This is a genomic window from Streptomyces sp. NPDC048290 (genome assembly GCF_040652095.1).
Taxonomy (GTDB): domain Bacteria; phylum Actinomycetota; class Actinomycetes; order Streptomycetales; family Streptomycetaceae; genus Streptomyces.
The window spans coordinates 1-57539 of record NZ_JBEZLM010000034.1 but is presented as its reverse complement, the minus strand read 5'-3'; the positions used below and the strand labels follow the sequence as shown (position 1 = coordinate 57539).

The 57539-nt window shown below is 74.3% G+C and carries 43 protein-coding genes and 2 pseudogenes (1 of these 45 running past the window's edge); 24 read left to right on the top strand and 21 right to left on the bottom strand.

The features are described 5' to 3' along the window. A pseudogene (locus tag AB0D49_RS37705) lies at window positions 1–451 on the bottom strand (ROK family transcriptional regulator) (it extends 354 nt beyond the left edge of the window). Window positions 452–473: 22 nt separating this feature from the next. Between AB0D49_RS37705 and AB0D49_RS37700 the strand changes: the two are divergent. Then, window positions 474–1213, top strand: a pseudogene (locus AB0D49_RS37700) (Gfo/Idh/MocA family oxidoreductase); the annotation flags it as partial. A gap of 20 nt (window positions 1214–1233) precedes the next feature. Here AB0D49_RS37700 and AB0D49_RS37695 read toward each other — a convergent pair. After that, complete coding sequence (locus AB0D49_RS37695; RefSeq protein WP_362767338.1) at window positions 1234–1929, bottom strand: L,D-transpeptidase; 696 nt, start codon at window positions 1927–1929, stop codon at window positions 1234–1236. Between the two features lie 209 nt (window positions 1930–2138). Next, on the bottom strand, window positions 2139–2930 hold the full coding sequence (locus AB0D49_RS37690) for an SDR family NAD(P)-dependent oxidoreductase (RefSeq protein WP_362767335.1): 792 nt from the start codon (window positions 2928–2930) through the stop codon (window positions 2139–2141). 50 nt (window positions 2931–2980) lie between these two features. On the opposite strand from AB0D49_RS37690, the gene AB0D49_RS37685 reads away from it, so the two are divergent. Continuing rightward, entirely contained in the window at window positions 2981–3529 is a 549-nt protein-coding gene (locus tag AB0D49_RS37685; RefSeq protein WP_362767332.1) for a hypothetical protein, read from the top strand. Here the strand turns inward: AB0D49_RS37685 and AB0D49_RS37680 are convergent. The 4 genes from AB0D49_RS37680 to AB0D49_RS37665 all read right to left on the bottom strand — a co-directional run bounded on the left by AB0D49_RS37680 (window position 3520) and on the right by AB0D49_RS37665 (window position 6778). Then, window positions 3520–4434, bottom strand: a complete 915-nt coding sequence (locus tag AB0D49_RS37680; protein WP_362767330.1) for an SDR family oxidoreductase — start codon at window positions 4432–4434, stop codon at window positions 3520–3522. The two genes, AB0D49_RS37685 and AB0D49_RS37680, sit on opposite strands and share 10 nt — an antisense overlap. Before the next feature lie 233 nt (window positions 4435–4667). Then, entirely contained in the window at window positions 4668–5036 is a 369-nt protein-coding gene (locus AB0D49_RS37675; protein WP_362767328.1) for a DUF4180 domain-containing protein, read from the bottom strand. Between the two features lie 27 nt (window positions 5037–5063). Further along, a complete protein-coding gene (locus tag AB0D49_RS37670) occupies window positions 5064–5693 on the bottom strand; it encodes an MBL fold metallo-hydrolase (protein ID WP_362767325.1) in 630 nt (209 codons plus the stop codon). After that, window positions 5693–6778 carry an S-(hydroxymethyl)mycothiol dehydrogenase gene (locus tag AB0D49_RS37665; RefSeq protein ID WP_362767322.1) on the bottom strand — a complete coding sequence of 362 codons (1086 nt, stop codon included), beginning with the start codon at window positions 6776–6778 and terminating at the stop codon, window positions 5693–5695. Before AB0D49_RS37665 ends, AB0D49_RS37670 begins: the two co-directional genes overlap by 1 nt. Before the next feature lie 245 nt (window positions 6779–7023). Here AB0D49_RS37665 and AB0D49_RS37660 point away from each other — a divergent pair, with 245 nt between their 5' ends. Next, complete coding sequence (locus AB0D49_RS37660; protein WP_362767319.1) at window positions 7024–8397, top strand: MBL fold metallo-hydrolase; 1374 nt, start codon at window positions 7024–7026, stop codon at window positions 8395–8397. Next, on the top strand, window positions 8394–9254 hold the full coding sequence (locus tag AB0D49_RS37655) for a sulfite exporter TauE/SafE family protein (RefSeq protein ID WP_362767317.1): 861 nt from the start codon (window positions 8394–8396) through the stop codon (window positions 9252–9254). Before AB0D49_RS37660 ends, AB0D49_RS37655 begins: the two co-directional genes overlap by 4 nt. Window positions 9255–9309: 55 nt before the next feature. On the opposite strand, the gene AB0D49_RS37650 is transcribed toward AB0D49_RS37655, so the two are convergent. Beyond that, on the bottom strand, window positions 9310–9597 hold the full coding sequence (locus AB0D49_RS37650) for a metal-sensitive transcriptional regulator (protein ID WP_362767315.1): 288 nt from the start codon (window positions 9595–9597) through the stop codon (window positions 9310–9312). Window positions 9598–9756: 159 nt separating this feature from the next. On the opposite strand from AB0D49_RS37650, the gene AB0D49_RS37645 reads away from it, so the two are divergent. Both AB0D49_RS37645 and AB0D49_RS37640 read left to right on the top strand, forming a co-directional pair. Further along, on the top strand, window positions 9757–10341 hold the full coding sequence (locus AB0D49_RS37645; RefSeq protein ID WP_362767312.1) for a rhodanese-like domain-containing protein: 585 nt from the start codon (window positions 9757–9759) through the stop codon (window positions 10339–10341). 108 nt (window positions 10342–10449) lie between these two features. Continuing rightward, window positions 10450–12204: an ABC transporter ATP-binding protein gene (locus AB0D49_RS37640; protein ID WP_362767309.1), complete on the top strand. Its 1755-nt coding sequence runs from the start codon at window positions 10450–10452 to the stop codon at window positions 12202–12204. Window positions 12205–12246: 42 nt separating this feature from the next. On the opposite strand, the gene AB0D49_RS37635 is transcribed toward AB0D49_RS37640, so the two are convergent. After that, window positions 12247–12552: a hypothetical protein gene (locus AB0D49_RS37635; protein WP_362767306.1), complete on the bottom strand. Its 306-nt coding sequence runs from the start codon at window positions 12550–12552 to the stop codon at window positions 12247–12249. Window positions 12553–12783: 231 nt separating this feature from the next. On the opposite strand from AB0D49_RS37635, the gene AB0D49_RS37630 reads away from it, so the two are divergent. Further along, window positions 12784–13146, top strand: coding sequence for a nuclear transport factor 2 family protein (locus tag AB0D49_RS37630; RefSeq protein ID WP_362767303.1), 363 nt, complete (start codon window positions 12784–12786; stop codon window positions 13144–13146). 9 nt (window positions 13147–13155) lie between these two features. Further along, window positions 13156–13368 (top strand): hypothetical protein, encoded by a 213-nt coding sequence (locus AB0D49_RS37625; RefSeq protein ID WP_362767301.1) that lies wholly within the window; start codon window positions 13156–13158, stop codon window positions 13366–13368. Between the two features lie 689 nt (window positions 13369–14057). On the opposite strand, the gene AB0D49_RS37620 is transcribed toward AB0D49_RS37625, so the two are convergent. Continuing rightward, window positions 14058–16034 (bottom strand): AfsR/SARP family transcriptional regulator, encoded by a 1977-nt coding sequence (locus AB0D49_RS37620; RefSeq protein WP_362767298.1) that lies wholly within the window; start codon window positions 16032–16034, stop codon window positions 14058–14060. Between the two features lie 189 nt (window positions 16035–16223). Between AB0D49_RS37620 and AB0D49_RS37615 the strand changes: the two genes are divergently transcribed. The 3 genes from AB0D49_RS37615 (at window position 16224) to AB0D49_RS37605 (ending at window position 19187) form a co-directional block, all read left to right on the top strand. Then, window positions 16224–17108, top strand: coding sequence for an alpha/beta hydrolase (locus AB0D49_RS37615; RefSeq protein WP_362767295.1), 885 nt, complete (start codon window positions 16224–16226; stop codon window positions 17106–17108). A gap of 63 nt (window positions 17109–17171) precedes the next feature. Next, window positions 17172–18233: a helix-turn-helix domain-containing protein gene (locus AB0D49_RS37610; RefSeq protein ID WP_362767292.1), complete on the top strand. Its 1062-nt coding sequence runs from the start codon at window positions 17172–17174 to the stop codon at window positions 18231–18233. Window positions 18234–18431: 198 nt separating this feature from the next. Then, window positions 18432–19187 (top strand): phage Gp37/Gp68 family protein, encoded by a 756-nt coding sequence (locus AB0D49_RS37605; protein WP_362767289.1) that lies wholly within the window; start codon window positions 18432–18434, stop codon window positions 19185–19187. A 106-nt stretch (window positions 19188–19293) separates the two neighbouring features. Here the strand turns inward: AB0D49_RS37605 and tcmP are convergent, their stop codons facing one another. Next, entirely contained in the window at window positions 19294–20430 is a 1137-nt protein-coding gene (gene tcmP / locus AB0D49_RS37600; RefSeq protein ID WP_362767287.1) for a three-Cys-motif partner protein TcmP, read from the bottom strand. A gap of 527 nt (window positions 20431–20957) precedes the next feature. Between tcmP and AB0D49_RS37595 the strand changes: the two genes are divergently transcribed. The 4 genes from AB0D49_RS37595 (at window position 20958) to AB0D49_RS37580 (ending at window position 25304) form a co-directional block, all read left to right on the top strand. Then, window positions 20958–21092 (top strand): hypothetical protein, encoded by a 135-nt coding sequence (locus tag AB0D49_RS37595; RefSeq protein ID WP_362767284.1) that lies wholly within the window; start codon window positions 20958–20960, stop codon window positions 21090–21092. A gap of 95 nt (window positions 21093–21187) precedes the next feature. Beyond that, a complete protein-coding gene (locus AB0D49_RS37590; protein ID WP_362767281.1) occupies window positions 21188–21988 on the top strand; it encodes an XRE family transcriptional regulator in 801 nt (266 codons plus the stop codon). A 10-nt stretch (window positions 21989–21998) separates the two neighbouring features. Then, window positions 21999–23057 (top strand): hypothetical protein, encoded by a 1059-nt coding sequence (locus AB0D49_RS37585; RefSeq protein ID WP_362767278.1) that lies wholly within the window; start codon window positions 21999–22001, stop codon window positions 23055–23057. A gap of 264 nt (window positions 23058–23321) precedes the next feature. Continuing rightward, a complete protein-coding gene (locus AB0D49_RS37580; RefSeq protein WP_362767276.1) occupies window positions 23322–25304 on the top strand; it encodes a glycosyltransferase family 2 protein in 1983 nt (660 codons plus the stop codon). 302 nt (window positions 25305–25606) lie between these two features. On the opposite strand, the gene AB0D49_RS37575 is transcribed toward AB0D49_RS37580, so the two are convergent. From AB0D49_RS37575 to AB0D49_RS37560, 4 genes are all read right to left on the bottom strand, one after another. Then, complete coding sequence (locus AB0D49_RS37575) at window positions 25607–26410, bottom strand: class I SAM-dependent methyltransferase (RefSeq protein WP_362767273.1); 804 nt, start codon at window positions 26408–26410, stop codon at window positions 25607–25609. 86 nt (window positions 26411–26496) lie between these two features. Further along, the gene (gene rfbB, locus AB0D49_RS37570) at window positions 26497–27465 is read right to left on the bottom strand and encodes a dTDP-glucose 4,6-dehydratase (protein WP_362767270.1); all 969 of its coding nucleotides are present in this window, start codon (window positions 27463–27465) and stop codon (window positions 26497–26499) included. A gap of 160 nt (window positions 27466–27625) precedes the next feature. Further along, the gene (locus tag AB0D49_RS37565) at window positions 27626–28693 is read right to left on the bottom strand and encodes a glucose-1-phosphate thymidylyltransferase (RefSeq protein ID WP_362767268.1); all 1068 of its coding nucleotides are present in this window, start codon (window positions 28691–28693) and stop codon (window positions 27626–27628) included. Between the two features lie 207 nt (window positions 28694–28900). Continuing rightward, on the bottom strand, window positions 28901–31279 hold the full coding sequence (locus tag AB0D49_RS37560; RefSeq protein ID WP_362767265.1) for a SpoIIE family protein phosphatase: 2379 nt from the start codon (window positions 31277–31279) through the stop codon (window positions 28901–28903). A 273-nt stretch (window positions 31280–31552) separates the two neighbouring features. Here AB0D49_RS37560 and AB0D49_RS37555 point away from each other — a divergent pair, with 273 nt between their 5' ends. Continuing rightward, the gene (locus AB0D49_RS37555) at window positions 31553–33679 is read left to right on the top strand and encodes a SpoIIE family protein phosphatase (protein WP_362767263.1); all 2127 of its coding nucleotides are present in this window, start codon (window positions 31553–31555) and stop codon (window positions 33677–33679) included. A gap of 268 nt (window positions 33680–33947) precedes the next feature. On the opposite strand, the gene AB0D49_RS37550 is transcribed toward AB0D49_RS37555, so the two are convergent. Then, a complete protein-coding gene (locus AB0D49_RS37550; protein ID WP_362767260.1) occupies window positions 33948–35258 on the bottom strand; it encodes a S1 family peptidase in 1311 nt (436 codons plus the stop codon). A 129-nt stretch (window positions 35259–35387) separates the two neighbouring features. On the opposite strand from AB0D49_RS37550, the gene AB0D49_RS37545 reads away from it, so the two are divergent. After that, window positions 35388–35801, top strand: a complete 414-nt coding sequence (locus AB0D49_RS37545) for a PaaI family thioesterase (protein WP_362767257.1) — start codon at window positions 35388–35390, stop codon at window positions 35799–35801. Between the two features lie 219 nt (window positions 35802–36020). Here the strand turns inward: AB0D49_RS37545 and AB0D49_RS37540 are convergent, their stop codons facing one another. From AB0D49_RS37540 to AB0D49_RS37530, 3 genes are all read right to left on the bottom strand, one after another. Then, entirely contained in the window at window positions 36021–36545 is a 525-nt protein-coding gene (locus AB0D49_RS37540; protein ID WP_362767254.1) for an SRPBCC family protein, read from the bottom strand. Further along, window positions 36542–36904: a metalloregulator ArsR/SmtB family transcription factor gene (locus AB0D49_RS37535; RefSeq protein WP_362767251.1), complete on the bottom strand. Its 363-nt coding sequence runs from the start codon at window positions 36902–36904 to the stop codon at window positions 36542–36544. Before AB0D49_RS37535 ends, AB0D49_RS37540 begins: the two co-directional genes overlap by 4 nt. 216 nt (window positions 36905–37120) lie before the next feature. Next, the gene (locus AB0D49_RS37530; RefSeq protein WP_362767248.1) at window positions 37121–37555 is read right to left on the bottom strand and encodes a subtilase-type protease inhibitor; all 435 of its coding nucleotides are present in this window, start codon (window positions 37553–37555) and stop codon (window positions 37121–37123) included. Between the two features lie 316 nt (window positions 37556–37871). Here AB0D49_RS37530 and AB0D49_RS37525 point away from each other — a divergent pair, with 316 nt between their 5' ends. Together AB0D49_RS37525 and AB0D49_RS37520 are read left to right on the top strand one after the other, a co-directional pair. Continuing rightward, the gene (locus AB0D49_RS37525) at window positions 37872–38402 is read left to right on the top strand and encodes a hypothetical protein (RefSeq protein ID WP_362767245.1); all 531 of its coding nucleotides are present in this window, start codon (window positions 37872–37874) and stop codon (window positions 38400–38402) included. Window positions 38403–38574: 172 nt separating this feature from the next. Further along, complete coding sequence (locus AB0D49_RS37520; protein ID WP_362767243.1) at window positions 38575–39744, top strand: lactate 2-monooxygenase; 1170 nt, start codon at window positions 38575–38577, stop codon at window positions 39742–39744. Between the two features lie 558 nt (window positions 39745–40302). On the opposite strand, the gene AB0D49_RS37515 is transcribed toward AB0D49_RS37520, so the two are convergent. Continuing rightward, window positions 40303–41943: an amidohydrolase gene (locus AB0D49_RS37515; RefSeq protein WP_362767240.1), complete on the bottom strand. Its 1641-nt coding sequence runs from the start codon at window positions 41941–41943 to the stop codon at window positions 40303–40305. 145 nt (window positions 41944–42088) lie between these two features. Between AB0D49_RS37515 and AB0D49_RS37510 the strand changes: the two genes are divergently transcribed. Together AB0D49_RS37510 and AB0D49_RS37505 are read left to right on the top strand one after the other, a co-directional pair. Continuing rightward, window positions 42089–43063 carry an Lrp/AsnC family transcriptional regulator gene (locus tag AB0D49_RS37510; RefSeq protein ID WP_362767237.1) on the top strand — a complete coding sequence of 325 codons (975 nt, stop codon included), beginning with the start codon at window positions 42089–42091 and terminating at the stop codon, window positions 43061–43063. Window positions 43064–43116: 53 nt separating this feature from the next. After that, window positions 43117–43857: a peptidase E gene (locus AB0D49_RS37505; RefSeq protein ID WP_362767234.1), complete on the top strand. Its 741-nt coding sequence runs from the start codon at window positions 43117–43119 to the stop codon at window positions 43855–43857. A gap of 137 nt (window positions 43858–43994) precedes the next feature. Here AB0D49_RS37505 and AB0D49_RS37500 read toward each other — a convergent pair whose 3' ends face one another. Further along, a complete protein-coding gene (locus tag AB0D49_RS37500; RefSeq protein ID WP_362767231.1) occupies window positions 43995–45038 on the bottom strand; it encodes a polysaccharide deacetylase family protein in 1044 nt (347 codons plus the stop codon). Window positions 45039–45341: 303 nt separating this feature from the next. Here AB0D49_RS37500 and AB0D49_RS37495 point away from each other — a divergent pair, with 303 nt between their 5' ends. The 3 genes from AB0D49_RS37495 to AB0D49_RS37485 all read left to right on the top strand — a co-directional run bounded on the left by AB0D49_RS37495 (window position 45342) and on the right by AB0D49_RS37485 (window position 57462). Beyond that, a complete protein-coding gene (locus AB0D49_RS37495; RefSeq protein WP_362767228.1) occupies window positions 45342–48455 on the top strand; it encodes an AMP-binding protein in 3114 nt (1037 codons plus the stop codon). Between the two features lie 269 nt (window positions 48456–48724). Beyond that, on the top strand, window positions 48725–51850 hold the full coding sequence (locus tag AB0D49_RS37490; protein WP_362767225.1) for an amino acid adenylation domain-containing protein: 3126 nt from the start codon (window positions 48725–48727) through the stop codon (window positions 51848–51850). Further along, window positions 51850–57462 carry an amino acid adenylation domain-containing protein gene (locus tag AB0D49_RS37485; protein WP_362767222.1) on the top strand — a complete coding sequence of 1871 codons (5613 nt, stop codon included), beginning with the start codon at window positions 51850–51852 and terminating at the stop codon, window positions 57460–57462. The genes AB0D49_RS37490 and AB0D49_RS37485 overlap by 1 nt, the downstream gene beginning before the upstream one ends. The last annotated feature ends 77 nt before the right edge of the window (window positions 57463–57539 follow it).

The window sequence follows — 57539 nt, the reverse complement described above, 5'->3', positions numbered from 1 at the left end:
CGTCGTTCTCGACCACCACCGGCAGCCCCGCGCGCTCCCGCACCAGGTCCCCGAGCGGTACGCCGCGCCAGCCAAGGAACGGCGAGTCGGCGACCACCGCCCGCCGCTCCACCGGGCCAGGGTGCGCGCGGCCCAGCGGCAGATCGGCGACCTGGGCGGGGTCGTGGCTGGTCAGGGGGCGTTCGGCGCGGGCGACGATCTCGCTGCGCAGGGTGGTGACGACGGCGTAGACCCGGTCGCCGGTGATCTTGAAGCCGAGGAAGGCGCGGGACTCGGCGACGATGTCCAGCGGCTGGGAGGGGCGGCCCTGGCGGGACGGCGGGGTGCCGTCCGGGACCTCGACGAGCAGGCCCGTCTCCAGCAGGGGTTTGGTCAGCCGGGTCAGGCTTCCGGCGGACAGGTCCAGCCGGCGGGCGATCTCCGTACGGGACAGCGGGCCGTGCGTCAGCACCTGGAGCGCGACGGAGCGCTCCCCCGGGGTGCGCGCGGTGTATGTGACCGATCCGCTGCCCGAGCGGGCCCGGCGGCTGGAGTCGGCGGAGGGGCTGACCGGCACCTTCCCGTCGTACGCGGCCATGCCGGAGTCGGCGGATGTCGACGCGGTCGCGGTGTTCACCCAGCGCTGGACGCACGGACCGCTGGTGCTCCAGGGGCTGGAGACGGGCAAGCATGTCTACTCGGCCGTGCCCATGGCGGTCACCGAGGAGGAGATCGGCGCGATCCTCGACGCGGTCCGGGCCACCGGGCTGACCTACATGGTGGGCGAGACCAGCCCGTACAACCCGGCGACCGTCCATGCCCGCGACCGGATCGCCGCGGGGGCCTTCGGGCGGCTCTGCTACGCCGAGGGCGACTACGTGCACGACATGGGCCTGGGGTTCTACGACGCCTAGCGGTACAGCGGCGGGGCGGACTGGAAGGCGACCGCGAGCTGTCCGCCGCCGCTGTACCCGACCCACTCGGTGGGCGGGTCCTGGGCGCCTGGCGGACGCACGCGGTGAGCGTGTCGGCGATCGGTGGGGTGGACGAGCGGGGCGACGGGGTCTTCGACCGGTCGGTCAGCCGGCTCGACAACGATGTGTCGAACGCCGGCGCGCTCTTCGAGGTGGCGGGCGGCGGCTACACCCTGCCGGGCGTCGTCGCGCACGAGTCGGCGCGGCAGGGTGGGGCGCGGCTGGCGATCCCCGACTTCGGGGACGCGCCCGGCGCGTGAGGTCCGGGCGCGGAGGTGGATCAGGTGCCCGGCTTGCGGCCGTACACGTAGACCTCGTCGCCGTTCTTCAGCAGCGACCAGTACTTCTTGGCGGCGGTCTTGGTCATGTTGACGCAGCCGCGTGAGCCCGGCGGGTTCCACATGCTGACGCTCGCCGAGTGGAACGCCTGGCCGCCGTCGAAGAACTGGGCGTACGGCATCGGCACGTTGTAGATCGAGGAGACGTGGTCGATGTTGCGCCAGTAGACCTTCTTCAGGCCGGTGCGGGTCTCGTCGCCGTCACGGCCGGTGCGGACCGGGACGGGGCCGTAGACCAGGCGGCTGCCGTCCTGGACCCAGCTGATCTGGAGGGTCAGGTTCACACAGGCGATCCGGCCCTTGTTCGTGGGGCACTTGCGGTCCTTGTTGGGGTTGTTGCCGACCGCCTTCTGCTTGTTCATCAGGTCCATCACGCCCCACGTGACGGAGCCCGCGTAGCCGATGTTCGGCGTGATGCCGTGCTTGGTCTGGAACGCCTGGATCGCCTTGCAGTCGGCGGTGGACTGCCTGCCGTCGACCGGACGTCCGAGGAACTTCTCGACCTGCTTCTGATGCGGCCCCGTCTGGGTCGTACAGCTCGCGGCCTGCGCGGGCGCCGCGCCCAGCCCCACCACGAGCGGTGCCACCAGCGCGGCCGCCCCTACGACCACGGCTCCGCGTCTGCGCATGTCCCCCATACCCGTACCCTTCACCCGCTCATTCGCGCCGCGCGGCTCTCGCGCGGTTCCGTCCAGCTAGACCGGAGGCGGGTCGGATCGGTTGTAGCAGCGCGGGGGCTGGTACGTAACGGTGACATTCGAGACAGGGTGTGCGGGCTCCGGGGAGCCGTCTGGTATAAGCGGTCCGGTCCCGGTATCGGCTGTCGATCCCGGTATAGGTGGTCCGGTCAGATCTCGGATGCCCGCATCGCCTGCCGGAAGCCCGAGTCCACGGCGGTGAGGCCGCCGTCGACGACCAGGGTCGTGCCGGTGATCCAGGCGGCGTCGCGGGAGGCGAGGAAGGCGACGGCGGCGGCGATGTCCTCCGGTTCGCCGACCCGGCCGAGCGGGTAGAGGCCGCGCGCCGCGTCCAGGGCGTCGTCCCGGCCCGCCCAGGCGGTCGTCCGGACCGTGCCCGGCGCCACCAGGTTGACCCGGACCCCGCGTCCGGCGGCGTGTCCGGCGAGCGTCCGGGTCAGCGAGCCGAGCCCGGCCTTGGCGGCGCTGTAGGCGTGGTTGCCGAAGTCGCGCAGCCCGTTGACGGACCCGATGTTCACCACCGCCCCGCGTCCGGAGGCGGCGAGGTGGGGCAGCGCGGCGCGGGCGCAGCGGTAGGCGCCGGTCAGGGTGACGTCGAGATCGCGGGCCCAGGTGGCGTCCGGCTCGTCCTCGAAGCGGGGGGCGTCGGGCGAGCAGTGATAGGCGTTGTTGACCAGCACGTCCAGGGAGCCGAGTCCGGCGGCGTGGGCGACGGCCGCCTCGACGGACGCCCGGTCGGTGACGTCGCAGCCGAACGCCCCCGCGTCCAGCCCCGCCGCGCGCAGCGCCCCCGCGGTCTCCTCGGCCGCCGCCGGATCGACGTCCGTGACCAGGACCCGGGCGCCCTCCTCGGCGAACCGCCGGACGGTGGCGGCCCCGATGCCCCGGGCCGCGCCGGTGACCAGAACCCCGTATCCCGCGAAGCGCGCGCTGTCAGCCATGGGGCGAAACCTACTGCCCCGGAGATCATCGCGGCAGATAGCGTGCGCCCATGTCTGACTTCATGGGGCAACTCCCCGCCCTCATAGGTGTGGTGGTCGGCGCGCTCGGCTCCTATCTGGTGGTGATGCGGGGTGAACAGGTCCGGTTCCGGCAGGAGCGGGCGGCACGCTGGGAGGAGCGGCTGCTCGGGGTGTACGCGGACTACGCGCGGGCGCTGAAGACCTCCGTCACGCTGACCTACCGGGTCGCCGCCCATCTCGGCAACGATCCGCATCCGCATCCGCTGAGCCCCGAGGAGGCGGCGCCGCTGCTCGCGGAGGCGGCCGTGGCACGGGACCCGTCGGGTGAGGCGCTGCTCCTGCTGGGCAGCCCGGAGGTGGTGGAGAGGGCGCGGGTGTGGGTGGTGGCGGTGATGGCGATGGAGGCGTTCCTGCGCGCCGGGACGCGTGATCCGGGGGCCTGGAGGGAGCTGCTGGAGCGGCAGCGGGCCGCGCGGGAGGCGTACTACGGGGCGGTCCGCGGGGATCTGGCGCTGCCGCCGGGGCACGGGGGGCGGTGGGCCCTGCCCGTGCCCGGCGACGGCGGACCTCAGCGGTAGCCGGTGGTGTCGGCGGGCCTGCCCTGGTCCTGGACCTCGACCAGGTAGCGCCAGGCGTCGGGGCGGCTGCCGTCCAGGTCGGTGAAGCCGTACTCCCGGGCGAGGCCGCCGCTGGACAGGGACTGCCCGTTGAAGCGGCTGACGTCCGGGTCGGTGGCGAGCGCGGCGACCGCGCGGCCGACATAGCGCGGGGTCTCGGAGATGGCGAAGTGCGGCTCCTTGGTGAGCGCGTCGCGCCAGGTGTCCTCGGTCACCCCGAAGCCCTCCAGCATGATCTCCGAGCGCAGCCAGCCCGGGGTGAGGACGACGGCGGTGGCGCCGCGCGGGCCGAGTTCATGGCCGAGGGCGAAGCCCATCCGCAGCACGGCCGTCTTGGCGAGGTCGTAGAAGAAGTTCACGCGGTAGTGGGCGGTGTTGTAGGCGAGGGTGCCGTCGGTCATCTCCACGACCAGGCCGCCGGGGCGGCGCAGCAGCAGCGGCAGTGCGTGGTGGCTGGTGATGGCGTGGGTGTCGATGGCGAGGCGGAGCAGCCGCAGTCCGTTGTCCAGGTCGTGCTCCCAGACCCGGGCGTCCCACTCGAAGAGGCGCTCGCCGCCCCAGATGTCGTTCACGAGGACGTCCAGCCGTCCGTGGTCGGTGTCGATGCGCTCGACGAGCGCCCGCACCTGCGCCGGGTCCAGATGGTCCGTCGGTACGGCGATGCCGTGTCCGCCGGCCTCGGTGACCAGGTCGGCGGTGTCCTCGACGGTCTCGGGGCGGTCGTACTCGGAGCGGTGGGCGCGGGTGCTGCGGCCGGTGACGTAGACGGTGGCACCGGCCGCGCCCAGTTCGACGGCGATCCCGCGCCCGGCGCCCCGGGTCGCCCCGGCGACCAGCGCCACCTTGTCTCGCAGCGGTCCTGACATGTCCGGCCTCCTGTGGTGCCTCGTCCATGGGACTCCCGTGTTCCGGGGCCCATGGAAGAGTCTTGCCGTGAAGCCGGACATCTTCTGTCTGCATTTCCGCGATGCCGCCGTTCGGTGGCGCCAGGCTGCCCGCTGTTCGGCTGCGGCAGGCCGCCCTCAGCCGCGGAGCCGCCGTTCGGCTGCGGCAGGCTCCCCTCAGCCGGGTGCCGCCGTTCGGCCGCCGCGGGCCGCGCTCACGCGCGGAGCCGCTCCTCCAGTTCCGCCGCGTCCCCGACGAACCACAGGTGACGGCCCCGGTTGGACTCGCGGACGAAGTCGCGCAGGGCGTCGCTCGCCGCGATCTGGGCGCTGATGTCCCCGATGACGGCGAGCCGCAGCCGGTAGTTCACGAACTTCTGGACGACGGCCCCGGCGACCCCCGAGCGCAGCCGGAAGAAGTCGTCGGGGAGGCGTTCGACCGGCACGGCGACGAGGTCGACCTCCTGGCCGTAGGTCTCGCCGATGAGGTCGAGTGCCGCGCGCTCGCCGTCCAGGGGCGGACCGTCGGGCGCGCAGCGCAGGACTCCCGTGCCGTGCAGGTTCTCGAACGTGTGGGTCGTCATGATCGCGATGGTACGGGCGGCCCGGACTCAGTGGCCCCGTTCGATCCACTCCGCCAGATGGGGCGCCTCGGCGCCGATCGTGGTGGAGTCGCCGTGTCCGGTGCGCACCACCGTCCCGGGCGGCAGGGTGAGCAGCTTGTCGCGCACCGAGTCGATGATCGTCGGGAAGTGGGAGTACGACCGTCCGGTGGCGCCGGGGCCCCCGGCGAACAGGGTGTCCCCGGTGAAGACGGTGTCCAGTCCGGGGTCGTACAGGCAGACCGCGCCCGGGGCGTGGCCCGGGGTGTGCAGGACCCGCAGGTCGGCGCCCGCGCTCTCGATGATCTGACCGTCGGCGAGATGGTCGTCGGGGTCGCGGTCGGGGTGGGTGAGCCGCCACAGCGGGAGGTCGTCGGGGTGCAGCCAGATCGCGGCGCCGGTGCGGTCGGCGACCTCGGGGGCGGCGTTCACATGGTCGTTGTGGGCGTGGGTGCACAGGATCGCGGTGAGCCTGCGGTCCCCCACCGCCGTGAGCACGGCGTCGGCGTCGTGGGCCGGGTCGATCACCAGCACCTCGTGGTCGTCGCCGACCAGCCAGACGTTGTTGTCGACGTCCCAGGTGCCGCCGTCGAGGGTGAACTGCCCGGAGGTGACGAGGAGTTCGATCCGGGCGGCCATCAGAGCACCACCACCGAGCGCAGCACATCGCCCTGGTGCATCCGGGCGAACGCCTGCTCCACCTCGTCCAGCGCGATGGTCTCGGTGACGAACGCGCCGAGGTCCAGGCGGCCCTGGAGATGCAGATCGATCAGCATCGGGAAGTCGCGGGAGGGCAGGCAGTCGCCGTACCAGGAGGACTTCAGCGCGCCGCCGCGTCCGAAGACGTCCAGCAGGGGCAGCTCCAGCTTCATCTCCGGGGTGGGGACGCCGACCAGGACGACGGTCCCGGCGAGATCGCGGGCGTAGAACGCCTGCCGGTAGGTCTCCGGGCGGCCGACCGCCTCGATGACGACATCGGCGCCGAAGCCGCCGGTCAGCTCACGGATGGCGTCGACGGGGTCGGTGTCCGTGGAGTTGACGGTGTGGGTGGCGCCCATGGAGCGGGCGGTCTCCAGCTTGCGGTCGTCGATGTCGACGGCGATGATCCGGGCCGCCCCGGCGAGCCGGGACCCGGCGATGGCCGCGTCCCCGACGCCGCCGCAGCCGATGACGGCGACCGTGTCGCCCCGGCCGACGTTGCCGGTGTTGATGGCGGCGCCGATCCCGGCCATCACACCGCAGCCCAGCAGTCCGGCCACCGCGGCGGACACCGCCGGGTCGACCTTGGTGCACTGTCCGGACGCGACCAGCGTCTTCTCCGCGAAGGCGCCGATGCCGAGGGCCGGGGACAGCTCGGTGCCGTCGGTGAGGGTCATCCTCTGCCGGGCGTTGTGGGTGTCGAAGCAGTACCAGGGACGGCCGCGCAGACAGGCCCGGCAGCGCCCGCACACCGCGCGCCAGTTGAGGATCACGAAGTCGCCGGGCGCCACGTCGGTGACGCCCTCGCCGACCGACTCCACGACCCCGGCCGCCTCATGGCCGAGCAGGAACGGGAAGTCGTCGTTGATGCCGCCCTGCTTGTAGTGCAGATCGGTGTGGCAGACCCCGCACGCCTGGATTTGGACGACGGCCTCGCCGGGGCCGGGGTCCGGCACCACGATCGTCTCCACCCTGACCGGCTCGTCCTTGCCCGGTGCGATGACTCCGCGCACTTCCTGCGCCATGTGCAGCCCCTCTCGTCGGTGATCGGCGTGCCGCCGCCGACCCTACGCGTGATCGTTCCGACGCGGCAGCGGGCTCGGCTGCGCCTGGGCCACGGGTGGCATCGGTCGAGGCACGGGGCGGGGCGGGGGCGCGGAAGGGGGACCTCCGTCAGGTCCGGACGGCCCTGGCATACCCCCGGGGGTACTCTGCTACGGTGGCGGAAAGATACCCCCGGGGGTAATGGGAGCAGGGAAGGAGTGCCGACATGTACTTCGTCGATGTCATCGACGTGCCCGGACTGGGCAACCGCGGCTATCTGGCGGGCGGCGCCGGGACCGCCGTGGTGATCGATCCGCCGCGCGACCCGGACCGGGTGATCGGCGCCGCCGCCCGCCGGGGCGTGCGGATCACCCATGTCGCCGAGACCCACGTCCACAACGACTACGTCTCCGGCGGCCTTGAGCTGGCCCGCCTCACCGGCGCCGCCTATCTGGTGCCCGCCGGGGCCCGGGTCGCCTACGCCCGTGTACCGGTCGAGGACGGCGACCGGGTGACCCTCGACACCGGCCTGGAGCTGCGCGCCCTCGCCACCCCCGGACACACCCCGCACCACACCTCGTACGTCCTCGCCGACGGCGGCACGGCCGTGGCCGTGTTCACCGGTGGGTCGCTGCTGATCGGCACGGTCGGGCGGCCCGACCTGGTGGAGCCGCGGCTGACCGGGCAGCTCGCGCGGGCCCAGCACGACTCGGCGCGGCGGCTGGCCGCCGAGTTGCCCGACGACACCCGGGTGCTGCCCACGCACGGCTTCGGCAGTCTCTGCGCGGCCACGCCGTCCGGCGGCGCGGAGGGGGGCGCGACGACCATCGGCCAGGAGCGGCGGACCAACACCGCGCTGGTCACGGACGTGGACACGTTCGTGGCGGAACTGCTCGCCGGGCTGGACGACGTTCCCGCGTACTACGCCCACATGGGCCCCGCCAACGCCCAGGGACCCGCGCCGCTGGACCTGACGCCGCCGCGGCGCGCGGACGCCGGGGAGATCGCGGCCCGGCTCGCGGCCGGGGAGTGGGTGGTCGACCTCAGGAACCGGGTCGCGTTCGCCCAGGGCCATGTCGCCGGGGCACTGAACTTCGAGTCGGCCGGGCAGTTCGCCGTCCAGCTGGCCTGGCTGCTGCCGTGGGGGAAGCCGGTCACGCTGCTCGCGGAGTCGGCGGGGCAGCTGGCCGCCGCCCAGCGGGAACTGGCGCGCGTCGGCATCGACCGGCCCGCCGCCGCGGCCACCGGTTCGCTGCCCGACTGGCTGCCCGACGGTGCCACGCCCCGCTCCTTCCCGCGCGCCGGCTTCGCGGACCTCGCGGCCCGCGCCGACGGGGTCGTCCTCGACGTCCGCCGGGACCGGGAGCGGGCCGCCGAGCACATACCGGGCTCGCTGCACATCCCGCTGCACCTGCTGCGCGACCGGCTGACGGAGCTGCCCTCGGACGGCACACCGGTGTGGGTGCACTGCGCGGGCGGGGCACGGGCGGCCATCGCCGCCTCGATCCTGGACGCGGCCGGGTACCCCGTGGTCGCGGTGGACGACGGCTTCGACGCGGCCCGCGCCGCGGGGCTGACGGTGGCGGCGGCACTGCCGTGAGCACCCTGGTCCTCGCCCTGGTCGCGGGCGCGCTGACCGGGCTGGCGCTCGGGGCGCTGGGGGGCGGCGGCAGTGTGCTGGCCGTGCCCGCGCTGATCTATCTGCTGGGCTTCGACCCGGCCGCCGCGACGACCGCCGCGCTGGTCGTGGTGGTCCTCACCTCGGTCACCGCGCTCACCGGGCACGCGCGTGCGGGCACGGTCGACTGGCGGCGCGGCGCGCTGTTCGCCGTCGCCGGGCTCCTTCCGGCGGCGGTCGGCGGGGCGCTCTCGTCCTGGCTGCCGCCGGGGGTCCTCACGGTGGCGTTCGCGGTGCTGGCGGGGGTGGCGGCGGCGGGGATGCTGCGGGGGGCGCGGGCGGAGGGGAAGGTGGAGGGGGAGGTGGAGGGGGAGGTGGAGGGGGAGGGGGAGGCGGAGGCGGGCCGTGCTGAGGGGTCCGGCTCCAGTTCCGGGTCCGGGTCCGGGACGGCGGTGGAGGCCCCCGGGGTTCCCGGGCGGAGGGGGCGGGTGCTGGGGGCCGGGGCCGGGCTCGGTGCGGTCACCGGGGTCCTGGGGGTGGGCGGCGGCTTTCTCGCCGTACCGGCGCTGGTGAACGTGGTGGGGCTGCGGATGCGGCTCGCCGTCGGGACGAGTCTGCTGGTCATCACCGTCAACGCGGTCGTCTCGCTGGTCGCCAGGACCGGCGCGGCCGTCCCCGTCGACTGGGCACGGGTGGCCCCGTTCGCGGCGGCGGCCGTGCTGGGCGCGTGGGACGGACGGCGGCTGGCGGCGAAGGTGTCGTCGGGCACACTGCGCCGGGTCTTCGCCTGCGCGCTGCTGGGTGTGGCGGCGTTCATGCTGGTGGACGGGGTGCTGTGAGCACCCCGGTCAGGCCGACGAGCGGGCGGCGTGCGGTGCGCGCCGGGCGCCCCGGTCAGGCCAGGGACAGGAACAGCCGCTCCAGCCGGGCCTTCATCTGCTCGGCCGACTCGCCGTCGCTGCGGCCCTGCTCCAGATCCGTCACGCACTGCTGGAGGCCGGTCGCGATGATCGCGAACCCGGCCCGGTCCAGGGCCCTGGACGCGGCGGCGAGCTGGGTCACCACGTCCTCGCAGTCGCGCCCCTCCTCGATCATCCGGATCACCCCGGAGATCTGCCCCTGCGCCCGGCGCAGCCGGTTCAGCACCGACTTCAGTTCGTCGCCCTCGAACCGCACTTCCATGATCCGCGCCTCCACACCACCGGCACCGGTACGGCCGCACCGGGCCGTACATACCCTTGGGGGTATTTTACCTCCCCCTCAGGCCGTTCCTCGGACCGTCCATCGGACTGCCCTTCACGCAGCACCGGAAGCCACGCACACGCAAAGGAAATTCCCCGCATGACCACTCACCCCACTCACCCCACGCCCTCCGCCCTCGACGCCGATCAGGCGCATACCCGGCTCGGCGATCTGACCGTCGTCGACGTCCGCACGCCCGGCGAGTACGCCTCCGGCCATCTGCCCGGCGCCCTGAACATCCCGCTGGACCAGTTGGAACGGGCCCTGCCGGTGCTGCGCCGGGTGCACGGCGAACTGCTCGTCGTCTGCGCCTCCGGGGCCCGTTCGGCGAACGCCTGCGCCCGGCTCGCCGAGGCGGGCATCGCCGCCATGACCCTGACCGGCGGCACGGCCGACTGGTCGCGGCGCGGACACGCCCTGGGCCGCCCGGCGTCCGGCGGACGGGCGGTGTGGCCGATGGAGCGCCAGGTGCGGCTGACCGCCGGGGCGCTGGTCCTGACCGGGCTGGGCCTCGGACTCCTGCACCCCGCCGGGCTGTTGCTGTCGGCCGGGATCGCGGGCGGGCTGGTGTTCTCCGCGCTGAGCGGCACCTGCGGGATGGCCGCGCTGCTGGCGAAGCTGCCGCACAACCGCCCGCGTCCGGCCGATCTGGCGGCGACACTCGCGCGGTTGGAGGCGCGGTAGACCCATGGCGGGAGCCGGGTCCGTGTACCCGGCGGCCCGTTGTCAGTGGCCCCCCGTAGTCTGGCAAGCACGGTCCGATCCGCCGTACCAGCCCGCCGAAGGAGCCCCGTGAGCAGCGCACAGACGGAAGCCGCCGCACCCCCGTGGCGCATGCTCCTCGGCTATGTACGGCCGCACCGCTGGGCGTTGCTGACCGGCGCCCTGCTGTCGCTGGTCACGGGGGCCACGGGGCTGCTGCTGCCGCTGGTGGCCCGGGGCCTGATCGAGGACCTGGAGCACGACCGGGCGATCACCGGCGCACTGCTCGCGATGTCGGCGCTGGTGGTGGCGAACGCGCTGGTGGGCGCCCTGGGCGGCTATGTCCTCCAGCGCACGGCGGAGTCGGTGGTGCTCGGCGCGCGGCGCACCCTGTCGTCGTATCTGCTGCGGCTGCGCATACCGGCGGTGGACCGCAGCGAGCCGGGCGATCTGATGGCCCGGATCACCTCGGACACCACGCTGTTGCGGCAGGTCACCACCGAGACCCTGGTGGGCCTGGGCACGGGCGGGCTGACCCTGGTGGCCACGGTGGTGATGATGGGCGTGGTCGATCCCGTGCTGCTCGGCGTCACCTTGGCGGTGATCGCCGGTGCGGGCCTGGTGCTCGGGCTGATCGTGCCGAGGATCAACCGGGCCAGCAAGGAGGCACAGAGAGCCGTCGGGCTGATGGGCGCCTCGCTGGAGCGGGTGCTGGGCGCGCTGCGCACGGTGAAGGCGTCCGGCGCGGAGCACCGCGAGGAGCGCACCCTGCACGAGGCGGCCGAGGAGTCCTGGCGGCAGAGCGTCCGCGCCGCGAAGTGGTCGGCGGCGGCGGGCAACACGGCGGGGCTGGCCATGCAGATCGCGTTCATCACGGTGCTGGCGGTGGGCGGCGCGCGGGTGGCGACGGGCGCGGTGGACGTCGGCACACTGGTCGCGTTCCTGCTGTACGTCTTCTATCTGATGGCGCCGATCCAGCAGGTGGTCGCCGCGATCACCCAGTACCAGACGGGGGCGGCGGCGCTGAGCCGTATCCAGGAGGCGCTGGCGCTGCCCGCGGAACCCCGGCCGGCCGCCGCCGAATCGCCCGCCCAGGACACCCACCCGGCCGCCGTCGCCTTCCGGGACGTCCGCTTCCGCTACGCCGACGATCTGCCGTACGTCCACCACGGGGTGAGCTTCGAGGTGCCGCCGCAGGGCATGACGGCGTTCGTGGGCCCCTCGGGCGCGGGCAAGACCACGGTGTTCTCACTGATCGAGCGGTTCTACGAGCCGCAGTCCGGGGAGATCGCGGTCGACGGTACGGAGATCGCGCGGTGGGATCTGGCGCGGCTGCGGTCGGCGATCGGCTATGTGGAGCAGGACGCGCCGGTGCTGTCGGGTTCGCTGCGGGACAACCTGCTGCTGGGCAATCCGGCGGCGGACGACGGCCAGGTGGCGCGGGTGCTGAAGACGACCCGGCTGGACGGGCTGGTGGAGCGGCTGCCGGAGGGGCTGGACACCCTGGTCGGGCATCGGGGCACCAAGCTGTCCGGCGGGGAGCGTCAGCGGGTGGCCATCGCCCGCGCCCTGCTGCGCCGCCCCCGGCTGCTGCTGCTGGACGAGGCGACCTCGCAGCTCGACGCGGTCAACGAGGCGGCGCTGCGGGACACGGTGGCGGATGTGGCGCGGTCGACGACCGTGCTGGTGGTCGCGCACCGGCTGTCGACGGTGACGATGGCGGACCGGATCGTGGTGATGGACGCCGGGCGGGTCCGCGCGGTGGGCACCCACCAAGAACTGGTGGCCGCCGATCCGCTGTACGCGGAGCTGGCGGCCACACAGTTCCTGGCCTCGGCCGGGTGAGCGGCCGGGGCGGACGAGGGGGTCGGTTCGCGACCGAGGGGGTCAGTACTCGACGGCGGGCACCAGGCCGGTGACCGGTGCGACCAGGTCGGTGACCTGGTGCAGCTCGCTGAGCTGGTGGAGACCGTTGAGCTGGTTCAGCTCGGCGAGCCCCTCGGACGGACGGGGAATGGCGGCCTTGTGCTCGGCGGGGATGTCCGAGACGGTCAGCGAGTCCAGCACGGCGACCGGGTTGAGCTTGCCGTCAGCGGCGGCGTCCGCCTCGGCGGCACCGGCCTGCGGCGCGGCGAGACCGGCTGCCCCGACGGCGAGACAGGCGGCGGCGAGAATACGACGAGTTGAGATCATGTCTTCAGCAACGCGTACGGACCCCGCCGGACACGGCCGACGCGGGCCCCTCACCCGACAGGCGCACCTCACGGACGCGGGTGTGCGCCCCCCGTCCCCGGGCCGGTCGCGGCGGCGGGCCCCGGGCCGCGTTTGCCGACTCCGCCGCTCCGGGGGAGGCTCGTAGAAGAGGTCCCCAGCGGCTCGCGCCGTACATCCCTCGCGCGGGCCGCGCCCTCCGAGGAGGTCACGATGGGCACTGTGGCGAGCCCCGTCTTCGACGCGAAGACCCTGCGCCGGGGCATCGAGGGCAATCCGAACACCCTGCTGGCGCTGTACGCCGACGACGCCGAGGTACGGGTGGTGGACCAGGTCAGCCGGCCCAGCCGTCCCAAGGTGCTGCACGGCCGGGACGAGATCAGCGCGATGCTGGACGACATCTACAGCCGGGACATGACCCACCGGCTGGACGACTGTGTGGTTCAGGGCGACCGGGCGGCGTTCACCGAGTCCTGCGAGTACGCGGACGGGACGCGGGTGCTGGCCGAGTCGATGCTGACCCTGCGGGACGGCCGGATCGCCCGGCAGACCCTGATCCAGGCGTGGGACGAGTAGGCAGGGGGCATGCCCAGGTTCCAGATACGGACACGACTGAGCTGGTCCTTCTCCGCCCAGGCGGGCGTCGGGCGCCCGCATCGCGCACCGACGGCCGTACGGCTGGCGCGGGCGGGGGTGCTGCGCGCGCTGCTCCGTGCGGCGACGCGCCGCGCCGAGCCGGTACCGGTGGGGCGCCACCGGTTCCGTGTCTCGCCGAGACGGCGACTGCGGCGACGGTGACGGGGGCCGGGGCTGGGGTGTGCGTGGGCGGGGCCGTGGGGAGGCCGCTTTGGTGCCGGGGAGCGTCGGCCGGAGCCTGGGCGGGAACGCGGGCGGCGCCGCGCTGGGGCGGGACCGTCGAGGGGGGTGCGGGCGGGAACGCGGCCCCGAGCCGCCCGCCACGCCAGGGCGGCGACCGTCGAGAGCGCGCGGGCAGGAACGCGGTCCCCGACGACGCCCGCCACGCTGGGGCGGGACCGTCGAAAGTACACCGGCAGGAACGCCGCCCCGATGACACCCGCCACGCCAGGGCGGCGACCGCCGAGAGCGCCCAGGCAGAAACGCGGTCCCCGACGACACCCGCCACGCTGGGACGGGACCGCCGAGAGTGCCCAGGCAGGAACGCGGCCCTGACGACGCCCGCCACGCTGGGGCGGCGACCGTCGAGAGCGCGCGGGCAGGAACGCGGTCCCCGATGACACCCGCCGAGCTGAGGCGGGACCGCCGAAAGTGCACCGGCAGAAACGCGGTCCCCGACGACGCCCGCCACGCTGGGGCGGGACCGCTGACAGTGCACCGGCAGGAACGCGGCCCGACGACGCCCGCCGCGTCGGCGCAGGACCGTCGAGTGTGGGCGGAGGACGGTGCCGCGACCGGCTGCCGCGCACCGGCCGGGCCCTCCGTCGGTGCTCGGGGCGGGGCGGTGGTGGTCACCGCGTGGTGGCGCACGCTCTCGCCTCCGCCAGATAGCGGGCCACCGGGCCCAGCGTCAGCATTCCGCTGGCCGCGCCCGCGTCCTCCGTGGCGGCGGCGCTCAGGGCGGTCTCGGCCCGCGCGGCGGTCCCGGGTTCGCCGAGACGGGCGGCGGCGTGGGAGGTCAGGCACCACAGGGCCTCCGACAGATGGTCGGGCGGGGGCGCGGGAGCCTCGGCGAGGGCGGTGCGGGCCTGCTCGGGGCGGTCCTGGGCGAGCAGGACGAGGGGGCGGGTCCAGGGCTCGTAGGGGCCCCAGTCGAGGTGCGGGTCGGTGGGCGCGGGCCGGTCGTGCAGCAGGCGCAGCCCCAGCAGGGCGAGCGGGAACAGACCCCGGTGCAGCCCCGGCATCCCGGCCGTCCGGAGGGCGTCCTCGGCGGCCCGGTACCGCGCGGCGGCCGTGGCGGGGGCCGGGCCACCGGGTCGGGTGCTGCGGGTGGCCGCCGCCCGTGCCCGGAACCACCGGGTGAGGACGGGGACGAGGGGCGCCTCGGTGGTGACGGCGAGCCGTTCGGCGGCGTCGGCGTACGAGGCCGCGGTGTCGAGGTCGCCGAGGGCGGACGCGGACTGGAGCCGGCCAAAGTGGCCGAGGACCTGGTAGGCGGGCAGATCGTGGCGGGTGGCCAGGTCGAGGATCTCGGCGCCGATCCCGTCCCGTACGGCGGCGAGTCCGGGCCGGGTGAAGGAGTGCAGGAACACCCCGTTGAGGGCGAAGGCCAGCAGCGCGGGATCGTCGCGGTGCCGTGCCATCGCCTCGGCCTGCCGTGCCGCCTGCCGCGCGCGCCGCGCCTCGGGCGCCGAGAGGTCCGCGCTGCGGCTCTCGACGGCGATCGTGGCCAGCAGCCGGGCGGTCAGATCGCCGGGGCCGTCGGGTCCGAGCGCGGTGAGGGTGCGCTCGGCAGCCGCGACGACGGCACGGGACTGTCCGGGGTCGTCGGCACGGGTCCACAGGGCGGGCACGTCGTAGGCGCCGATGATCCGGGCGGTCAGGTGGAGGTCGCCGGTGCGTTCCGCCGCCCGGACGGCGGCGAGGCGGTCGGCCCGGGAGCGGACGAGGGCGTCGCCACCGGCGAGGGCGAGGGTGCGGGCCAGATCCACGGTGGTCCGGGGACCGAGCGGCACGCGGGGCGCGGTCCACGCGCCTCCGTGGCCCCCGTCGCCTCCGTGGCCCCCGCCGCCCCCGTCGTCCCCGTCCACCGGTGTGGAGGCGTTGAGGATGTCCCGTTCCAGGCGCTGGAGTCCGGGGCCGGGGTCGAGCCCGAGCTGACCGACGAGCATCGCGCGGGCACGGCGGAGGGTGGCCAGCGCGTCGGCCTGACGGCCCGCGCGGTGCAGGGCGCGGGCCAGCAGTTCCCAGGCGGGCTCACGCCAGGGATGCTCGGCGATGTGGGCGCCGAGTTCGGCGACCAGGGCGGCGCCCTCGCCGGAGTCGAGGAGGATGCGGGCGCGCAGTTCCACCGCCTCCAGCCGCAGCTCCTCCAGCCGGGTCCGTTCGCGCCGCGCCCACGGGGCGCCGGGCAGATCGGCGTAGGCGGGTCCGCGCCAGGCGGCGAGGGCGTCGGCGAGGTCGGTCACCGCGTCGGGGCTGCGCCGGGCACGGGACAGGGTGTCCTCGAACCGGTACGCGTCGACCGCCTCGCGCGCCAGGCGCAGCGCGTAACCGGGACCCTCCGTGACGATGAGGCGCGGTGGGTCGCGGGGCGGGCGGTCGGGTTCGAGGGCGCGGCGCAGCGCGGCCACGAAGGTGCGCAGGGCACCGAGGGCCCGTTCCGGTGGGTCGGTCCACAGATCGTCGACGAGGGTGTCGGTGGTGACCATCCGTCCCTCGGCGGCGACGAGCCGGGCGAGCACCTCACGGTGGCGGGGTCCGCCCAGGTCGACCGGGCTGCCGTCGTCGTGGAGGGCTCGCACGGTTCCGAGCACGTCGATGCGCATGACTCCATCCTCGGGGTGCGGGGCGGGCGGTGCCGCACCGTACTGACCGGTTGCTGATCGGCCCCCGCTGTACTGCTGCCCGGCCGCTCACCGGCGGCCGACCGGCTACTGACCGGTTGCTGATCGCCGTGGCCCAGCCTGGTCCGGTCAAGTCAGTCCCCCTCCACCCACTCGGGAAGAAGGCCCCTCATGACACCCACCATCCCCGGCTTCGACCAGGTCCGGCTGCCCGGCGCGGACGGCGTCGAACTGGCCGCGTCCGTCGGCGGCGACCCCGGCGCCAGCCCGGTCGTACTGCTGCACGGCTTCCCGCAGACCCGGCTGATGTGGCGGCACGTCGCCGTGCGCCTCGCCCGCGAACACCACGTGATCTGTCCCGACCTCCGGGGCTACGGCGCCAGCGACAAGCCGGCCGCCACCGGTCCGGACGTGTACGCCAAGCGCACCATGGCCGCCGATGTCGTAGCCCTGGCGGCGGCGCTCGGACATGAGCGCTTCGCCCTGGTCGGCCACGACCGGGGCGCCCTGGTCGCCTTCCGGGCCGGGCTCGACCACCCGGAGATCCTCACCCACCTCGGCATTCTGGACATCGTGCCGACGCTCGACATGTGGCGCGTGTTGCAGGGCACCTCGGCGGCCGTCGGCTACCACCTCTTCCTGATGGCCCAGCCGCCCGGACTGCCGGAGCTGATGATCGCCAACAGCGCGGACGCGTTCTTCGGCTCGTTCCTCGACGCCTGGGGCGGCGACCCGGCGGCGCTGCCGGAGGAGGTGCGGGCCGCGTATCTGCGGGCGAGCGCGGCGGCGGTGCCGTCGATCGTCGCGGACTACCGGGCCTCGGCGGGTATCGACGTCACCCATGACCAGGCCGACCTGGACGCCGGTTCGCAGCTGGCGATGCCCGTGACGGTCGTCCAGCAGGACTGGGGCGCCCGCCTCGGCTACGACGCCGCCGAGGTGTGGCGGGCGTGGGCACCGGACCTGGACCACCGGCTGACCCGGGCGGGACACTTCATGGCGGAGGAGGCGCCCGAGGAGATCACATCGGCGATCCAGGACCTGCTGAAGCGGTGACAGCCGAGGGATGACGCGGGAAGACTCGGGGAAGAGACGGGAAACGCGTGATGGGGGCCGGGGATGCTGGTCACGGAGTTCAGCACGGAGATCGTTCCGGCGGCCGAGCGGTTCGAGCTGTTCCACGACTTCACCAGCCGCTCGCACATGCCCAACCGGCTGCGCAGCACTCATCAGGACGATTTCCGCGCCCGGATGCGGATGCTGCACATGGCGGACATCCAGATCTCCGCCATGAACTTCGCCCATCTGGAGGTCACCCGGACCCCGAAACTCATCAGGCAGTCCGACCCGGAGGCGTATCAGATCAACTACTTCGCACGTCAGACGGGGCTGCTCTCCTTGGCCGGAACGGATACGGCACTGCGCGAAGGCGACCTGGTGGTGATGGACACCAGCCGCCCCTACCGTGGGGACGTCCGTGCCGTCGGTGGCGGCTGGCCGCATATGACCGTTCAGTTTCCGCGCTGGCTCATGCCGTTGCCGGAGAAGACGGTCCAGCGGCTGTACGCCGTCCCGATCAGCGGGCGCGAGGGGATGGGCGCGATGCTCGCCCAGTGGCTGACCGCCCTCAACACGGGCGCCCGCGACTTCACCCGGGCCGATGTCCCCACCCTCGCCTCGGTCACCCTCGACCTGCTGGCGTCCGTCGTCGCCCACTGTCTGGAGGCCGAGGGCGTCCTGAGCCCGGAGACCCGGCGGAACGCGCTCCGCGCCCAGATCGACACCTTCGTCGAGCAGCACCTCGCGGACCCGGCCCTGACCCCCCGCACCATCGCCGACGCCCATCACATCTCCCTGCGCCACCTCCAGCGGCTGCTCGCGGAGAACGGCACCTCCCCCGCCGTCTGGATACGCGACCGCCGACTGGAGCGCTGCCGTACGGACCTGGCCGATCCCCGGCTCGCCGACCGCACGGTCCAGGCGACCGCCGAACGCTGGGGCTTCACCAACGCCGCCCATTTCAGCCGCCTCTTCCGGGCGGCGTACGGGATGTCCCCACGGGACTACCGGAATCTGCCGGCCGGGGAGCGGGCGGACCGGTCCCTCGGCGCGGGGGCGCACGGCACGCGCGTCCGAGGTGAGGCGGGGGCCGGGTGTCTCGGGACATCCATACCGGACTAGCCGATCCCGGACTAGCCGATCCCGGGGTGGCCGATCCCGGGGTGGCCGTCGCCGTCGCCGGGGTCGCCGTCACCGGGGTCTCCCGGGAGCACTAGATTCTGGACGCATCGTCGTCGTCGGAGGGCCCGTTGGACAGCGTGCGTCCGGCGTCCCGTGCCCCGCGGCGCGGCGGAGCAGCCGAGCGGCAGGAGGAGACCGGTGGGCGACCGCAGTGCGATCGAGTGGACCGAGGCGACCTGGAATCCCACCACCGGCTGCGACCGGGTCTCGCCCGGCTGCGACCACTGCTACGCGCTGACCCTGGCGAAGCGGCTGAAGGCGATGGGCGCGGCGAAGTACCAGAACGACGGTGATCCCCGGACGTCCGGACCGGGCTTCGCGGTGACGCTGCACCCGGACGCCCTCGACGTCCCGTACGGCTGGCGGAGTCCGCGGACGGTGTTCGTGAACTCGATGTCCGATCTGTTCCACGCGCGGGTGCCGATCGCGTTCGTCCGCCAGGTGTTCCAGGTCATGGCGGACACACCGCAGCACACCTACCAGGTGCTCACCAAGCGGGCGCGGCGCCTGCGGCAGATCGCCCCGCGGCTCGACTGGCCGGACAATCTGTGGATGGGCGTGTCGGTGGAGAGCGAGCGGGAGCTGACGCGCGTCGAGGATCTGCGCGGGGTCCCCGCGGCCGTACGGTTCCTGTCGTGCGAGCCGCTGCTGGGGCCGCTGGCGGGACTGGATCTCGACGGCATCCACTGGGTGATCGCCGGTGGTGAGTCCGGCGCCGGGCACCGGCCACCGGAGGAGGACTGGGTCACGCAGATCCGGGACCGGTGTCAGGACGCCGGTGTCGCCTTCTTCTTCAAGCAGTGGGGCGGGCGCACCCCGAAGTCCGGTGGCCGTCTCCTGGAGGGCCGGACCTGGGACCAACTACCAACTACCACTGACGGCCTGACCATCTGACCGTCTCACCACCTCACCGCCTGACCGTCTCACCACCTGACCGTCTCACCGCCCCACCACCTCACGGATCATCACCCGGCGTCGCTCACACCTCACACCTCACACCTCACACCGCACGCCGCCCCGGCTGGAGCCGGATCTCACGGGTCCTGCGCACACCCACCCCACTGGTCGTCGTCCTCCCCTGCTCGTACAGCAGCCGCACCGCCCGCCGTACCACCGGCTCGGTGACCTGTCCGTAGTAGGGCCCGAAGATGGCGAGGGTGTGATCGACCAGCCGGAATGGCCGCCGGGTCTGTGCCAGCAGCGTCGCCAGGTTCTTCGTGATCTGCGGCAGGGCCCTGGCCTCCACCTCCTTCGGATCGGGCCGGGTGACGGAAACCCTGGTGAACAGCGCCCCGTCGTCCTCCTCCTCGCGCTCCTGGAGCGTCTCCCACCACACGGACCGGGCGCGGGCCACGGAGTCGCCGAACACCCACAGGCCGTAGGGGCTGCGGGTGGCGAACACCAGCCGGTAGACGGCCCGTTTGCGCGGCGAGTGCGACACCGGCACGGACTGCACGACCATCCCGGTCCGGCGCGCCAGTCGGCGGGAGTACTCGGCGGCGACCTCCTCGATGGCGTCCTCGGCCGCGCCGTCCGCGCCCCGGGACGCCACCGCGTCGGCGAAGTACTCCCGCCACCAGGTCCCGCCGCACACATCGTCGAACCGCCGCAGCGACCGCTCGTTCCCCTTCGGGGACCGGACATGGCCGCCGAGGCGCCATACGGCCATCATGCTGAAGTTCATCAGCAGCTCGGTGGCCGGGCGTTTCTGGGGCCGCCGGTGCGCCAGGACCTCGACGAGGCGGTTCTGCGGCAGGACGAGCCCGGTGGGGTCCAGGAAGAGGAACAGCGGCTCCCGCTCGGCCCGCCCGACGACCCGGTCGAGAACGCCGTCCACCTCGCCGTGGTGGACGTACGCCCTGACGTTCCGCCGCTGGTACGGCTCCACGACCTTGCGCAACCGGTCGAAGGACTTCGCCTGCGGTTCGCAGAAGAAGCACTCCAGTGTGAGCCCCGCTGCGCCGCGCAGGTACGCGGCGACCCGCAGCGCGATCTCCGCCGAGGCGGGTTCACCGCTCTCGTAGCGGCCCTCCCCCGCGTATCCGTCGAGATAGACGACCCGTCCGTCGCGGGACTGGGTTCCGGTCATTCCGCCGAACTGCGGCAGATAGCGCTTGAGAAGATCATGTTTGAACACACTGGGCAGTGATCTGTCCGCCCAATAGTCTCCGCCCGTGCCCGCCGACATCGCCCACCCCCACCGCCGCCTGTTTCCGCACTCGTCTGGTCACAGATGGTGAGGCAGTGGGCGGGGACGGACAAGGTCGGGCGAACAATGCCGGGTCGCTCCACGGGATCGGACAGACGGGGCGAGGGCGGCCCCTCCGGGTCCTGCTTCAGCACGAGGGGCCGCCGTGGCCTTCCGGACCGGAAGGCGCGACGCCGGGCGGGGCGTACGCCGAACCATGGCGCCGATCCCGCCCACGCCGCACTTCGATACACGGATTCGCCTCCAAAAGCGTTCATTCGGGCGGGATCTACCGGTGCCCGCGGCCGTTCTGCGGTAGGGGATCGAGGAACGGGCGCGGTTATTGTTCCGTAACCCCATGATCACGTTGAGGGGCGCACGCCCGGCGCACCATGCTGGTCCCCCGACTCCCCGGGGCGCGTCAGCACCGCATCGGAGGAGCCTTCCGGACCAGTCTGCTGTTCAAGGAAGGTGCAATGACCCACCAGCAAGTGATGATCACGGTCGTGTACGACGGTGGGGGCGAGCCCTCCAACTCCGTGCCCGTGCCCGTGTACATGTCCGGGCCCGTGCCCGTGTCCGTGTCCGCCGGCAGTGGGGAGACGTCGTGATGATGCCCCCCATGGTGCCCGGACCGGCCGGAGGCGAACCGCCGCCGAGTCGTCGTGGGCGTCCCCCGGAACCGATCTGCAAGACGGCCGGGCCCGTGCACCGGACCTGGCTGGAGCCGGTCCGCAACCGGCTCGCGGAGAGCCGGCTGACCCTCGACGAACTCGTCAGCCGCTCCGGCTACTCGAAGACCCGGCTCTCCGAACTCCTGCGCGGCAAGGGCTACTACCCGAGCTGGGAGATCACCTACAGCGTGATCCGCGCCCTGGAGATACCGGTCGCGCCGCTGCGCCGACTCTGGATGGCGGCGGCGATGGAAGCGGCCAAGGACAGCGCCTGGATCAAGAGCGGTATCGAGGACGTGCATCCGCTCGACCCGGAGGACCAGCCCGTCGCACACCTGGGATTCACCCAGGCCATGCGGCCCCCCTACACCGTCTACGCGCAGGCGTTCCTCCAGTCCCGGGAGCGGGCCCGGCAGGTGGTCGGGGAGACGTTCGACATCCTCTGGCTCAACTGGGCCGAGGCGACCCGGAGCGAGGACACACCGCGCTACGCCTGGGAGTTGCTGCGCCGCATGGTCGTCGCCCGCGCCCCGAAGCGTCCCGACGGCCGCCCCGATCTTCGGGCGGCGGCGTTCTCCACCGCCGTACAGGCCGAGATTCCCGACCTGGCGGACCGGCTGGCCCGGATCGACACGCTCGCCCGCTTCTTCGACGACATCGCCGGGCTCTCCCCGGACCAGCGGGACGTCCTGGTGCTGCGCTATCTGTGCGGTGTCCGCCAGGACGCCGTACCGGGCATCCTCGGGCTGTCCCCGGCGGTCACCCACACCCTGGACCACCACGCCCGCGGCGCCCTGGACCAGCTCCGCCCCGACACCGATGCCCAGGAGTGATCACCCCGCCATGAGCACTGTCGACGACCTCCTCGCCCAGTCGCTGCTGCTGGTGCAGCCCCCTGTGCCGTCCGATGTCGTGCCGTACGACGATCTCGCGCTCGCCGGGTTGGCGGGCGCCCTGCCGCTGTGGGAGGAGCAGCCCTCCCGGGCCGACGGCGGCGCCACGGAGAATCTGACCGCGCTGTGCGAGGCGGTCGTGGCCCACTGCACGCCCGAGCAGCTCGCCGATTTCCTCACCGATCAGGTGCCGCAGCCGCGGGCCGCCTGGATACTCGGCTGCGTCCTGCACATCGCCGGTGCCGACGACGGCGCCCGCTTCTGGTGGCAGTACGCCGCCGGAGCCGACAACGCCCCGGCGTCCTACTGCCTCTACCTCCAGCACCTCGCCCGGGGCGACACCCACGCCGCCGCCCTGTGGCGGGCCCAGGCCGACGCGCACACCCGGCACGGCGAGGTGCCGCCCGCGGACGGGCCCGCCTACCGCATGATGACCGTGGACACCAGTCTCGCCACCGTCCTGCGCATCCTCAGCCGCCTCACCTGCACCGCCCCGCGCAGCCTGACCCCCGTGGCGAAGGCGGTCATCGCGTTCGTCGCCCGCGCCGTCGCCATCGGCTACGACCGTCACCCGGACCTGGAGATCCCGCTGCCCGGACCGGACTTCGCCGAGCAGATCGAGCTGATCGCCACGGCGGCCACCGGCCGGGGCGAGCCGGTCCGCGCGCCGGACGCCGGGGGCCTGCCCAGCCGCACCCCCCACCCGGGCGCTCCCGGTCACGGCCGGGTCCGGGACCCGGGGTGCGATCCGAAGGGGTTCATGGTGGAACTGGTGGAGGTGACCGACGGCAAGCGCACCCCGGTGCCGCCGTCCGGCCACGAGTTCTTCGGGAACGCGGCCACCGTCTGCTGGAGAGCCGCCACGGCCGCCAACCGGGCCGACAGCCATGGACCGGGCGCGGCCTACTACCTCGACCGCTTCCGCACCCGCACCGCGCTGGTGCTCACCAGCGGCCCCACCCGATCCCAGCCGGGCCCCCGCCCGGCACACCGCGGACGACACCTGTGACGCCCCGCTCCCTGGCCCGTGGCGTCGTCGATGTCGAGGGGCCACAGGCGCGGGGTCCCGGACGGGTCGATCACCGTCGTCAGGATGTCCGCGCGGGGTCGAAGGGGCCGCCCCGGCACTGCGGTCGCTGGTGTCGGCGGTGCTGGCGCGGAGGCGGGGGTGACAGTTGCTCCACGGCAGCCGCACAGCACTCCGGGCTACCATCGGCCACCATCCCAATTCCCTTGGTATGAACGGCGGAAGAACCCTGAGGGGGGCCAGACGTTGCCGGTCAAGGTCAGTGTCATCGTTCCGGTGTACAACCCCGGGCACTACATCGACGACTGTGTCGACTCCCTGCTGCGGCAGTCGCTGCCTCCCGACGCGTACGAGATCGTCTTCGTCGACGACGGCTCCACCGACGCCACTCCGGCCCGGCTGGACGCGCTGGCCGCCGAGCACGAGCGGGTGCACGTCGTCCACCAGGAGAACTCCGGCTGGTCCGGCAAGCCCCGCAACGTCGGGATCGCCGCCGCCCGGGGCGAGTTCGTGATGTTCGTCGACAACGACGACTACCTCGGCGACGAGGCCCTGGAGCGGATGTACGACTACGGGGTGGCCCATGGCGCCGATGTGGTGGTCGGCAAGATGGCCGGCAAGGGACGCGGGGTGCCGGTCGAGCTGTTCAAGGTGAACCGGCCCCGCGCCTCGGTCGAGAACGCCCCGCTGATCGACAGTCTCACCCCGCACAAGATGGTCCGCCGGGAGTTCCTGGAGCGGACCGGGCTGCGGTTCCCCGAGGGCCGAAGGCGCCTTGAGGACCATGTCTTCGTCACGGAGGCGTTTCTGCGCGCGGCCAATGTGTCGGTGCTCAGCGACTACGTCTGCTACTACCACGTCCGCCGCGACGACTCGTCCAACGCCGGGTTCCAGCGGTTCGACCCCGCCGGGTACTTCGGGAACCTGCGGGAGGCGCTGGACGTGGTGGAGCGGTACACCGAGCCGGGCGCGGTGCGCGACCGGCTGTTCCGGCGGTGGCTGCGCAACGAGATGGTCGAGCGGCTGCGCGGACAGCGGTTCCTGTCGGCGCCCGAGGACTTCCGGCGGGATCTGTTCGAGCAGATCCACCGGGTGGTGGTCGAGCGGTTCGGGCCGGGCGTGGCCAAGGGGCTCCAGCCGACCCAGCGGGTGGTGGCCGCGCTGGCGGCGGCCGGGCGCTACGACGAGGTGACCGCGTTCGCCGAGTGGGAGTCCGGCATCGGTCTGAGGGCCGTCCCGGAGCGGGTGGAGTGGCGGGACGGGGCACTGCGGGTGGGGCTGAGCGCGGAGTTGACCGCGCACGGCGAGCCGCTGACGTTCCCGGCGGGCTCCGCCGCCGACGGCTCCGCCGCGCCGGGGGACGGGCCGCCGCTCGATGTGGCGGCGGCCGTCGACTGGGTGGGCGCCGACACCCGGGCCCGCTTCGACCGGGCGACGCTGGAGGTGCAGCTCCGGGAACGGGCCAGCTCCGCCGTCCACTTCCAGCCGGTGGAGTACACGCGTGAACGGGTGCCCGTCGGCGACGGCTCACGCGTGCGGCTGGTGCTGCGCGGTACGGCCACCGTGGACGGCGCCGGTGCCGTGGACGGCGGGCCGCCGCCCGGCGGGCTGTGGGATCTGGACGTCCGGGTGAAGCTGGGCGGCTGGACCAAGGGGCGGCGCGTCGGCCCCGCTCCGGCGGCCCTGCGCACGCCGCCCCCGGCCGGTGTGGTCGCCGGACAGGTGCTGCTGCCGTTCTGGACGCCGCGGCACGGCAATCTCTCGCTGGACGTCGACCGGGCACGCGAGAACCCGGGCCTGGAGCGGACGGCGCCGGACGCGGTGCGCTGCGCGGACGGCCGGCTGACCGCCCGGCTGGCACTGCATGTGGCCGCCCGCACCGCTGTGGTGCTGCGGCTGACGGCGGCGGGCGCGGACAGGTCCGTGGACATGGCGGCGACGCTCGTCCCGGACCCGCGGGACACACCCCACGGCGCGCTGCTGGAGGCGGAGTTGCCGGTGGACGGCCTCGACGGCGGCCGGGAGTGGCGGCCGTCCCTGAACCTCACGCCCGAGGCGGACGAGGCGGACGAGGCGGACGAGGTGCGGTTCCATCCCCTGCCGGTGCGGCTGCGCGCGGGCACGGACGGCACCGTCACCGTGCTGCGGGCGACCCGCGCCGGAGCGCTGCCCCGGCTGACCCGGAGGATCGCACGGAGGCTACGGGTGCGGGGGCGGCGGCGGGGGTGATGGGCCGGGGAGGCGCACCTGTATGCCTGACGCGCGGCCGTCACGGACCGGTCACCGTGGCCGTACACCGCCGCCGCCGCCGCCGCTGACGACGGCGGCGGCGGCGGCCGTGACGGACCTGGACTCCCGGCCGTAGCCTGGAAGCGGGGGCGGTGCCCGTGCGGGGCGCCGCCCCCTTCACCGTCCGGGCGGGACGCCGCCCCCTTCACCGTCCGTGCAAGGCGCCGCCCCCTTCGTCCGGGCGGGACGCCGCCCCCAAGGGCACCGGCGGGGCACCCCCCACTCAGCGCCCACGTGCGGCGTCAGCGGGCGACCGCGTACTCCTCCAGCGCGCGGCGCAGGGCCGGCCAGCCGCGGGAGCGCCCCGCGCCGATGTTGCGGGCGCGGGCCAGCGGGCCCCAGAACCCGGCGGAGAGCAGGTCCTCGGCGCGGACCGCGCGGACCCGGTCGAGGATGGCCTCGGGCACCTTCTGCGGGTCGGGGACGTCGAACTCGGCCATGATCTCGTCGTACTTGTCGCTGAGCACGGTGTTGCCGGGGTCGGCGCCGAACACCACGAGCTGGCCGGTGGGCTCGGTGTCGACGAGGACCGTCACCAGGTCGGGGCGGTGCCGGGTGAGGATCTCCACCAGCTTGTAGACGTCACCGGTCCAGGCGTTGGTGTGCCGGTCGCGGGCGGCCTCGTCGATGCTGCGCGGCAGCATGTCGTCGAAGACGATGACACTGGCCCAGTCGGCGTGCTTCTCGATGTTGATGAAGTCGCGCAGCGCGTACTCGAACAGGTGCATCCCGTCGATGAAGGACAGGTCGAGCGTGGTGCGCCGCCAGTGGCCGAGCGGGCTGCGGCCCCGGGCCAGGTTGCGCAGCGGGTGCCGGCCGCCCTTGAGATGGGCGAGCGGATTGTCGCGGGCGAAGAAGTCGTCGCTGGTCGCCTTCACGAGGTGGACGTCGCAGCGGATCTCGCTGACCACCTTGAACGCCGGGTCGATGGCGATGCTCGGCACCCGGGACAGGGTGAGGCTGCGCCCGTCGTTGACACCGATCTCCAGGTAGTTGCGGTTGGCGGCGGCCTTGTGCAGGCCCCGCAGGAACTCATGGCGTTTCACGCTGGTGACTCCTCGCGGATCTGGGGCTGTGCTTCGTGCGTCGTGCTTCGTGCGTCGTGCCGTGCGGGTCAGGGGGCGGGGCGCGCTCAGGTCGGGACCTCGCGCTGCTTGAGCGCCCGCCACCAGGCGCGGTGGGTGCGGTACCAGGCGACGGTGGTGGCGATGCCGGACTCGAAGTCGTGCAGCGGCCGGTAGCCGAGTTCGGCGCGCGCCTTGGTCCAGTTGACGCTGTGGCGCAGCCGGCGGGCCTTGCGGTCGGTGACGTGCTCGACCATGTCCCAGTCTTCCCCGCAGACGTCGAGGATCAGGGCGGTGAGGTCCTTGTTGGTCAGTTCGGTGCCGCCGCCGATGTTGTAGATCTCGCCGGGTCTGCCCTTGGTGCGCACCAGTTCGATGCCGTGGCAGTGGTCCTCGACGTGCAGCCAGTCGCGGACGTCGAGGCCGTCGCCGTACAGGGGGACCTTCTTGCCCTCCAGGAGATTGGTGATGAACAGCGGGATCACCTTCTCGGGGGACTGGTACGGGCCGTAGTTGTGGGAGCAGCGGGTGACCCGGACGTCCATGCCGTGGGTGTGGTGGTAGGCGAGGGCGAGCAGGTCGGAGGAGGCTTTGGAGGCGGAGTAGGGGGAGCTGGGGCGCAGCGGGTGTTCCTCGGGCGAGGAACCGGCCTTGATCGATCCGTACACCTCGTCGGTGGAGATCTGCACGAAGGTCTCGACGCTGTGCCGCAGGGCGGCGTCCAGGAGGGTCTGGGTGCCGAGCACATTGGTGCGGACGAATCCGCCGTCGCCGTCCCCGGTGCGGTCGGCGGCGGACGCGGCGGCGAAGTGCACCACCTGCCGGGTGCGGGCCATCACCCGGTCGACGACGACCGGGTCGCAGATGTCGCCGTGGACGAACTCCAGCCGGGGGTGGCGGTCCGGCAGGTTGTCCCGGGTGCCGGCGTGGGTGAGCCGGTCGAGCACCGTGACCCGCGGTCCGCCGGGCCGGGCCAGCAGCCCGCGGACATACGTGGAGCCGATGAACCCGGCGGCGCCGGTGACGAGGAGGTTCATTTGGGGATCTGCACCTTGGTCAGCTCTGGGACTGCGGGGGTGCGGCCGGGCCGCGCCGGTCGCGGGTGGGGAATCGCGGGCATCGCGACGATCACGGGGAACGCGTGGGGAGTGGGGACTCCCGCCGTTTCCCGGGGTGCCGTGCCGTGCGGGCCGCCGCTCATGTGCGGATCTGCACCTTGCTGTGGTCGCCGAGGACGAGCCGGTGGGCGCTCGGGACCGGCGGGGCGGTGGTGACCTCGACATGGCGGCCGATGAGGGAGTTCTCGATCCGGCCGACCCCGGCTATGGACGAGTCGCGCAGCACGATGGAGAACTCCAGCTCGCTGTCGCTGATCCGGCAGTTCTCGGAGATGGAGGTGAAGGGGCCGACGTAGGAGTCCTCGATCACCGTGCCGGAGCCGACGACGACGGGGCCGACGATCCGGGAGCCGGTGATCCGGGCCCCTTCCTCGACCACGACCCGCCCGACGAGTTCGGAGGTCTCGTCGACCTGGCCGTCGATCCGCCGTTCGACGCCTTCCAGGACCGTGCGGTTGACCTCCAGCATGTCGGCGACGTTCCCGGTGTCCTTCCAGTAGCCGTGGATCACGCTGGAGCGGACGTCGGCGCCGCTGTCCAGCAGATGCTGGAGGGCGTGGGTGATCTCCAGTTCGCCGCGCCAGGACGGCTGAACGGCCCGGACCGCCTCGTGGATCAGCGGGGTGAACAGGTACACGCCGACCAGGGCGAGGTCGCTGCGGGGCCGGCGGGGCTTCTCCTCCAGCCGGACGACCCGGCCCGCGGCGTCGAGTTCGGCGACCCCGAAGGCCCGGGGGTCGGCGACGCGGGTGAGCATGATCTGTGCGTCGGGGCGGTGGGTGCGGAACTCCTCGACCAGCCCGGCGATCCCCCCGACGACGAAGTTGTCGCCGAGGTACATCACGAAGTCGTCGTCGCCGAGGAAGGGGCGGGAGATCAGGACGGCGTGGGCGAGACCGAGCGGGCGCTCCTGGGGGATGTAGGTGATCCGCAGGCCGAACTTGGATCCGTCGCCGACGGCTTCCTGGATCTCCGCGGCCGTCTCGCCGACGACGACACCCACCTCGGTGATCCCGGCCTCGGCCAGCGATTCCAGGCCGTAGAACAGCACGGCCTTGTTGGCGACCGGGACGAGTTGTTTGGCCGAGGTGTGCGTGATCGGCCGGAGGCGTGTTCCGGCGCCGCCGGACAGCACAAGTGCCTTCATCTGGCACACCATAGCCGGGGAACGGCCGGAATGGAGGGGCTCCGTTGTGGTTCCGTATCACTCCGCTCCGACTGCTGTTTCCCGTGGCGTCACCTGGGCAAGGCGGGTGCCGGGCCCGGGGGTTGGGGCGGGCGGTGCCGGAGCGCCGGGCGGGTGAGGGGGTAACGTCGTATTGACGCAGGGTGGTTGAGTCGTCACTCATGGTGGCTATTGGTCGGTCATCAGGGTGATCTCGCTCCAGACCTGTTTGCCGCCGCTGACCGGGACCGTGCCCCAGGTCGCCGACAGGGCCTCCACCAGCAGCAGTCCCCGGCCACCGGTGGCCTCCCAGCCGATGCTGGTGGGCTTGACCGGGCTGCGCGGCGAACCGTCGGCGACGGCGACCCGCAGCCGCCCGCCGAGCAGGGTGAGATCCAGCCGGACCCGCCCGTCGGTGTGCACCAGGGCGTTGGTGACCAGCTCCGACACCACCAGCAGCACGGTGTCGCAGGCGTCGGTGACGTCCCAGGCCCGCAGTGTGCGGCGGGTGAAGCGGCGGGCCTGCCGGACCGCCTCCGGGACCCGCCACACCGTCCAGCTCTCCCGGCGCGGGCGCACCGCGAGTCCGTCGTAGCGCATCAGCAGCAGCGCGATGTCGTCGTTGCGGTGGGCGCCGACCAGCAGCGCGTCGGCGACCGTGCCCAGGTGGGCCGGGTCGGCGTCGGCCAGCTCCCGCGCCAGCCGGTCGAGGCCCTCGTCGATGTCGTGCCCGGCGGCCTCCACCAGGCCGTCGGTGACCAGGGCGATCAGGGTGCCGGGCCGCAGCCGCAGCTCGGTCATCGGGAACTCGGCCTGGGCGAGCACCCCGAGCGGTGGTCCGCCCTCCGTGTCGGCGGGCGCGGTGGAGCCGTCCGGGTCGCGCAGCACGGGCGGGAGGTGTCCGGCGCGGACGCACCAGGCGGAGCCCTCCTCGGTGTCGACATCGACATAGGCGCAGGTGGCGAAGAGGTCGGTCTCCATCTCCAGCAGCAGCCGGTTGGCGTGGGCGACCACCACGTCCGGCGGGTGGCCCTCGGCGGCGTAGGCGCGCAGCGCGGTCCGCATCTGCCCCATCAGGGTCGCGGCGGCGGCGCTGTGTCCCTGCACGTCGCCGATGACCAGGGCGACATGGTTGTCGGGCAGCGGGATCACGTCGTACCAGTCGCCGCCCAGCTCCAGGCCGGCGGTGGCGGGGAGATAGCGGGCGACGGCGGTGGCGCCGGGCAGCCGGGGCAGTCGGCGGGGCAGCAGCTGGCGCTGGAGCATCCCGACCAGTTCGTGCTCGGCGTCGAAGGCGTGGGCGCGCAGCAGGGCCTGTCCGGCGAGCCCGGCGGAGGCGGTGAGCAGGGCGCGCTCGTCGGGGCCGAAGTCGTGCGGGGCGTCCCAGCCGATCAGACAGGCCCCGGCCATCCTGGTCCCGGCGGACAGCGGCAGCACGGCGAGACCGCCGGGGCCGACCTCGGCGAGCGCGGGTTCCAGCTCGGTTCCGGCGGGCCAGATCTGGGCGCGGCCCTCACGCAGGGCGGCGGCGAGGGTGGGCATGGCCCGCACCGGGGCCTCGGGCCACTCGGTGCGCCACTCCAGCCGCCACAGCTCGGGCCAGGCTTCGGGCTCGGGCGGGTCGAGGACGGTGACGACGAGCCGGTCGCCCTCCAGTTCGGCGAGGGCGATCCGGTCGGCGCGCAGCGGGCGGCGCAGCGCGGCAACGACGGCGTGGCTGACGTCCCGGACGGTCCCGGCGGTGGACAGCGCGGCGGCGAGGCGCTGGACGCGGGCCACGTCGGTGGCGTCCGAGCGGACGCTCGCGGTGTCGGCGACCGTGCCGACCAGCCGGGCGGCCCGGCCCTCGGCGGCGGGCAGCAGCCTGCCGCGCAGTCTGAGCCAGCGGGGCGGGCCGCTGGGGCGCAGCACCCGGAAGTCCAGTTCGCGTTCGCCGACGGACATGTGACCGGCCTCGACCACGGACATCAGGGACGGCAGGTCCTCGGGGACGGTCAGACCGAGCAGGGTCTCGACCCGGCCGTCGAAGTCCTGCGGGGCGAGCCCGAACAGGTCGAGCAGTTCCTCGCCGGTGTCTATCCGGCCGGTGTCCATGGCGAGCACGAAACCGCCGGGCGGCAGATCTGCGGCGGCGGGCGGACGCTCGGCCCGGACGGCGGTGACGGCCTCCGCGATCAGCTCGAGACAGGCCCGGTCCTCGGCTCCGAAGCCGTCCGGGGACTCGGTGACGGCGAGCAGCCGGCCGCCGTTGCGGGCGGGCACGGCGACGACGGACGCGCCCGCCGGGGACACCGTGCCGGGCGGCCGGGCGGTGTCGTAGACCTCGGGCACGCCGTACAGGGCGCGCGGGGCGCCGGCCGACTCCGTGAGCCGCAGTACACCCCCGCCGTCCCCGGCCGGGGTGTACACGGCGGCGAAGGTGGCGCGGGTGAAGGCGAGGACCTGCTCCAGGACCCGGTGGCGGCGCTCGGCGGTGTCGGGCTCGGCGGCCAGCGCCTTCAGGGCCGCCTCGGCACGCGCCAGCCGTGCTCCACGTCCCGTAGCGCCCTCTTTGACCACGTCCGTCATTACAGCGCGTATACGGTCGTGGCGCAGCCCCTGTGCACCGGGTCGCCGCGACGCTCCGGGCGGACACGGCAGCGCCGCGCGCCCCCTGGAATTCGCCGTGCGCGGGGACATGGACTCCGCGAGGCACTCCCCCGTACCGGCGGTGCGGACACGGTCGGCGCCGGAGCCGTCACCGGCGGTGGGCGGTGCCCGCTCGCCGTGCGCGCGGGCCCGACCCGGGAGAGAGTGTGTTCCCTGGGGCCCGTCCCTCCGCCGGTCGAGGAGGTGGTCGGCATGTCCGACGGGCAGCCTTCCGGGCGGCCGAGGGGCCCGGCCGGACGGCCGCTGCTGTCGCTCGCCCTGATCGAGATGATGGAGGGCGTGCACGCGCACTCCGGTGGGGTGTATTTGCTCGCGGAGGACGAGCCGGTGCTGGAGATGGCGGTCATCGCCGGGCTGCCGCGGTCCTTCGCCGCGCCCTGGGAGCGGGTGGGGCTGAGCACGCGGGTCCCGGTCGCCGACGCGGCGCGCGAGGGCCGGCTGGTGTGGGTGGGCGACGAGGAGGAGATGGCGAGCCGCTATCCCCGGGTCGCGGTGGTGCTGCCGTACCCCTTCGCGCTGGCCGCGCTGCCGCTGGCCACGGACACCACGGTGTACGGGGCGGTCTTCGTCACCTGGCCCGGGTCGCATCCGCCGGAGCTGCCCGACCGGGAGCGCGACCAGCTCGCGGCGGCCTGCCGCAGACTCGCCCTGCGCCTAGAGCGGCTGGCCGAGGACCGGCTGCCGCTGCCCCGCGAGCCGGATCTGCCGGGCGCGCGGCTGGTGGGCGGGGTGGCCGGGACGCTCGGTTCGGTGGCGGCGGTGCGGATGGCGGCCCGGCTGCCGTTCGGGCTGTGCTCACTGGACCTGCACGGCCGGATCGGGTTCGCCAACCCGGCGGCGGCCGAGCTGATCGGGGTCCCGGTGAGCCGGCTGCTGGGCACCCAGCTGTGGGCGGCGGTGCCCTGGCTCAACGACCCGGTCTACGAGGACCGCTACCGGGCCGCGCTGATCAGCCAGCAGATCACCTCGTTCGTGGCGCTGCGCCCGCCCGGCGACTGGCTGTCCTTCCGGCTGTATCCGGACCGCGACGGGCTGAGCGTCCGCATCGGCACGGCGCGGGCGCTGGCCGAACCCGGCCGCGGCGGGCCGGACGGCGGCGGGACACCGCCCCGGCTGGTGACCATCTCGCAGGTGCTGGGCCTGGCGGGCGCGCTGACCGAGGCGGCGAGCGTGCAGGACGTGGTCCAGCTGGTCGCGGACGAGGTGGCCCCGGCGGTGGGCGCTCAGGCGGTCGTCCTGCTCACCGCGCGGGCCGGGCGGATGCAGGTGCTCGGCCACCGCGGGTACCCCGACACGGAGATCGTCGAGCGTTTCGACGGGACCCCGCTGTCCGAGCCGACCCCGGGCGTCCAGTCCCTCAACAGCGCGGTACCGGCGTTCTACACGTCCCGGGAGCAGTTGGAGCGCCTCTACCCGGCGCGGCTCGCCACCCCGGACGGCTTCGCGGCCTGGGCGTACCTCCCGCTCATCGCCTCCGGCCGCCCGGTCGGCACCTGTGTCCTGGCCTACGCCGAGCGGCATCCCTTCCCCACCGAGGAGCGCGCGGTCCTCACCAGCCTCAGCGGACTGATCGCGCTGGCGCTGGAGCGGGCCCTGCTCTACGACGCCAAGAACCAGCTCGCGCACGGCCTCCAAGCGGCCCTGCTGCCCAGTTCGCTGCCGCCGCTGCCCGGTGTCGACGCGGCGGCCCGCTATCTGCCGGGCACCCGCGGGATGGACATCGGCGGCGACTTCTACGACCTGGTCGCGGCCCGGGGTACGGCCGCGGCGGTGATCGGCGACGTCCAGGGGCACAATGTGACGGCGGCCGGGCTGATGGGGCAGATCCGTACCGCCGTCCGCGCGTACACCACCGTGGGGCAGCCGCCGCACGAGGTGATGCGGTCCACCAACCGGCTGCTGATCGAGCTGGGTTCGGACCTGTTCGCGAGCTGTCTGTATCTGCGACTCGACCCGGCGCGCGGCCGGGCGGTGATGGCACGGGCCGGTCATCCGCCACCGCTGCTCAGACGGCCGGACGGACAGGTACGGGTGCTGGATCTGGCGGGCGGCCCGCTGCTCGGCATCGACGCAGCGGCGGCCTATCCGACGACCGAGGTCGAACTCGTCCCGGGCTCCGTGCTGGTGCTGTACACGGACGGGCTGATCGAGTCCCCCGGGGTCGACATCGAGGACGCCCTCACCGGCCTCGGCGACCGGCTGCGCCGGGCGGGCCACCTGCCGCTGGACGAACTGGCGGAGGCGTTGATGGGGCGGGGCACGGCGGAGGGGGAACGACCGGACGACGTGGCGCTGCTGGTGCTGCGCGCGACGGGGTGAGGGGGCCGGGGGTGACGGGACCGGCCGGGATACACACCGGTGGCCCGGCTCTCCCGCCGGGAGCCGGACCACCGGTGCGGTCACCGACCGCGGTGGGGTGCGGTCGGTGGGTCTTGGTGACCCTGGGGTCTTGGTGAACCCTGGGGTCTGCGTGACTGCGTGAGACCTGGTGGGTCCTCGTGGGTTCTCGTGGGTTCTCAAGAACCCTCGTGGGTCGTCGTGGGTTCTCGTGAACCTCGTGCTGGAACCCTCGTGGGGCCGGCGGGTTCTAGTACGTCCGGGTCAGCGCGGAGTCGTCGGCCTCGCGCCCGCCCTGTCCCGTGTCGCCGCCCAGACCGTCGGCTATGCCCGAGCCGTCGCCGCCAGCGCCGGAGTCGTCACCGCCGACACCCGAGTCGTCACCGCCGACGCCGGAGTCGTCACCGGCCCCGGCCCCGTCCTCCGCGCCCGCGCCCGCGTCTCCGGCCCCGCCCGCGCCCAGCGTCGCGCCCACCGCCGCCAGCGCCGTCGTCACCGGCTGGAAGAAGGTCTCGCCGCCCACCGTGCAGTCGCCGCTGCCGCCGGAGGTGAGGCCGATGGCCAGGCCGTCCTGGGTGAACAGGGAGCCCCCGCTGTCGCCGGGCTCGGCGCAGACGTCGGTCTGGATCAGACCGGTGACCGTGCCCTCGGGGTAGTTGACGGTGGCGTCGAGACCGAGGACCTGGCCGTCGGAGAGCCCGGTCGTGGAGCCCATCCGGAAGACCTGCTGGCCGACCGTGGCCTCGGCGGCGGCGCTGATCGCCACGGTCTGGTCGCCGAGGTTCACCTCGCTGGGCGCCACGGTCGCCGGGTCGTCGTAGCGGACCAGCGCGAAGTCCCCGGCGCCGGGGAACACGGCCTGGTCGACGGTGGCGACCGGGGCGCCGCCCTGCGCTTCGGACCACTGCTCGACGGCGACCCCGCAGTGTCCGGCGGTGAGGAAGGCGGGGGCGCCGTCGCCCGCGGTGACGTTGAACCCGGCCGAACAGCGCGAACCGCCGCCGAAGATGGCATCGCCGCCGGACAGGAACGTCCGGAACGTGCCGGACGACTTCTTCAGTGTGGCCATGCCGTCGCCGAGCCCCTCGACGGTGGACTCCAGGGTGTCCCAGTTCGCGCCGGTGACCGTGGAGTCGGCGGTGACCAGGATCTTGTTGGTGCGCGGGTCGACCGCCCAGGAGGTGCCCGGGATGGTCGCCTCGCTCTTCAAGGTCCCCGCGGCCGAGGTCAGTTCGGCGGCGCTGTTGTCGACCTGCCGTACGACCGCTCCGGCGCTCTTGGCCTGGACGATCACCTGGTTGTCGTCGCCGACGACATTGACGACGAGCTGTCCGTTGTCGGCGTCGTAGTAGGAACCGGCGAAGGCGTCCCCGAGCGCTCCGGCGAGCTGGGAGGCGAGGTCCGAGGCGTCGCCCGCCTTGAGCGTCCGGGGCGCGGCCGTCGTGGAGGCGCCGTCCTGGGACGCGTTGGCGTTCGGCAGCAGGATCGCCGCCGCACCCAGCGCGGCGACACCGCCCACCGCGATGATGGCCTTGCGCTTCGGAATTCGCTTGTGACTCAACCTACTCGACCTCCTGGGGACGGGCTCCGCCACCGTTGCGCGGCGGTTGGGGGGCGCCTGACTGGCCACTGGTACGCACGGGGCGGGCGGGGCGTTCAATCGCCTCGGCGGACGGGAAGGATCGGCCCCATGACGATGACCCCCGCAGAGGGCGACCGGATGCTCGCCGACTTCTTCGCGCCGTGGGTGCGTGAACTCGGTCTGAGCGTCGAGTCGGTGGGCGAGGACCGGGCCGTGCTGCGGCTGCCGTGGTCGGACCGGCTGGCCCGGGACGGCGGTGCGCTGTCCGGGCAGGCGCTGATGGCCGCCGCGGACACCGCCACGGTGATCGCGGTGGCGGCGGCCCGGGGCGGCTACGGGCCGATGACGACCGTGCAGCAGTCGACGACGTTCCAGCGCGCGGTCGTCGGGAGCGATGTGCGGGTCGAGGCGGTGGTGACGAAGCTGGGCCGCCGGACGGCGTTCGCCGACATCACACTGACGACGGTGGACTCCGGTGCGCTCGCGGCCCGCGCGAGCACGGTGTACGCGCTGCTCGGCTGACCTCCCGCCGGTGACCGCCGTGCTGGGCGCGGTGTGGCTCCGGCTGACTCCGGCCGTGCTAGCTGCTGATGTTCATGCCGCTGGAGGACACCGGGGGGCGGCTGCGCGAGCTGGTGCGGCGGCGACTGACCTGAGGGGCAGGTGGGTTGGTGCGGCGGCGACTGACCCGAGCGGCAGGTCGATTGGTGCGGCGGCGGCTGACCTGGGCGGCAGATGGGTTCAGGCGCCGGGGATGGCCGCGCCGGACGGGAAACCGGCGGTGACATAGCCGTCGTAGTAGCCCCGCCACGCGGCGGTGGGTCCGGCGTGCGGGCCGTCGAAGGATGTGCCGTGGGCCTTGGTGTCGAGGGCGGCGAGGCAGACCTCCCAGCCCGCGCCGTTGCGGGCGGCGGTGTCCTCGGCGACGAGCACGTTGGTCAGGGTGAAGCGGGTGCGTCCGTCGTCCAGCGGTTCCAGGTCGAAGTGGAGTTCGTCGCCGCCCCACTCGAAGGAGAGATGGCGGGGCGGGTCGACGGCGATGATCCGGCCCGGGTGGTCCGCCATGCCCGGGTCGCCGCTGAAGGCGACGGCGCCGCCGGGCCGCAGATCCATCTCGGCGCGGGCGGGGAACCATCCGGCGAGTTCGTCGGCGTCGGTGACGAAGTGCCAGACCCGGTCGACGGGGTGGTCGTAGATCCGGGTGAAGCGGATCGCCGGGCGGCCGTCGTCGAGGGTCAGGAAGGTGCCGGTGAGGTCGGCGGTCATGGGGGATCAGTCCTTCGGTGCGGGGGCGAATCGGTGCGGTCCGACGGGCCCGCCGTCTGGTCGAGGCGGTGACCGAGGGCGTCCAGGCCGCGGTTCCACAGGGCGCGGTAGGGCGCGAGCCAGGCGTCGAGTGCGGCGATGGGCGCGGGGTCCAGCGCGTACACCCGGCGCTGCGCGTCCTGCCGGACCTGGACGAGGCCCGCCTCGCGCAGTACCCGCAGATGCTTGGAGGTGCCGGGCTGGCTCAGTCCGGTGTGCCGGACCAGCTCGCCGACGGACCTCGGCCGCTCCAGGAGCAGCGCCACGATGGCCCGCCGATGGGGATCGGCGAGGGCGGCCCAGAGCGCGTCGTCGGACATGCGTTCCAATATTCCTCACGGGTTATATACCCGTCAAGGAATGCAGGATGGGAGTCTTCCCGGAAACGCCGTCGGGGTCGGCGGGCGGCCCCACACCGCCCATCGACCCCCTGTGCGAGATCGCAGTGACCCCGTGACAGGCGTCCGCTCTCCCCACTCACGGCCGCTCGCTGCGCTCACGGGAACCGGCGATCCCGGTCCTCGGGCGGCGGCTGCCTAGAAGGAGAAGACTCCGGCGCCGTGCGCGCGCATCATGCAGTCGTTCGGGAAGGTGCGCTCATAGGCGACGCGGTTGCCCTGCCAGACGCCGGAGACGGTGACCACGACCGGGCGGTAGTCCCGGGTGCACATCACGGCGGCGTCGGCGGTCAGGGCGTGGAAGTCGCCGCCGACCCGGCCCAGTTCGGCGCAGGCCGCGCGGGGCGCCGGGTGGGTGCCGCGGGGCGCGGGGGCGCAGCTCAGGGTGACGGCCCGCTCGGGCGCGGCGGCGGTGGCGCTCTCGCCGCGGCCCATGGTGAGCACCAGGGCGGACGGGGCGTAGAGCGAGGCGGGGGCGGTGGCGGGGGCGGCGAGGGCGGCTCCGGTCAGGGGTCCGCAGACGGCCGTGACGGTGAGGCCGAGGGTCGCTGCCCAGCGCGCGGTGTTCCGCATTGTGTGCATCCTTCCGCTTGAGGAACGGGGGCCGCTGCCCGGTGGGGCGAGCGGCGAGCGCGAGTCTGCCGAGTCCGGCCCGGAAACTCATCTCGACCCCATCGATTTAAGTAACCTTGCGTATTGAATCAGTGGCGTGAAGTGACGGAATGGGAACGACACCACCGCTGTTTCACGCGGTTCTTGATCGTCGGGCGTGGCCGGATGGCCGTTTCGTCCCGACCCGGCAATCGGCCTGAAACATTCCGGTTCCGCTCTCGGCGGACCGGACCTGCACACCCTTGCCTTTCGCCGATTGCGGAGTAATCGTCATTACATGATTACTTCGGAGCAGACAGAGAAGGTACGCGGATGGTTCGCGGGCCGGCTGCCGGAGGACCTCTTCGAGGAACTGGCCGAGGTCACGGTCGACCGCGAGGAGATCACGGTGGTCGGCCGCATACCGGAACCCCGGCTGGCCGAGGACGCCTCCGCCACCGAGCGGACGGCGGCGGTGCAGGGCCGGATCCAGGAGTTCCGGGAGCGCACCCGCGAGGCCCGTATGGCGGTCGCCCGCGAGGCCGAGCACGGCTTCGGCCGCAAGGTCTCCTGGGGCGTGCTCTGCGGTGCGGAACGCGCCCTGTTCACCCATGTCGCCGCCCCGGTGATGACCCGGCTGCGCCAGCCCGAGCGCCGGGTCCTGGACACGCTGGTCGCCTCCGGCGTGGCCCGCAGCCGCAGCGAGGCCCTCGCCTGGTGCGTCCGCCTGGTCCAGCGCCACGAGGACGACTGGCTGGCGGAGTTGCGCGCGTCGCTGGAGCAGGTGCAGCGGGTCCGGGCGCAGGGACCGGACGCCACGGGGGCGTGAGCGGCGGACCCCGGTCGGGCGGGCGGGGAACGCCGGGGAGCACCGGCCCATGGTGCGCACCCGCTCGCCGACCCTGAAACCCCTCCCGGCCCTGGACGCGTCCCGACCGGCTGGTCAGCATGGTCGGGACCGAACAGGACACGCGCGCGACGGCGAGAGGCGGAACGCACGGATGGGCAAGCACTGGGCGGACTTCCAGTACGAGATCTATCTACACGGGATGACGGGCGCGGTGCCCCGGCTGCCCACCGATCTGACCCGGCTGGAGGAGATCACCGCCCGGCGGCTCGGTCCAGGACCGGTCGGCTATGTGGCGGGCGGCGCCGGGGACGGCAGCACGGCCCGCGCCAACCGGGAGGCGCTGCGGCGGCGCCGGATCGTGCCCCGGATGCTGCGTGACGTCCAGGACCGGGATCTGTCGGTGGAGGTGCTCGGCCGGTCCCTGCCCGCCCCGCTCGCGCTGGCGCCGATCGGCGTGCTGTCGATCCTGCACCCGGACGCCGAGCGCGCCGCCGCCCGCGCCGCCGCCGCGCACGGGGTGCCGTACATCCTGTCGTCGGCGTCCAGCACCCCGATGGAGGAGGTCGCCGAGGCGATGGGGGACGCGGAGCGGTGGTTCCAGCTGTACTGGTCCAAGGACCGTGAGGTGACCCGGAGTTTCCTCGGCCGGGCGCGGAGTTCCGGGTACTCGGTGCTGGTCGTCACCCTGGACACTCCGCTGCTGGCCTGGCGCCCGCGCGATCTGGACCAGGCGTATCTGCCGTTCCTGCACGGTGTGGGGACCGCCAACTACTTCACCGACCCGGCGTTCCGCGCGGGCCTGGCCAAGCCGGTGCACGAGGACCGGGACGCGGCGGTGATGCGTTTCGTCGGGCTGTTCGCCGACCCGGGGAAGACCTGGCCGGATCTGGCGTTCCTGCGGGAGAACTGGGACGGGCCGATCGTGCTGAAGGGGGTGCTGCACCCGGACGACGCCCGGCTCGCGGCGGACGCCGGGATGGACGGGGTGGTGGTGTCCAACCACGGCGGGCGGCAGGTGGCGGGCTCGGTCGCGGCGGCCGACGCGCTGCCGGGGATCGCGCGGGCGGTCGGCGACCGGCTGACCGTGCTGTTCGACAGCGGCGTCCGCACCGGCGACGACGTCGTGAAGGCGCTGGCGCTCGGCGCGCGGGCGGTGCTGCTGGGGCGGCCGTACGCGTACGGGCTCGGGCTGGACGGACAGGCGGGCGTGGAGCATGTGATCCGCTGTCTGCTGGCCGAACTCGACCTCACACTGGCCCTGTCCGGACATGCGACACCGGCGTCGGTGACGGCGGCGGACCTGGTGGAGGAGGGGCGTTAGCCCGCCGGGCCGTGCGGGTCGGCGGGGCTCGGCGGATGGGGGCGAGCACCATGGAGCCATGCCCCAGCGGCAGCCGCGCCCGGTGGGGCTCGGCTGATGTCTTCAACCGGCTTAGGTCTGCAACCGGCTGGTGTCTTCAACCGGCTTGCGTCTGCAACCGGCTGACGTCTTCAACCGGCTTACGTCTGCAACCGGCTGACGTCTTCGACCGGCTGATGTCTTCAACCGGCTCGTCGGCCGGGGCGGCAGCCGCACCGACCGCGCGGGCCGTCCGGCGCTCGCCTCCGACGCTGCCGTCGCCGCCGCCCGGCATCGGGTCGAGGCGGTGCCGTACTCACTCCCGGTGCCGCCGGCACGGCCCGGCTCAGGCCGAGCCCGGCGGCCCGGAGGGCGACCGCGCCGATCCCGGCGGTCTGATCCGGGCCGGTCCGGACGGCACCCCGGTGGTCCGGCCGAAGTCGGCGGCCGATCCTGGCGGCGGCTGGTCGGCGGACTCACGGTGGTGGGCGGGCCGGGCCTGATCCGGGTGCCGCGCGGCGCTCCGGCGGACCGGCGCCGTCAACGCGCGTCGCGGGCCCCGGAGTCGGCACCGGGGCCGTGGACGGTCCGGCCGCCCAGGACGGTGTGGGTGGGTTCGAGGTCCCGCAGGGTGTCGGCGGGGCACCGGGCCGGGTCGCGGTCCCAGACGGTGAGGTCGGCGAGGCGGCCGGGGCCGAGGGAGCCGCGCAGTCGGTCCTCGCCGAGGAGCCGGGCGGCGTCGGTGGTGTGCAGGGCGACCGCCTCGTCGTAGGTGATGGCGTGTTCGGGGCCCTGGACGCCGATGACGGTCGACCGGGTCGTCATGCCCCACACGGAGCGCATGGCGCCGAACCGGCCCACGGGGAAGTCGGACCCGGCCGCGATCAGCGCCCCCTGGTCGAGCCAGCCCCGGGCGGGGAAGAGCGCGGCGACCCGCTCCGCTCCCCAGTACTCCCGCTCGACCTCGGCGGTGTCGTGGAGCAGGGGCTGCTGGATGGTGACCGGGATGCCGAGCCGGGCGGCGCGGGCGCGCTGGTCGGGTCCGGCGAGACCGCCGTGCTCCATCACCAGCGTGCCGGGCAAAAGCCCGGGGTTGCGCTCAAGGACCCGCTCGTACACATCGAGCAGGACGCGTACCGCGCGGTCGCCGTAGGCGTGGGTGCCCGCCCGCCAGCCGCGCCGGACCACGGCCTCGACCGCTTCGACGAGCGCGTCGGGTTCCCAGATCAGGGTGCCCGAGAAGGTGTGGTCGCAGGCGTACGGCTGTTCGGTGGCACCGGCCTCCAGACCGCCGTCCAGGCCGAACTTCACCCCCCACACCGACAGCCACGGGTCGCCGGTGGGGCGCCAGTCCTCCATGACGTCGAGGAGGTCCTCGACCTCGGCCGCGCCGGTCAGGCCGAGCGCCGAGATCAGGGCGCGCACCCGGGTGCTGAGCGCCCCCGTGTCCCGGGCGGCGCGCAGCACCTCGTAGTCCCGCGGGGTGACCATGCAGTCCCGGACGGTGCCGATGCCGGTCGCCGCGTACCGGGCGCTCGCCACCCGCAGTCCGTCGATCTGCGCGGCGCGGTCGGGGGCCGGGAGCAGCCGCTCCACCAGGGGCAGGGCGGTGTCCATCAGCCGTCCGTCGAGCCTGCCGTCGGCGTCCCGTCCGATGACCCCGCCGGGCGGTACCGGGGTGTCCTCGGTGATGCCCGCGAGGCGCAGCGCGACGGTGTTGACGACGTCGTTGTGGCCGCCGCGCTTGACCAGGACGGGGTGACGGTCGGTGGCCCGGTCGAGTTCCGCCGCGGTGGGCAGCCGGCGTTCCGCGAGATCGAGTTCCTGCCAGTTGGTGGTGGTGCGGATCCACTGTCCCTCGGGGGTGACGGCGGCCCGCCGCCGGATCAGGTCGAGGAACTCGGCGAGGGTGCGGGCCTGGTGGACGGGGACGTCGTGGGCGCTGTGCCCGGCGAGGACGAGGTGGGTGTGGGTGTCGTCGAAGGCGGGCAGGACGGTCGCCCCGGGCAGGTCCTGGACGTCGGTGTGCGCGCCGGTGAGGTGGTCGAGGCCGTTCGGGTCGGCGGACAGGGCGATGATCCGGTCGCCCCGCACGGCGAGGGCGCGCCGGGGGGTCCGGCCGGGGATCAGGGTGTGCACTGCGGCGGCCCGGATCAGCAGATCCGCTCCGTGTCCGGTCATGGTGGTTCCTCCCGCGCGGGTGGGGTGCCGGTTTGCCGGTGGACGTCCGGTCCAGCGGCGGCACCACCGTTGTACGGGGCGCGTGCCGCTTTCCGGCACAGGGAGTGGCTCAAGGCGAGGAAACCCGTCAACTGGGCTGTCTAGAATGCGGATCGTGCGTCAAACCCTGGACGAGACCGAGCGTCGGATCGCGGCCGTGCTGCTGGCCTCGCCCCGGGCCGGGTGGCGTGAGGTCGGGGCCTGTCTCGGGCTGTCGGAGCGGACGGTCGTGCGCCGCGCCGCCCCGCTGTACGCGGACGGCACGCTGCGCGCCACGGTCGTCCGCAATCCCGTGCACTTCCCGGGGACCGTCCCACTCGTGCTGCGGGTGCGCTGCCGTCCCCAGCGGATCGGGCGGATCGCCGCCGCCCTGGCCCGCCGCCCGGACACCGTGTGGGTCGACATCCTCGGCAGCGGCACCGAGCTGTCCGCGGCGTTCTTCCTCGACGGCCCGGACGCCCGCACCGCGCTGCTGCTGCGCGATCTGCCCGCCACCGACGCCGTGGAGTCCTGGACCGCGCACACCCTGCTGCGGGTCTTCCCGACCGCGTTCCGCTGGACCTCCGGGCTGCTCACCGCGGCCGAGGAGGCCCGGCTCGCGCCCGGTCCGACGGCCCCGCCCGGCCCGCCCGTCCCTCCGCACACCGTCGACGGCGCCCTGATCGCGGCGCTCACCGAGGACGGCCGCGCCACCTACACCGAGTTGGCCCGCCGCGCGGACACCACCGCGCTGACCGCCCGGCGCCGGCTGGACACCCTGCTGCGCGCCCATGTCCTGCGGTCGGCCACCGAGGTGGATCTGGCGCTGCTGGGCGCGCGCACCGAGGCGATGCTGTGGATCGGGGTCAGGCCGGGACGGCTGGAGGAGGCCGCGCGGACGCTGGCCGCCCATCCGCAGGTCCGGTTCACGGCCGCCACCACGGGTCCGGCCACGCTGCTGGCCGCCGTCGCCGCGTCCGGCCTGGACGCCCTGTACACCTTCCTCACCACGGTCGTCGGACCGCTGCCGGGGATCACCGCCATCGAGACCACGCCCCTGCTGGCGACCGTCAAACGCACCGGCCTCGTCCGCCGCTCCTGACCGGCGGCCACCACGCCGTCCGCGCCGGGGCGGGCCGTCGTTACGATCGCCCCATGACGGCATCCGAACCCACCATCCTCGCCACCTCCGGCGGCCACCGCGCCGGTACCCGCACCCGTCTGCTGTTCGACGCGCTCGTCCATCACGCGGTGGACCTCGCCGGGGTGACGGGGCGGCGCCCGAAGGTGCTGTACATCGGGACGGCGGTCGGGGACGCCGAGCATGTCACCGCCCGCATGGCGGAGGCTGCGCGGGCCGCCGGATGGGATCTGACGCCGCTGATGCTGTTCCCGATGCCCAATGTCGAGGACGTCGAGGCGACCGTGCTGGAGCACGACGTGGTGTGGGTGATGGGCGGCTCGGTGGCCAATCTGCTCGCGGTGTGGCGGGTGCACGGCCTGGACGCGGTGCTGCGCCGCGCCTGGGAGGCGGGCGTGGTGCTCAGCGGGGTCAGCGCGGGCTCCCTGTGCTGGTTCCAGGGCGGCACGACGGACTCGTACGGGCCGACGCTGCGCCCCGTCACCAACGGGCTCGGGCTGCTGCCGTACGGCAACGGGGTGCATTACGACGTGGACGCGGGGCGCCGTCCGCTGATCCACCGGCTGGTGGCGGACGGCACATTCACCGAGGCGCACTGCACGGACGACGGGGTGGGGCTGGTCTACCGGGGCACGGAACTGGTCGAGGCGGTCGCCGAACTGCCGGGCAAGGGCGCCTATCGGGTGCGGCGGGAGGGCGGCGAGGCGGTGGAGGAGCGGATCGAGCCGCGTCGGCTGCCCGCGCCGCCCGACTGAGCCCCGCGCCCCTTCCCCTCGCGGATCGAGCCGCGCCCGCTGCCCGCGCCGCCCGACCGAGCCCCGCGCCCCTTCCCCTCGCGGATCGAGCCACGCCCGCTGCCCGCGCCGCCCGACTGAGCGCCGCGCGCCTTCGCTCAGCGGCGGTCCGGGAGCCCCGCCAGTTCGTCCGCCCGTACGAAGCGCAGATCGCGGGCGAGCAGGCCCTCGATCACCGCGGGCAGCGCCTCGACGGTCTGGTGGCGGTCGCCGCCGCCGTCGTGCATCAGGATCAGTGAGCCGGGGCCCGCGTGGTCGAGGACGGTCCTGGTGATCCGCTCCGGGCCGGGGCGGGCCCAGTCCCAGGAGTCGACGTCCCACAGGGCCAGCGCGGGGCCGGAGTCGAGCAGGGCGGTGAGGGTCTCGGGGGTGCGGGCGCCGTAGGGCGGGCGGAAGACGTCCGGCACCTGGCCCACCGCGCGGTCGAACGCCTCGCTGGTGCGGTCGAGCTGGAGCCGGAACTGCCGGGCGGTCAGATCCGGCAGGAAGGGATGCGACCAGGTGTGGTTGCCGAGGCCGTGCCCGGCGTCCACGATCCGCCGCACCTCGTCGGGCAGGGCGCGTACATGGAGGCCGACGCAGAAGAACGTGGCCCGGACGTCGTAGCGGGCCAGGATGTCGAGCACCTGGCGGGTGTGGCGGGGGTCGGGGCCGTCGTCGAAGGTGAGCGCGATGTCCCGGCGCTCGCGCGGGCCGTGCCGGAAGCAGCGGCCCGCCTCGGTGAGCCGGGTCTCGACGGGGGCGGCGCGGCGGATGCCGTCGTGGTAGTCCGCGTCCCGTCCGCTCTGGCCGCCGCCCTCGGCGGTGAGCGGGGCGAGGGCGGCGCGGCCGGTCCTCGCCAGCTCGGCCAGGGCGAGGGCCGGGACCGAGCCGAAGTCGGGGCGTGCGCCGAGGTGGTGCGGGTCGGCGCGGTAGACGTCGAGGCCGGCCGCCGTCAGGAGTCCGTCGACCAGGCCGTTGGTGCTCTCCAGGACCACGGCGCACGGGTCCTGGGGCTGTCTGCCCTCGCCGCCGAGCCACCGGGTCAGTTCGGGGACCCGTTCCGCGCCCCAGTGGGTGGGGTCCATGGCCCGTCCGCCGTCGGCGTCCACCACTTCGACCTGATAGCCGTCGGCGTTCCAGGCGATTCCCGCGTACAGCATCTGTTCGATTCCTTCTCGCTCGCCCGGGTACGGCCGCGCACCCGGAGGCCGGTCGGGGGGACAGGGGTGTGGCGGCGGGTCCGGTGGCGTCCCGGGGCGACGGGCCCGCCCGCGCGGCCGATCGCCACCGATGTCCACGAACTCTCCATCATTGCGACACAAGTGCGACAGTGGCGCGCTATCCTTCGCCGTGCCCGCCGAATGGTCCAGACCATACCCAAGGGCGGACTTCGCGCGCCATGCCTGACGACCGACTCCCGTGTCATCGCATGTCCGGGTCAACTCCCGGGCCGCACCACGTACTTGGAGGGCATCATCAACGCACCGCCCGCTGTGCCGACCGTCCCCGATCTGCTCGACGCACGGGCCGCCGAGCAGCCCGACGGCGTCGCGATCCAGGTACGCGGCGGCGGCACCCTCACCTACGGCGCCTGGCGGTTACGGGCCGTGCGCGCCGCACACGGACTCGCCGCCGCGGGGACCCGCCCCGGCGACCTGCTGGCCCTGCGGTTCGCGAACGAGGAGTGGGACCGGTACGCGGTCGCGTTCCTCGCCGCCCACTACGCCGGGGCCGCCGCCCTCGTCCTGCGCGCCGACCTGACGGACCTTGAGGCCGCGGGGCTGGCCGCGCAATGCGGCGCCACCGCCGTCCTGCGCGGCACCCGACTCCCTCCGCTGGCACATGAATTGATGGATCATCAGCTGGATGCTGTCGAGACAGCCGGTGCCGGGGACGGACCCGTGCCGCCGCACAGCCCCGCCCCCTGCGACACCGCGCAGATCGTCGGCACGTCCGGCACCACCGGGACGTCCAAGGGCGTCATCGCCTCCCACGCCAGCCTCACCGCCGGACTCACCGCCGGAGCGCGCCCGCACCCCCGCCACCGCCCCTACGCGCACTCCCGGTACGCCCTGCACGCCTTCCCGCTGGGCACCAACGCGGCCCAGATGATGGTCGTCGGCGCGCTCACCGGGGCACCCGCGACCGTCGTCCTGCCCCGGTTCGACGCCGAGGAGTTCGGCCGGACCGTCGCCGAACTCCAGGTCGGCACGGTCTTCCTGGTCCCCTCCATGGCGATCGAACTCCTCAACACCCGGGTCGCCGAGCGCCACGACCTCTCCAGTGTGCTGCTGCTGTCGTCCTCCGCCGCCGCGCTGCCCGTCCCCGTCGCCCTGGCGCTGACCGAGGCCCTGCCCAAGGCCACCGTCGTCAACGCCTACACCTCCGCCGAGGCGTCCCCCGCCCAGCTCTCCACCCTCGTCGACCTCGCCCGCCCCGGCTCCGTCGGACGCCCCACCGACCCCGGTGACCTGCGGCTGCTCGGCCCCGACGGTACCGAGGTGGCGGCCGGGGAGACCGGCGAGGTCTGGCTGCGCCAGCCCGGACCGCCCCGCGCCTACGCCGGTGACCCCGCCGCCTCCGCCGCCGTGTTCCGGGACGGCTGGGTCCGGATGGGCGACCTGGGACGGCTGGACGACGCCGGGTATCTGCACCTGGTCGACCGGGAGAGCGAGGTCGTCAAGTCCGGTGCCGTGAAGGTCTCCACCCTGCGCGTCGAGGACGTGCTGCACGCCCATCCCGGGGTCGCGGACGCCGCCGTCCTCGGTCTGCCGCACCCCGTCATGGGCGCGGTACCGGCGGCCGTGGTGGTCCCCGCCGAGGACGGGCTCGACCTGGACGAGCTGCGGCTCTTCCTGGCCGCCCGGCTCAGCCGCGCCGAACTGCCGGTGCGGATACTGACCGCCGCCGATCTGCCGCGCAACGCCTCCGGGAAGGTCGTCAAGCACCGGCTGCGGCCCCTGTTCGACACCGCCGCCCCCGCTCCCGGCGCCGGGTCACCGCCGCCGCGCACCGCGACCGAGCGGGCCCTCGCCGAGCTGTGGCACACGGTGCTGGGGCGTCGGGTCGGCGCGGTCGGGGAGGAGTTCTTCGCGCTGGGCGGCGACTCCTTCCGCGCGGTGCGGCTCGCCACCGCCGTCGGGGAGCGGTTCGGGGTCGGGGCGAGCGCCGCGCTGGTCTTCGCCCGCCCCTCCCTGCGGGCACAGGCGGCGTGGCTCGACGAGCAGGGCGGGTCCGGAGCGGGCCCGTCCGCCCCCACAACCAGTGATCCGCTCGCCCTGCCGCCCTACCTGGAAGCCCTCCGCGCCCAGCCCCACGAGGTCCCCCTGACCAGCCAGCAGGAGAACTTTCTCGACTGGGCGGCGGAGGAGCCCGGACGGGACGTCGGCGCGGTCACCGCGGTCCTCCGGGTCGCCGACCGCCTCGACACCGCCGCCCTCGGCCGGGCGGTCACCGCGCTCGCCGCCCGCCACCCCGCGCTGCGCACCCGGTTCGTCCCCGTCCCCGGCGCGCTGCCCGGACTGGTCCGTACCGTCCTGGACGCGGAGCCCCGCGTCCGGATCACCCTGCGCGAGGCGCCCGGCGCCACCGCCGAGGAGACCGACGCGCTGCTGATCGCCGAACGGGACCGGCTCACCGACCTGGGCGAGGACCCGCTCACCCGGCTGCTGGTCGTCACCCGCGGCCCCGAGGACCATGTCGTGCTGCTCGCCGTGCACCACATGGTCGCCGACGGCTGGTCCGTGGGCGTGCTCCTGCACGAACTCGGGCTCGCCTACGACGCCCTGCGCCGCTCCCGCACGCCCCGGCTGCCCGGCCACGCCCTGCCGTACCCGGACCTGGTGCGCTGGGCGGGCGGACAGTGGGCGGCGGGCCGCCGTCACTTCGCGACCGCGCTGGACGGCGCGCCCTCCGCGCTCGACCCCTTCCCCGGCCGCCGGACCGTGGACCGGGTCCACACGGTGGCCCACCCCTTCACCGTCGCCGCCGGGCCCGCCGGACGGCTGCGCGACCGCGCCCTGGGCCTCGCCGTCACCCCGTTCATGGCCGTCGCCGCCCTGTGGAGCGGGCTGCTCGCCGCCCGCTCCGGCACCACCGACCTGGTGCTGATGACCCCCGTGCCCGGCCGGACCCGCCCCGAGGCACAGCGGACCGTGGGCTGTCTGGTGCAGTCCCTGCTGGTACGGGTCGACTGCTCCGGCGGCCCCGGCTTCGCCGAACTCGCCGAGCGGGTACGGCTCGCCCTGACCGGCGCGCTGGACCACCAGATGTACCCCTACGCCGAGTTCAAGCCGCACCGCGTCGCCTTCCCGGCCTGGCTGCGGTACGAGAACTGGGCCGCCGACGCCCACCTTCCCGGGCTGCGCTGCACGCCCTGGGCGCTGCCGCGCGGGACCACCGTCCCCTGGCCGCTGCCGGGCGGCGATCTCGGCGTGCCCGAACTCACCGTCGTGGAACAGCCGGACGGCTCCCTGGACTGCTGGCTCCAGTACAACGCGCTGGCCTTCGACGAGGACGCCATCACCGCTCTCGCCGACGGCTTCACCGACGCGCTGACCGCCGCCACGGACGGCTGACCCCGACCGCCGCGCCCCGCGCACGCGCCCGACCGCCCGCCGGCCGGCCGGCCGACAGGTCACCGCCCGGTCGACACGCACCCCCGCGCACGTACCCGACGGCCGACCGGCCGACGGGCCACCGCCCGGCCTGCCCGCGCGCCTACGCACCCACCCCACCGGACCCGGGTCACCGCCGCCCCGCCGTCCGTACGGCACCCCCTGCCCTGGACCGACCTCTCCCTCTCCCGTTTCTCCCGTCCGTACGACCGAACGAGGAACCCACTGCCGTGACCAGCATTCCCGCCAGCCCCGCCCAGCAGGGCGTCTGGTTCAACGAACGGCTCGCACCGCTCGGCGCCGTCCACCACATGGCGTTCGCCCTGCGTCTCGACGGACCGCTGGACGCACCCGCGCTCACCGCCGCCGTCGCCGACGTGGCGGCCCGGCACCCCGCGCTCTCCCTCACCGTGCGGGACGACGACGGCACCCCCGTCCTCGTCCCCGGCCCCGCGCCCTCGCTCGTGACGCGGGACATCGACCCCGGCACCCGGGACGCCGTGACGGCCGAGGAGAGCGCCGCCCCCTTCGACCTGACCGCCGGACCCCCGGCCCGGTTCACCCTGCTGCGCACCGGTCCCGGCCGGGCGACCCTGCTGGGCGTGCTGCACCACCTGGTGTACGACGGCACCTCCACCGACATCCTGCTCACCGACCTCGCCGCCTGCTACGCCCACCGCACCGGCGACGGCCCGGCGCCCGAGCCGCCCGCACCCGCCCCGGCGCCCGTGCCCGTGTACGGCCCCGACGAGCTGGCGGCGGCGGCCGGACACTGGGAGGGACGCGAACTGCCCTCGCCCACCGTCCAGTTGCCCGGTCTCACCGCCGACCCCGGCGGACCGTCGGGCCCCGGCACCGGGCCGGGCGCCGTCGTCTCCTTCGACCTGGACCCCGCGCTCCGCGCCGACCTCGCCGCCACCGCCGAAAAGCTGGGCGTCACCGTCTTCGAACTCCTCCTCACCGCCGTGCACACCCTGCTGCTGCGGTACGGCAACGACCGGCCCGCCGTCGCCGTCGACCTGGGCACCCGGGGCCTGCGCGACGAGGGCCTGATCGGGATGCACGTCAATGAGCTGCCCGTGGTCGCCGCGCCCCGCCCCGACGTGCCCTTCGGGACGTTCGCCCGCGCGGTCCGGGCCGAACTGCGGGCCGCCTACCCGCACCGCCGGGTCCCCCTGGCCCGTGCCGTGCGGGGCATCCGTCCCGGTGTCAGCCTCGCCCCGGTGTCCCTCACCTACCGGCGGCGGATGGCCCCCGTCGCCCTGTCCGGGCTGGCCACCACGACCGACTGGTTCGTGTTCCCGGGCACGGCCCGGGGGGCGCTGCGGGTGCATCTGCTGGAGGGACCTGACCGGTTCAGCGTGCTGCTGATCCACCGCACCGACCGGCTGACGCCCCGGCACGCCCAGCGGATCGGCGCGCATCTGCGGCGGCTGCTCGCCGCGGTCACCGCCGCGCCGGGCACCGCGCTGGCCGATCTGCCGCTGCTCGACGACGCCGAACTCGCCCCGCTCACCGGGCCCGCCCCGGACGCCGACGCCGCCGGAGCGACCCTGCCCGCGCTGCTGCGGGCCGCGTTCGCCGCGCACCACGACCGCCCCGCCCTGACCGCCGGGGATCGGACCGTGACCTATGGCGAGTTGTCCCGCGCCGCGCACTCGCTGGCCCGCGCGCTGGTCGCCGAGGGCGTGCGGCCCGGGACGGTGGTCGCGGTCTGCGCCGAGCGGTCCGCCGAGACGGTGGCCGCCGTGCTCGCCGTCGCCCTCGCCGGGGGCGCCTATCTGCCGGTGGACCCCGGGTATCCGCCGGACCGGGTGGCGTTCGTGCTGGGCGACTGCGGGGCGCCCTTCGCCCTGGTCCAGCGCGCCACCGCCGAACGGATCGCGCCGGGGGTACGCACGATCGTCGTCGACGAGGCGTTCGAGACCGGCACGGCAGATGTGCCGGGCACAGTGAGCACGGCTGACACGGCTGACACGGCGGGTACGGGCGCCGCCGCACCCGACCCCACCGACCCCACCGACCTCGCCTACCTCATCTACACCTCCGGCTCCACCGGCCGCCCCAAGGGCGTCGAGATACCGCACGCCGCCCTGGCCCACCTGCTGCTCGCCTTCCGTACCGCGCTGGCCGTCCGCCCCGGTGACCGCTGGCTCGCCGTCACCTCCCTGTCCTTCGACATCTCCGCGCTGGAACTGCTGCTGCCGCTGATCACGGGCGGCCGGGTGGTCCTCGCCGACGAACGGCAGACCCGCGACGGCCGGGCCCTCGCCGAGCTGGTCGCGCGCCACCGGATCAGCCATCTCCAGGCCACCCCGTCCGGCTGGCGGCTGCTGCTGGACGCCGGGTTCGACGCCCCCGGTCTGACCGCCCTGTGCGGTGGCGAGGCGCTGCCGCTGCCGCTCGCCCGCCGGTTGCGCGAGCGCGTCGGACGGCTCTGGAACGTGTACGGCCCCACCGAGACCACCATCTGGTCCACCGCCGCCGAGGTGCCGGTGTCCCCGGCGGAGATCACCATCGGCCGCCCGATCGCCGGGACCACCGCGCTCGTCCTGGACCGCGCCGGACGGCCCGTGCCGCACGGGGTGCCCGGTGAACTCGCCCTCGGCGGTGCGGGGCTGGCCCGCGGCTACCGCGACCGGCCCGCGCTGACCGCCGAACGGTTCGTCACCGACCCAGCGACCGGCACCCGGCACTACCGCACCGGCGATCTGGCCCGGGTGCGCGCCGACGGGGCGCTGGACTGTCTGGGGCGTCTGGACGACCAGGTGAAGCTGCGCGGCCACCGGATCGAACCGGGCGAGATCGAGGCCCGGCTCCAGGAGCACCCGGCGGTGGCCGCCGCCGCGGTCGCCGTGCACGGCTCCCCCGACGACCCGGGCGGCCAGATCCTCACCGCGTACCCGGTGTGGCGGCCCGGCGTCCCCGTCCCGACCCCGGCCGAGCTGCGCGCGTTCCTCGCCCTCACGCTGCCACCGGTGATGCTGCCCGCCGCCGTGCACCCGCTGCCCGCGCTGCCGCTGACCCCCAACGGCAAGACCGACCGCCGCGCCCTGCCCGCCCCCGATCGATCCGCGACCGCCGAGGAGCCCGACACGGACGGCGGTGACGACCCCCTGGACGAGGTGACCGCCGAGGTCGCCGCGATCTGGCGCGAACTGCTCGCCGTCGGCTGGCTCGCCCCGCACGCCGACCTCTTCGACCTCGGCGCCCACTCCCTGACGATCACCCAGGCAGCCGCCCGCATCCGCGACCGGCTCGGCGTCGAGGTGCCGCTGCACGTGTTCTACGAGACCCCGACCGTCGCCGCCGTCGCCGACGCGGTCACCGTCGAACTGCTGGCGGTGGAGGACTGATGGCCTCCGTCGACCGCCCCGCGTCCGTCGACCGCCCCGCGCCCGTTCCGCCGACCCGCCGCCGTACCCTGACCGCCGAGCAGAAGGCGCTGCTCGCCGCCCGGCTGCGGGCCCGTCCAGCGGCCGGTGACCGGGCCCCGGCCGTCCCGCCCCGCCCGCCGGGCACGCCCGCGCCGCTCTCCCTGGCCCAGGAACGCCTCTGGTTCGTCGAGCAGCTCACCCCCGGCACGGCCGCCTATGTGCTGCCCGTCGCCGGACGGCTGCGGGGCCGCCTCGACCCGGACGCGCTGCGGGAGTCGCTGCGGCTGGTCGCCGTACGGCACGACACGCTGCGGTCGTCGTTCCCCGCGGCCGAGGACGGCGGCCCGGTGCTGCGGATCGCGCCCCCGGACTCCTTCGCCGTGCCCTGGCGCGCCCTCGACCTGAGCGGGCTGCCCGCACCCGCGCGGGAGGACGCGGCTCGCGCCGAGGTGGAGGCGGAGGTCGCCCGCCCCTTCGACCTCGCCGAAGGGCCCCTGCTCCGCGCCCTGCTGCTGCGGCTCGCCGCCGACGACCACGTACTGGCCGTCTGTCAGCACCACCTCACCGGCGACGGCTGGTCCGCCGCTCTGCTGCTGGACGAACTCCTCGCGGGTCACGAGGAGTTGACGGACGGCAGACAGCCGGACCGGGCGCCGCCGCCCGTCGGCTACACCGATGTGGCGCACTGGCAGCGGTCCCGCCAGGACCTCCCGGCCGCCCGGGAGAGCCTGGAGCACTGGCGTACGGCGATGACCGGCGTACCGCCGCTGGAGCTGCCCACCGACCGGACGCGGCCCGCGCTGCCGGGGTCCGGGGGCGCCACGCACATGTTCCGGCTCGACCCGGCCGCGCACGAGGCGGCGCGGGCGCTGGCCCGGGGGCGCGGCGCCACCCTGTACATGACGCTGCTCGCCGCCTTCCAGGTGGTGCTGGGGCGGTGGTCGGGACAGCGGGACTTCGCGGTCGGCACCCCGTTCGCGGGACGGCCGACGGAGGCGACCGAGGACCTGATCGGGCTGTTCAGCACCATGCTGCCGCTCCGCGCCGACCTGGGCGCGGACGCCGACGGCGCCTCCCCCGGCTTCCGGACGGTCCTGGCCCGGGTCAGGGCCGCCGCGCTCGGCGCCCAGCAGCACCAGGACACGCCGTTCGAACGGCTGGTGGAGGCCCTGGACCTGCCGCGTGACGTGGGCCGCCCACCGCTGTTCCAGGTGTCGTTCGCGCTCCAGAACCAGCGCGACCGCCGGTTCGTGCCGCGCGCCCTGGAGTGGCGCACGTTCCCGTTCCACGGCACGGGCGTCCATCTGGACCTCGGCCTGTACTGCACCGAGACCGAGGAAGGGCTCGACGCGTTCCTCACCTACCGCACCGACCTCTGGGACGCGGCGACGATCGCCCGGCTCGCGGAGCACTGGCAGCGGGTCCTCGTGGGGGCCGCCGCCGATCCGCACACCCCGGTGGACGCCCTGGAGCTGCTCGGCCCCGAGGACCGGCACCGCGTCCTGACCGCGTGGAACGACACCGGCACCGCGACCCCGTGCGCGCCGACCTTGGCCGACGCCGTCGCCGCCCAGGCCGCCCGCACTCCGGACACCACCGCCCTGGTCCACGCGGGGCGGTCCCTGACGTACGCCGCGCTCGACCGGCGGGCGAACCGGCTGGCACGGGTGCTGCGGACGGCGGGCGCCCGCCCGGACACGGTCGTCGGGGTCTGTCTGGAACAGGGCGTCGAGCAGGCGGTCGCGCTGCTCGCGGTGCTGAAGGCGGGCGCCGGGTACGTCCCGCTGGACCCCGAGCAGCCCGCCCGGCGGCTCGGCCACATGCTGGCCGACTCCGCGCCGGTCGCCCTGATCACCACCGGCGCCCACCGCGCCCTGCTGGACGGCTCCGACGCCCCGGTCCTCGTGCTGGACGGCCCGATGGACCCGGTCGCCGGGGTACCGGACGGCCCGCTGGACCCGGCCGCCGGTCCCGACCATCTGGCGTACGTCATCTACACCTCGGGTTCGACGGGCACGCCCAAGGGTGTGGCGGTGCGGCACCGGCAGGTGCTGACCTATCTCGACGGGGTGCGGCAGCGGTGCGCGGCGGCGGGGCTGCCGGACGGGGCCCGTCATCTGCTGCTCCAGTCGCTGGCCTTCGACTTCGGGCTGACGACGCTGTATCTGTCGCTGACGACCGGCGGCACCCTGCATCTGCTGGCGCCACGCACCTCGGGGCCGGAGATCGCCGAGCGGCTCGCCCGGGACCGGATCGACTGCGTCAAGCTCACCCCGTCCCATCTCGCCGCGCTCGCCGCCGAGACCGGGGACCTCGCGGCGCTGCTCCCCCGGCGGCTGCTGATCCTCGGCGGTGAGGCGTCCGGCTGGGAGTGGAGCCGGGCGCTGGCAGCGACGGCGGCCCGGACCGGCTGCCGGGTCGTCAACCACTACGGCCCCACCGAGGCGACCGTCGGCGCCACCACCCATCTCCTCGACCCGGAGCAGCCCGCCGAGGGGCCGACCACCCCCATCGGCCGTCCGCTGCCCGGCGCCCGGGTGTACGTCCTCGACCCCCGGGGCGCCCCCGTGCCGCCCGGGGTGACGGGCGAGCTGTGGATCGGCGGCGACCGGCTGGCCGCCGGTTATCTGAACCTTCCGGACCTCACCGCCGACCGCTTCCGGCCCGACCCGTTCGTGCCGGACGCCCCGGGGCCGATCCCGCCCCGTATGTACCGCACCGGGGATCTGGCCCGGCACCGCCGCGACGGCACGGTGGAGTTCCTGGGGCGGGGCGACGACCAGGTCAAGATCCGCGGCTACCGGGTCGAGCTGGGCGAGGTCGAGACGCATCTCGCGCGGCTGCCCGGCGTCGGACAGGCCGTCGCCGCCGCGCGGGGGCCCGCCGGGGAGCTGACCCTCGTCGGCTATCTGGTGCCCGCCGACCCGGACGTCCCGCCGCCGCCCGCCGCCGAGTCGCGGCGGCTGCTCGCCGAGCACCTGCCCGACTACCTCGTCCCGTCCCGTCTCGTGGTGCTGGCGGAGCTGCCCCGGCTGGCGCACGGCAAGGTGGACCGGCGTGCGCTGCCCGAGCCGGGGCGGCCCGGCCCCGGCGAGAGCGCCGCGTACCTGGAGCCCCGCACCGACGCGGAACGGACCGTCGCCGCGCTGTGGGCGGACCTCCTCGGGCTGGAACGGGTCGGCGCGCACGACGACTTCTTCGACCTCGGCGGGCACTCCCTGCTCGCGCTGCGGATGGTGGCGTCCCTGCGCCGGCTGCTGGGCCCGGCGGCCGGAATCACGCTCATGGACGTCTTCCGGCACCGCACGGTCACCGCCGTCGCCGCCCTCGCGGACCGCGACGGACACGGCCCGCGCCCCCTGCTGCACCGGCTCACCCCGGCCCGCCCCGGCGGGACCGACACCCTCTCCCTGGTGTGTCTGCCGTACGGCGGCGGCAGTGCCGTCGTCTATCAGCCGCTGGCCGACGCCCTGCCGGAGGGGGTGGCGCTGCACGCGGTCGCGGTGCCGGGGCACGACCTCGGGATGTCGGAGGAGTCGCTGCCGCTGACGGAGGTGGCCCGGCGCTGCGCGGACGAGGTGCTGGCGTCGGTACCGGGGCCGGTGGCGGTGTACGGGCACTGCGGGGTGGGCGCGGCGCTCGCGGTGGAGACGGCCCGGCTGCTGGCCGCCGCGGGGCGTGAGCCCGCCGCCGTCTATCTGGGCGGGATCTTCCCGTTCGCACGGCCCACCGAGGGGCTGCTCGGCCTGTTCTCCCGCTTCTCGGTCCTGGACCGGCGGCGCAGCGGACGGCTGCATCTGAACTGGCTGCGGTCGATGGGCGCCGACCTGGAGGGGCTGGAACCGGAGCAGTTGGCCACGGTGGTGCGCACTGTCCGGGAGGACTCCCGGGCGGCGGAGGCGTACTTCACCGAGCGCCTCGCCGGACCGCCGGGCGAGCTGACCGGTCCGGTGGTGTCGGTGGTGGGGTCGGCCGATCCGGGTACGGAGTTCCACCGGGAGCGGTTCCGTGAGTGGGCGTTCGTGGGGCCGACGACGGCGGTGGCGGTGCTGGACGAGGGCGGGCACTACTTCCTCAAGCACCGGGCGGCGGAACTCGCCGAGATCGTGACGACGGTCCATCCGGCCGTCCGGGAGGGCACGTCCCTCCGGGGGCGCACGGAGGGGGCGACCTGGTGGGTGGACGGGGCCCACCGGGAGCCGCCCGCCGCCACCACGGCGACCGGGGCACGCCCGCGGGCGCGGCGTGACACCCGTCGGTTCATGGCGGTGGCCGCCTCGCAGACGGTGTCCCAGACGGGGTCGGCGCTCACCGAGTTCGCGCTGCCGCTGTGGATCTACCTCACCACCGGGTCGGTGGCCTGGTTCGGGCTGTTCGCGGTCCTCGGGATCGTGCCGGGGCTGCTGGCGGCGCCGGTGCTGGGCGGTCTGGTGGACCGGGTCGACCGGCGGCGGGTGATGCTCACGGCCACCTTGGTGTCGGGGTCCACGGAGGCGGTGCTCGCGCTGCTCCACGGGTTCGGGGCGCTGCGGCCGTGGCATGTGGGGGTGCTGATGGCGGTGCTGTCGGTGTCGCTGACCGGGCAGCGGCTCGCCTTCCAGTCGGCGATCCCGCAACTGGTGCCCAAGCGGTATCTGGGGCACGCCAACGGGGTCGTGCAGATCTCCGGGGGTATCGCGCAGGTGGTGGCGCCGCTGGCGGCGGTCGGGCTGCTCGCCGCGATCGGGATCGGCGGGGTGCTGCTGCTGGACGTGGTGAGTTACGCGGTGGCGGCGGGTGTGCTGCTCACCGTGCGGTTCCCTCGCACGCTGGCGGCGCGGCGCCGCGAGACCCTGCTCCAGGAGATCGCCGCCGGGTTCCGGCTGGTGGTGGGGCAGCGCGGGTTCCGGGCGATGCTGGTGTTCTTCGCGGTGCTCAATCTGTTCCTGCCGGTCCTGTTCCAGATGATCTCGCCGCTGGTCCTCGGGTTCTCCTCGCTGGGCTCGGTGGCGTCGGTGTCCCTCGCGGGCGGTCTGGGTGCCGTGGTGGGCGGTCTCGCGATGGGGCTGTGGGGCGGGCCGCGGCGGCGCCGGATGCGCGGGATGCTGCTGGTGGTGCCGGTGCTGGCGGTGTGCTGCGCGCTGACCGGGCTGCGGCCGGATCTGCTGGTGGTGGCGGCCGGGGTGTTCGGGATGTCGGTGTCGCTGTCCCTGCTCAACGGGATCTATCTGACGATCGTGCAGGTGAAGGTCCCGCAGCGGTTCCACGGCCGGGTGATGGCCCTCAACCAGTTGGTCGCCTGGTCGACCCTGCCGGTGGGCTATCTGCTGATCGCGCCGCTCGGCACGGAGTTGCTGGGCCCGCTGATGGCGCCCGGCGGCGCGCTCGCCGGGACGGTGGGCGCGGTCCTGGGCACCGGCACGGGCCGCGGCATCGGACTGCTGTATGTGCTGCTGGGGGCGGCGATCCTGCTGCTGGGCGTGGTGTCGCTGCGGGTGCGGGTGCTGGCCCGCTTCGACCTCGAGGTGCCCGACGCGCAGGCCGACGACCTGGTGGGCCTGGCGGCGCTGGCCACGGCGGCACGGCGGCCCGCGCCGACCGGGGCGCGCTGAGTACGGGGCGGGGCGCGGCCGCCCGCTCCCCGCCGACCGCCATGGCCCACCGCGGCCCCACCGCGCCCCGGACCCGC

Bases quoted from the DNA above. Each gene is read 5' to 3' on its own strand.
- AB0D49_RS37695 (WP_362767338.1), bottom strand. From the start codon at position 1,929: ATGGGGGACATGCGCAGACGCGGAGCCGTGGTCGTAGGGGCGGCCGCG.
- AB0D49_RS37690 (WP_362767335.1), bottom strand. From the start codon at position 2,930: ATGGCTGACAGCGCGCGCTTCGCGGGATACGGGGTTCTGGTCACCGGC.
- AB0D49_RS37685 (WP_362767332.1), top strand. From the start codon at position 2,981: ATGTCTGACTTCATGGGGCAACTCCCCGCCCTCATAGGTGTGGTGGTC.
- AB0D49_RS37680 (WP_362767330.1), bottom strand. From the start codon at position 4,434: ATGTCAGGACCGCTGCGAGACAAGGTGGCGCTGGTCGCCGGGGCGACC.
- AB0D49_RS37675 (WP_362767328.1), bottom strand. From the start codon at position 5,036: ATGACGACCCACACGTTCGAGAACCTGCACGGCACGGGAGTCCTGCGC.
- AB0D49_RS37670 (WP_362767325.1), bottom strand. From the start codon at position 5,693: ATGGCCGCCCGGATCGAACTCCTCGTCACCTCCGGGCAGTTCACCCTC.
- AB0D49_RS37665 (WP_362767322.1), bottom strand. From the start codon at position 6,778: ATGGCGCAGGAAGTGCGCGGAGTCATCGCACCGGGCAAGGACGAGCCG.
- AB0D49_RS37660 (WP_362767319.1), top strand. From the start codon at position 7,024: ATGTACTTCGTCGATGTCATCGACGTGCCCGGACTGGGCAACCGCGGC.
- AB0D49_RS37650 (WP_362767315.1), bottom strand. From the start codon at position 9,597: ATGGAAGTGCGGTTCGAGGGCGACGAACTGAAGTCGGTGCTGAACCGG.
- AB0D49_RS37645 (WP_362767312.1), top strand. From the start codon at position 9,757: ATGACCACTCACCCCACTCACCCCACGCCCTCCGCCCTCGACGCCGAT.
- AB0D49_RS37635 (WP_362767306.1), bottom strand. From the start codon at position 12,552: ATGATCTCAACTCGTCGTATTCTCGCCGCCGCCTGTCTCGCCGTCGGG.
- AB0D49_RS37630 (WP_362767303.1), top strand. From the start codon at position 12,784: ATGGGCACTGTGGCGAGCCCCGTCTTCGACGCGAAGACCCTGCGCCGG.
- AB0D49_RS37625 (WP_362767301.1), top strand. From the start codon at position 13,156: ATGCCCAGGTTCCAGATACGGACACGACTGAGCTGGTCCTTCTCCGCC.
- AB0D49_RS37620 (WP_362767298.1), bottom strand. From the start codon at position 16,034: ATGCGCATCGACGTGCTCGGAACCGTGCGAGCCCTCCACGACGACGGC.
- AB0D49_RS37615 (WP_362767295.1), top strand. From the start codon at position 16,224: ATGACACCCACCATCCCCGGCTTCGACCAGGTCCGGCTGCCCGGCGCG.
- AB0D49_RS37610 (WP_362767292.1), top strand. From the start codon at position 17,172: ATGCTGGTCACGGAGTTCAGCACGGAGATCGTTCCGGCGGCCGAGCGG.
- AB0D49_RS37595 (WP_362767284.1), top strand. From the start codon at position 20,958: ATGACCCACCAGCAAGTGATGATCACGGTCGTGTACGACGGTGGGGGC.
- AB0D49_RS37585 (WP_362767278.1), top strand. From the start codon at position 21,999: ATGAGCACTGTCGACGACCTCCTCGCCCAGTCGCTGCTGCTGGTGCAG.
- rfbB (WP_362767270.1), bottom strand. From the start codon at position 27,465: ATGAACCTCCTCGTCACCGGCGCCGCCGGGTTCATCGGCTCCACGTAT.
- AB0D49_RS37565 (WP_362767268.1), bottom strand. From the start codon at position 28,693: ATGAAGGCACTTGTGCTGTCCGGCGGCGCCGGAACACGCCTCCGGCCG.
- AB0D49_RS37560 (WP_362767265.1), bottom strand. From the start codon at position 31,279: ATGACGGACGTGGTCAAAGAGGGCGCTACGGGACGTGGAGCACGGCTG.
- AB0D49_RS37555 (WP_362767263.1), top strand. From the start codon at position 31,553: ATGTCCGACGGGCAGCCTTCCGGGCGGCCGAGGGGCCCGGCCGGACGG.
- AB0D49_RS37545 (WP_362767257.1), top strand. From the start codon at position 35,388: ATGACGATGACCCCCGCAGAGGGCGACCGGATGCTCGCCGACTTCTTC.
- AB0D49_RS37540 (WP_362767254.1), bottom strand. From the start codon at position 36,545: ATGACCGCCGACCTCACCGGCACCTTCCTGACCCTCGACGACGGCCGC.
- AB0D49_RS37535 (WP_362767251.1), bottom strand. From the start codon at position 36,904: ATGTCCGACGACGCGCTCTGGGCCGCCCTCGCCGATCCCCATCGGCGG.
- AB0D49_RS37530 (WP_362767248.1), bottom strand. From the start codon at position 37,555: ATGCGGAACACCGCGCGCTGGGCAGCGACCCTCGGCCTCACCGTCACG.
- AB0D49_RS37525 (WP_362767245.1), top strand. From the start codon at position 37,872: ATGATTACTTCGGAGCAGACAGAGAAGGTACGCGGATGGTTCGCGGGC.
- AB0D49_RS37520 (WP_362767243.1), top strand. From the start codon at position 38,575: ATGGGCAAGCACTGGGCGGACTTCCAGTACGAGATCTATCTACACGGG.
- AB0D49_RS37515 (WP_362767240.1), bottom strand. From the start codon at position 41,943: ATGACCGGACACGGAGCGGATCTGCTGATCCGGGCCGCCGCAGTGCAC.
- AB0D49_RS37510 (WP_362767237.1), top strand. From the start codon at position 42,089: ATGCGGATCGTGCGTCAAACCCTGGACGAGACCGAGCGTCGGATCGCG.
- AB0D49_RS37505 (WP_362767234.1), top strand. From the start codon at position 43,117: ATGACGGCATCCGAACCCACCATCCTCGCCACCTCCGGCGGCCACCGC.
- AB0D49_RS37500 (WP_362767231.1), bottom strand. From the start codon at position 45,038: ATGCTGTACGCGGGAATCGCCTGGAACGCCGACGGCTATCAGGTCGAA.
- AB0D49_RS37485 (WP_362767222.1), top strand. From the start codon at position 51,850: ATGGCCTCCGTCGACCGCCCCGCGTCCGTCGACCGCCCCGCGCCCGTT.